We start from the raw sequence: 56,028 nt of genomic DNA, 5'->3' as shown, positions 1-56,028 counted from the left end.
GCACGGCGCTCGTGCCGAGGACCTCCTTGGTCTGCCCCTCGAACTGGGGCTCGGGCAGGCGCACGGTGACGACGGCGGTCAACCCCGCCAGGATGTCGTCCTTGTCCACCTTGTCCCCGCCCACCTTCAGCTTGCGGGCGTTCACCTCCAGCTGCTTGCGGAAGACCTTGAGCAGCGCCTGCTCGAACCCGGCGACGTGGGTGCCGCCCTTCGGCGTGGTGATGATGTTGACGAAGCTGCGCAGGGTGGTGTCGTAGCCGGTGCCCCAGCGCAGGGCCACGTCGACCTCGCACTCCCGCTCGGTCTCCCGGGACACCATGTGCCCCAGCTCGTCGAGCATGGGCACCGTCTCGGTGAAGGTACCCGACCCCTGCAGCCGCCACACGTCGGTGACCGCCGGGTCGGGGGCGAGGTACTCGGCGTACTCCGCGATGCCGCCGGAGTAGGCGAACGACTCCTCGGTCGGGGCGTCCGCGCCGGGGGTACCGGGGAGCCGGCGCTCGTCCCGGACGACCATCGTTAGTCCGGGGACCAGGAAGGCGGTCTGCCGGGCGCGGGCGACGAGCTCGTCGTAGGCGAACTCGGCCTTGCGGAGGAAGATCTGCGGGTCGGCCCAGTAGCGCACCCGGGTGCCGGTCTGGCCGCGCCGCGCCTTGCCGACCACAGCGAGCTCGCTGCTGCGCTCGAACGGGTGGAACGCCGCCTCCGGGCCGGGCTCGGAGGCGGCGTCGTCGAAGGTGCCCGGCTCGCCCCGCCGGAAGCTCATGCCGTAGGTCTTGCCCGCGCGGTCGACCTCGACGTCCAGCCGGGCGGACAGGGCGTTGACCACGGAGGCGCCCACGCCGTGCAGGCCACCGGAGGCGGCGTAGGAGCCCCCGCCGAACTTGCCGCCGGCGTGGAGCTTGGTGAAGACCACCTCGACACCGGACAGACCCGTGCGCGGCTCGATGTCGACCGGGATGCCACGGGCGCGGTCGCGGACCTCGACCGACCCGTCCCGGTGCAGGATGACCTCGATCCGGTCCCCGTGCCCACCGAGCGCCTCGTCGACGGCGTTGTCGATGATCTCCCACAGGCAGTGCATCAGGCCGCGTGAATCGGTGGATCCGACATACATCCCCGGGCGCTTGCGCACGGCCTCGAGGCCTTCGAGCACCTGCAGGTGCCGGGCTGAGTAGTCCTGAGTGGTCACGTCCGCAGGCTAGCGCGCGGGCGTGACAGGCCAGGGGAGGCGCGGCACGGGAGGGCCGGTCCCAGCGCCACGGGCCGGTGCTTACGCGCAGAGCGAAACACCCGGTCGGACGGGCACAAAGACCGGCCCTCACGTCGTTGGCATGCTTGACTGGGTCGACCAACCGCCGGTTGGCCCAAGGAGAGGAGACCGCCGTGAACGCCACTCTGGCCCCCGAACTGACCACCTCCGACCGGTGCGACCGTTGCGGGGCGCAGGCCTACATCCGGGCCAGCCTCGGGGACGGTCTGCACCTGCTGTTCTGCGCCCACCACGGGCGCGAGCACCTCGACAAGCTGCGCGCGCAGGACGACGTCGCGATCCTGGACGAGACCCACCGGCTGGAGCAGCAGGAGACCCCCGCGGTCTGACCCGTCCACCCCGGACCGCTCCATCCCCGTCCGACGCCCGCCCCGGCACCAGCCGTGGGCGGGCGTCGTGCTGCATCAGGCAGAATCTGGCCCATGTCGCTCACCGAGGTGCTGGTCCTGGCCCTGATGCTCGTCGGGGTGGTCGGCATCGTCCTGCCGGTCCTCCCCGGGCTCCTCATCGTGCTCGCCGGGTCGCTGGTCTGGGCGCTCGAGGAGCGGACCACCCTGGGGTGGGTGGTCTTCGGGCTCTCGGCGCTGGTCTACCTGCTGGGGGTCGGCCTGCAGTGGGCCGTGCCCGGGCAGCGGATGCGTCGCGCCGGGGTCCGCACGTCGACCCTCGTCATCGGGGTCGTCTGCGCCCTGGTGCTCGGGGTGGTCATCCCCGTGGTGGGGCTGTTCGTCGGCTTCCCCCTGGGCATCTTCCTCGTGTCCCTGGTCCGCACCCGCGACCGTGGCGAGGCGCTGCGCGCCACGCGGCACGCGCTGCACGCGGTCGGTCTCAACATCCTCATCGAGCTGGGGACGGCGTTCGCCCTCATCGCCATGTTCGTCGTCGCCGCCGTGGTGCTCACCCCCTCGTGACCCACCTCGGTCCCCTGGTGCTCACCCCGTCGTGACCCTGAGGTCGGTTCCCCCGGTTCCCCCGGTGCCGGTCTCCCTGCGGACGGCACCGGGGGTGGTCAGGCGGGTCCTCAGCCCTCGACCATGCGGGCGTACACCACGGTGTTGTCCTCGTGGCTCTGCTCCGCCTCGTCGAACTCCCCGCCGCAGGTGATGAGCCGCAGCTCGGGGCTGTCGGTCGGGCCGTAGACGTCGACCGTCGGGAAGGCGTCCTTGGCGAACTGGTCCACCCGGTAGACCTCGAAGGTGACCGTGCGGCCGTCCTCGCGCTCGACCTCGGCCGTGTCCCCGGCCCGCAACGCCCCCAGGTCGAAGAACACGGACTCCACACCACCGGCACCGGTGACGTGACCCTCGATGACCGTCGGCCCGACCTCGCCCGGGGTGGGCGAGCCGTCGTACCAGGCGGCCTCGTCGTAGCGGTCGCCGCTCGGGACCTCCAGGGTGCCGTCCTCGGCCAGACCGAGGGGGTGCAGCGGGCTCACCACGTCGATCGACGGGATGCGCACCTCGACCGGCTCGGAGGGGTCGAGGGCGGCGACCTCCGGCTCGGCGGGCTGCTCCGTCTCCTGCCCGTCCTGGCCCTCGTCCTGCGCGGAGCTCCCGGGGGCCGAGGTGGCCGACTGCCCGTCGTCGGCAGGGTCGTCGGACCCCGCCTCGTCCGGCTGCTCGTCCTCCGGCCCGCCGGTGGCCTCGGTCGGCTCGGCCGCGGAGGTGGCCGCCGGGGGCGAGGGAGGATCGGGTCGCTGGGTGGCGACACCGACCGCGATGACCACGACACCGACGAGGACGGCCAGCACGGCCAGGGCCGTGAGGAGGACTCCCCGCCGGCCCTGGCCCGGCTGGTCCGTGCTCATGTCAGCTCTCCGCGCGCCGACGCTGGTTGAGCGCGAAGGCCCCCGCCCCTGCGGCGACCAGGAGCGCGCCACCGGCGATCAGCCCGGTGTTCTCCAGCCCGCCGGTGCTGCCACCACCGGTCGCGACGCCACCGCCCGGAGCGCTCATCTGGCCCTCCTGGAGGGCCCCGCAGAGGGCCGGGTCCGTGGCCTCCGACGGCAGGCTGTCGTCGAGGTCGGACATCTGCTCGCCGTCGTACTCGCCGGAGCCGTCGTGGTCCACCCCGTGGACGACGACGACGCCGTCGCCGTGGTGCAGGCCCTCGGCCACGTCCTGCGGCACCTCGAAGGTCCGCTCGTAGGTGTAGGTGCCGTCGGCCGGGAAGTTGGCCACGTCGAGGGCCGCGGCCTCAGAGGTGTCGGCGTCGTTGCCGGTCAGGGAGACCCGCACCTCGCCGTAGCTGTCGATGGCGTCGGTGGTCCGGATGGCCCCCTCGTAGCCGCTGCCCATCATCGACGGGTCGGGGCACTCCGCTGCACCACCGAGGTGGATGTGCTGGGCGTGCGGCGCGCCGTCCAGCAGACCCTGGACCTCGACCTTGATCCACACCTCGTTGCCGGTGACCTTGGCCCAGGCCTCCCCGCTGCCGCCGGAGTCGTTCAGCTCGTCCAGCGACGTCATCAGCTCGACGGTCTCGTTCTCGATGTCGTGGGCCGTGGCCGGGGCGGCACTCACCGCGAGGATCGCGGGTGCGGCCAGGGCGGCCAGTGCGGTGGTGACCTTCATGGATCTCACTCCTTGGTGTCCGGCGCCGCAGCCGGGTGCCGCGGCGTCGTGGAACACCAGGGGTTCGACGCCGCACCGGGTCCGGATTGCAGGTGTGACCCACGTCACGGCTGCGGTATGCCGCCGCTCAGGTCAGCGGCACCACGACGAACGGCTCACTGGTGGGCTGGTCGGAGCCGCCCTCCGGCTCCACCGTGAGACCGACGGCGACGGCGTCCTGGGGCGCGCCCTCGAGCAGGGTCTCCCCCTGGGCGACCGTCTCCGCGTCGATGAGGCCGGCGGACCGGGCGGACCCGTCCGGGCCGACGAACCAGGCCTGGTAGACCTGCCCGGCCTGCGGGGCGGCGAAGCCACCGGGCAGCTGGACCACGGCCTGTCCGACGGCGCCGGACACGGTGACGGCGACCGGGCCGGTCTCGGTGTCCGCGGTGTGCTCGGACGCGTCGTCGGCCCTGAGCACCTCCTGGGTGGGATCGGGGTCCAGCGTCTGCGACACGCCCCAGATCCCGCCGGCGAGGACCACCGCGGCCGCCGCCGCCCCGAGCCAGCGACCTACGTGCGGCATACGTCCGGCACGGTCCCGGGACGCGGCGCGCCGCGAGTCCAGCGAGGTCACACCGGAGCCCGAGCTGGGTCGGGCCTCGGTCCGGGGCGACCGCTCGCCCTGACCGCCCGCCTCGGCCGCCACCCGGTCGAGCACCTGCGCGCGGAGCCCCGGTGGCGGGTCCACCGCCAGGTCGTCGCTGAGCACGCCCACCGCGTCCTGGGTCTCGGCGACCTCGGCTCGGCAGGACGCACAGTCGGCCAGGTGGGCCTCGAACTCGTGTCGTTCGTCGTCGTCGAGGGCGTCGATGGCGTACGCGAAGGCGGCCCCGTGCAGGTCCTCGTGGTGTCCGTCACCGGAGACGTCGTGGTCACGCACGTCGTCCTCACCCATTCAGCTCACCTCCTCCAGCTGTCCGCGCAGCTTCTTCAACCCGTCTCTGATCCGCGTCTTAGCGGTGCCGAGCGGTATGCCGAGCCGGTGCGCGACCTCGCTCTGCGTCAGCCCGGAGAAGTACGCCAAGGCCACCGTCGTGCGGTGCGGCTCACCGATCCGGTCCAGCGCTGCGTGGACGCGTTCCGCCTCGGCCCGGTCGGTCACCTCCTCGGCGGTGACGTCGTAGGGCCTCGTCGTCTGCCGGGATTCGTAGCGGTGCAGCCGATCGGATTGCGCCTGCTCGGATCTGACCCGGTCGACCGCGCGCCGGTGGGTCAGGGTCATGATCCAGCCGATGGCCGAGCCGCGCCGCGGGTCGACCTCGGCGGCCTGCCGCCAGATCTGGACGAAGACGTCCTGGGTGACCTCCTCGGCGATCGACCGGTCCCGGACGATGCGCAGGGCCAGCCCGAAGATGCGGGGGGACACCTGGTCGTACAGGTCGGCCAGGGCGCGCTGGTCACCGTCGGCGATACGGGCGATCAGCGGGAAGATCTCGCGGCGGTCCGCGTCGGGAAGGTCGACGACCCGGGCTGGGCCCGGGTCGCGGTCGGCGGCGTCGGGACTCAGGGACCCTGCTCCCGCCGCCGGTCCCACTGCTGCTCCATCCGCTGCATGAAGGTGCCGGTGCGGGGGTTCTTGCGCGCGCCGCCGCTGGGCTTGCGCACCGCCCCGTCCTTGCCGACGACGGTGAGCTGACCGGCGCGCCCGGAACCGGAACGGGTCGGGGAGGCGGCCCAGGCGCCGCCGAGGACCATGGCGAGGAAGCCGATCACCCCGATCCAGATCATCGAGGACATGACGCCCACGACCACCAGCCCGAGGCCGCCCAGGGCGACGAGCACCCCGAGCACGAGACGCCGCCGGTCCAGACCGGCGGCCCCCCCGCTGCTGGCGGACCGCTTGAGCTGGCTGGCGAGCCGGGGGTCCTCGGCGTAGAGGGCCTGCTCCATCTGCTCGAGCACACGCTGCTCGTGGTCTGAGAGCGGCACGTTCACCTCCGGTGGTGCGGATGGGGGTCGGCGACCTGCGACACGGGGCCGACGCCACGTCGTTGAGTTCCAGGATAAGACGTCAACGGACGGAGCACTACCCGGAGTTCCGTCACGGCTGCCGGGAGAGCAGACTGGCTGGTCGCACCGCCTGGCGGCCGAACCTGGCGACGGCTCGGTCCACCGCCCGCTCCGCGTCGCGCCAGCCGCGCTCCGGTTCGTCGAGCCGGCCCTGGACGAGGGTCCGGTCCGCCTCGGTGATGCCCTCGACCCGGACCCCCAGCATGCGGATGCGGGCGCGCTGCAGCCCCAGCGCGGCATACAGCGAGCAGGAGACCGCGTGCACCTCGCGGGTGACGTCGGTCGGGCTCGCCACGGTGCGTGAGCGGGTGATCGTGGTGAAGTCGGAGAACCGCACGGTCAGCACCACGGTGCGTCCGAGCACCCCCCCGTGCCGCATGCGGCTCGCGGTGCGCTCCGCGAGGTGCAGCAGCTGGCGACGGATGACCTGGGGGTCGTCGACGTCGTGCGAGAACGTCTCGGAGGACCCCACGCTGCGCTCCCGGCGGTGGGCCACGACCGGGTCGTCGTCGGTGCCCCACGCCAGGGCGTGCAACCGGGCGGCGGACTGCTCCCCCAGGGCCCGTCGCAGCGTGGCCAGCGGCACGTGCGCCAGCTCGGCGACCGTGTGCAGCCCCAGCCGGTGCAGCTCGGCCTCGGTGGACTCCCCCACCCCCCACAGGGCCCCCACCGGCATGGGGTGCAGGAAGGGGACGACCTCGTCCCGGGTGACCAGGCGCATACCGTCCGGCTTGGCCGCGCGGGACGCCATCTTGGCGACGGCCTTGGACGGGGCGCCGCCGACCGAGCAGGTGATCCCCTGCTCGTCGGCGACGGTGTCCCTGATCCAGCTGCCGACGCGTTCCGGGCCGCCCCACCGCCGGCCCGTGGAGGAGAGGTCGAGGAAGGCCTCCTCCATCGAGACCGGCTCGACCTGGGGGGTGACCTCGGCGAAGACCGCCATCACCGCGTCGGAGACCCGGGAGTAGCGCTCGGGCTCCGGCCGGACCACCACGAGCGACGGGCACCTGCGGCGGGCGGTGGCCATCGGCATGCCGGAGCGCACGCCGTAGGCCCGGGCCTCGTAGCTGGTCGACAGCACCACGCTGCGCCAGCCCCCGCCCACCGCCACCGGTCGTCCGTGCAGGTCGGGGCGGTCCAGGAGCGAGACCGCGACGTAGAAGGCGTCCATGTCGACGTGGAGCACCCAGCCTCGACCGGCGTCACCGGTCGTCACCGGGCCGGGCCGTGCTCGCGGGGCAGGGGCGTCCTGCCGACCCGGAGCACCGGGGACCGCGGGGGCTGCCGCCGGGGCCGGAACCGTGACGGGGACCGTAGCCGTCGCGGGCGCCGGAGCCGTGGCGGGGACCGTAGCTGTCGCGGGCGCCGGGGCCGTCACAGGGGCCGGCGCCGTGACGGTCACCATCCGGAGCTCCCGGGGCTGGAGTGCCACAGCTTGCCCCCGGGCTGCCTGGTCGCCTCGCCGGCCGGGGCGATGTCGGCGTAGGGCGACTGCACGAAGCCCGAGGCGTGGACCAGCACGCGCCGCCCGGGCGGCGCCCCGGCCGTCGAGGACGCCTCCCGGGACACGGCCTCGGCCTCCTGCGCGAGCAGCTGCGCCTGCTGCACGGACTGCTCCATGAGCGTCCGGGCCGCCGCCGGCCCGCCGTGCTCCCAGGCCTGTGCCACCTCGCCCAGCTCCCAGGCGGCGGTGGCCCGGATCGAGATCCCGCGGGGGCCGGTGCGGCGCACGACCCCGCGCACCAGGAGCAGCCAGGAGTGGAACACCGTGGTCGCGAACGGTCCCTGGACGTCCTCGAAGAACGTCGCGTCGGCCGGCCCGCTGCCGTCCTCGAGGGTGAGGAAGACGACCCGCCTCCCGGACCGCACCGGCGGGGTCTGGGTGGCGACCTTGGCCCCGGCGACCAGCACCTCGGCGCCACCCCGGTAGGAGAGCAGGTCGCGCGCCCGGGTGACCCCCAGCTCGGCCAGCATGGGCCCGAACCCCTCGACCACGTGGCTGCTGACGTCCAGCCCGAGCACCTCCAGCTCGGCCCTGAGCTGCTCGGACGGGCTCATCTCCGGCAGCCCGCTGCCGACCAGCGGTGCCGGGTCGTCACCGAGCTCGAGGGTCAGCTGGGCGGGCGCGGCGGCACCGTCACCACGCCACGAGCGGCGACCCGCCGCCTGGCTCTCCGCCCGCGCGGCGACCTCCCCCGCCTCGACCACCGGCGCCGGGCGACGGCGTCCGCCCCGGGCGCTCCCCTGCGACCCGCCCGCGTGCCTGGACCAGCGCTCCAGGTCGCGGACGTGGAGCATCAGGTCACGACGGGTCAGCCCGGCACGCCGACCGCCCCCGGCGGTCCGGCGGCCACCCCCGTCGCCACCGGCCCGCGGGCTGCACCGACCCACCCGGTGCAGCTCGTCGAGCCCCCCGGCCAGCACCAGCCGCTCGGCGGTGGGCCGGCTGGGTCGGGCCCGGTGCCACAGGTCGGACAGGGAGTCATAGGGCTGCCCCGCGACGATCCGGCCGACCTCGTCCTCGGTGATGCCCTTGACGTCGGCCAGGGACAACCGGATGCCGTAACCGCCGGCCCGCCGCTCGACCGCGGCCATGACCGCGTCCACGTGGTCCGGTGGGCGGCGCAGCGTGCCCCGGGCCCCGACGGCGCAGGAGGCGTCGGGCGAGGACGGCCCACCCCAGCCGGGAGCCCCCTGCCCCGCCGTCGGCGCCACCCGCTCGACCCGGTAGGTCGCCCGGGAGGCGTTGACGTCGAGCCCGAGCACGTGGACGCCCATGCTCCTGGCCTCGTCCAGGATGAGCCGCTTGGGATACATCCCGGGGTCGTGGGTCAGGACGCCGGCGAGGAAGGCGGCCGTGTGGTGGGTCTTGAGCCAGGCCGACTGGTAGGTCGGGAGGGCGAAGGCGGCCGCGTGCGCCTTGCAGAAGCCGAACGAGGCGAAGGCGGCCAGGACCTCCCAGATCCGGTCCACCTCGTCGGCGCGGTAGCCCCGGGCGGTCGCCGCGGCACGCCACCACACCTCCACCTCCTCCTGCCCGACAGGGCTGCCCATGGCCCGACGCACCTCGTCGGCCTGGGCCAGCGAGACCCCCGTGGTCTCGGCGACGATCTGCAGCACCTGCTCGTGGAAGACCACGACCCCGCAGGTCTGCTCGAGGTAGGGGATGAGGCTGGGGTGGAGGTACTCCGGTTCGCCCCAGCCCTGGCGGGCGTGGAGGAACGGGCGGATCATGTCGGACTTCACCGGGCCGGGCCGGAAGAGGGAGATGTCGATGATGATGTCGGAGAAGGTCTCCGGGGCGAACTTGCCCACCAGCTCGCGCTGACCCGGGGACTCGATCTGGAAGCACCCGAGGGTGCGGGTGGACTGGACCAGGGCGAAGGTGTCCGGGTCGTCGAGCGGCACCTGGGCCCGGTCGTCCAGGTCGATGCTGGTGCCGTCGACCCGCGCGACCTCCTCGACGGCGTGCGCCATCGCCGACTGCATCCGGATCCCCAGCACGTCGAGCTTGAGCAGCCCCAGCTCCTCCACGTCGTCCTTGTCGAACTGGCTCATGGGGAAGCCCAGCCAGCTCGCCTCGACCGGCGTCCGGTCGAGCAGCCCGGTGTCGGACAGGACCACCCCGCACGGGTGCATCGCGATGTGCCGCGGCAGTCCGTCGAGCGACTCCACCAGCTCCATGAGGACGCGCATCCGGGGCGCGTCCAGGCCCTGACGCCGCAGTTCGGGGAGGTCCCGGATCGCGGCGCGGGCGTCGCGGGCCCGGATGTGGGGGAAGGCCTTGGCGATGACGTCGATCTCCCCGGGGGGAAGGCCCAGCGTCGCCGCGACGTCGCGCACGGCGTGCCGTACGCGATAGGTCTCGGTCATCGACACGCAGGTCACCCGCTCGGACCCGAAGCGCTCGAGGATGCGCTCGTAGATCTCGGTGCGTCGGGCCGACTCGACGTCGATGTCGATGTCCGGCAGCTGGGCCCGCAGCGGGGAGCAGAACCGCTCCATGAGCAGGCCGTGCTCCATCGGGTCCACCCCGCTGATGCCGAGCAGGTAGGCCACCAGGCTCCCCGCCCCGGAGCCGCGCGCCGCGACCCGCACCCCCTGCTCCCGGACCAGGTCGCAGACCTGGGCGACGGTGAGGAAGTAGGTCGGGTACCCCAGCCCGGCGATCACCCCCAGCTCCTGCTCGAGCCGGTCGCGGACCTGCTGCTCGAACGCCCTCCCGGCAGCCGGGTAGCGCCCGCCGACGGCCTGGGTGCAGCGCTCGGTGAGGACCTGGTGGGCCTGCCCCACCCCGTGGACGCCGAGCACCTCGGGCTCCGGCAGGTGGACGCCCCCGATCCCGAGGTCGGACCGGGCGTCCTGGTGGCAGTCGGCGGCCAGCTGCAGGGTGTCGCGCACGAGCTCGTCCGCGCGGGCACCGGGCCCGGCCGCACGCTCCAGCTGACGGGCCAGCCCGTGCATGACGGCGGTCCCCGCCAGGTGGCCGGCACCGCTCACCCGGTCGAGATGGCGCTCGTCGAGCGCGACCCGGCGCCGGGCGGCGTCGAGGACGTCGACGACCCGCGCCTGCTCCGGGTGGACGTGCCGGACCGCCGCGGTGAGCACGGCAGGCACCCCGACCTCCCGGGCCAGCGCCCAGGACGCCGTCGCGTGGGCGAGGCTCCCCGGTGTCCCCTCGGGGCCACCGTGGCAGACCACCTCGACCCGCACGGCCCCGGCCGGGAGCATCCTCGTCCAGGCCTGGAGCAGCCGCCGGGCCAGGTCGCGACGGCGGGCCAGCAGCGCCCTGCCGACGTCGGAGTCCGGGCCCAGCAGCAGGACGACCGGGGAGACCCCGGCGGTCCCGGTCGCGGCCCGGGCGATGAGCTCGGGGGTGACCCGTGGCACCGACCGCTCGCCCGAGAGATGGGTGTGCGTCACCAGGCGGCACAACCGGGCCCACCCCACCCCCGCCTCGGCACCGCCACGCTGCCCACGCGCCAGCAGCACCACCCGGGGCTGCTGGTCGTCGACGAGGGCGCCCCCCTTGACCGGGGTCCGCGGGCCACGCCGGGCCGGCCGGACGTCCAGGCCCTCTCCCCAGCCCTGGCCGGGCGCCACCCGGTCCGGCACCTGGGGAGCCGTCGGCCGCAGCCCGGTGACGAACGGGGTCGGCGCCGGGCCGGGCGCCTCCGGCCCGGCACCCGGCCCGGAGGGGGAGCCCGCCAGGGCGAGGTCCACCCCCAGCACCGGGGCGATCCCCGCCTCGGTGCAGGCGCGGACGAAGCGCACCGCGCCGTAGAGACCGTCGCGGTCGGTCAGGGCCAGCGCGGACTGGCCCAGCTCGGCCGCGCGGCGCACCAGGTCGGCCGGGTGGGAGGCGCCGTAGCGCATGGAGGCGCTGGAGGCGACGTGCAGGTGGACGAAGTCGTCACTCCCTGCTGCCGTGGTCGGCCCCGTCGGCACGGCCGCCCTCACCCGTGGCCCAGCGGGGCGAGCTCGGCGTGCAGGGAGGTCTCGCACGGCAGGTGCAGCGCCGCCCGCACCAGCTCGAGGAAGTGCTCCCCCGCCCGCACCATGTCGTCGGCCTCCCGTGTCGTCACGGTGGCGCTGGACGCACCCCGCTCCAGGGCCACCCGGCGACGGCCGGACGCGGCGAAGAACGCGGCCCACTCGGTCAGCTCGGGAGCGACCGACGGAAGCATCTCCCAGACGCTGCGGGGGCGGCTGCGCCGCCCGGGGGCAGGCGTCGTGCGCGCCGCCAGCAACGCGGCCCCGGCGCGCAGCGCGGACAGGTGGGCCTGGGTGTAGCGCTCCGCCGCCGTCCCGCTGTGGCAGGCCTGCAGCAGCACACCGCGCGAACGATCCAGCAGGTCCAGCACCGCGCCTGCGGTGGCCCCGGTCTCGGTGGTCGTCATCTCGTCGTTCCTCTCGTGGTCCTCATGGCCTGCTCCGGCGCCTCGGTCAGCACCCGCCGGGGTGCGGTGCGGGTGGTCAGTCGGCGACCCGTTCCAGCCACCACCGCTCGCCCTGGACGAGGTCGTAGACCCCCGTCCCCGCGAGACGCCCCGGCCCGGCCTCGACCCGCCAGACGACCCGCTCCAGCTCCTCCTGGCCCGGTCCGTCGCCGAGGTCGGACCCGTCGCCGAGCTCGGACCCGTCGCCGAGCTCGGACCGGTCACGACCGGTCGTCATGGGGCCTCCCCGGTCCTCGGGTCGCCACCACGCCACGCGCAGGCTCCACTGCCCCAGGACCGCCTGCACGAGGTGCAGCCGCCCCCGCCAGAGGAAGACGGCGGGGACCTGCGGGTCCTCGGACACGAGCGCCCCCGTGCCCTCGGACAGCCCGGCCACGCCCGCGGGCAGCGCGGTCTCGACCCGCACGCCGTGCTCCGCCGCCCTCCCCAGCCTCACCTCGACCGGTTCGTGATAGCTCCTGCTCATGAGCTGCACCTCCTCCATGACGGCCTGTCCGCAGACAGCCAGGTCCATCGAACTCGTGTTCGACACCGTGATGGAACAAATGTACGACCAGCCACCGACGGACTCAACCCCTCCCGTCCCGGGCGACCGCCGCCGGCTGTGGACAACTCCCGCGGGGCCGGCGCCCCGCCCGCGACCATGGGACACGGCCCGGGCCGCAGGAGGGGGCGGCCCGGGCCGGACGCCGCAGCGGATAGGCTCGGGCCGGGCCGCCCCGCCAGGACGCACCGACCGTCCGGCACCCGCAGCAGGCCCGTCGAGGGACGAGAGGATCCGTGATGCAGGCCCTGGACCGCGTGGACCTGCGCCCCCGCGTGCAGCAGGCTCTGGACGAGCAGCTCGCCCGGCAGCGCGCCGTCCTGGACGAGCTGGGGCCGCCCATGGCACCGCTGCTCGAGGCGATCGCCGACCTGCTCAACGGCGGCAAGCGGTTGCGGGCCACCTTCCTCTACTGGGGCTGGCGCGCCCTGGGCGGGCCGGACGACCCGGCCGCGGTGCGTGCGGCGAGCGCGATGGAGGTCTTCCAGGCCGCCGCCCTGCTGCACGACGACGTCATGGACCACAGCGACCTGCGGCGCGGGCACCCCACCGCCCACCGTCGCTTCGCCCGGCACCACCGGGAGCAGGGGTGGTCCGGCGACCCGGACTCCTTCGGCCACGCCGCCGCGATCCTCGCCGGGGACCTCTGCCTCAACTGGACCGACGAGGTCTTCACCACCAGCGGCCTGCCCCAGGAGGCCCTGCAGCGGGCGCGCCCCGAGTTCGACCGGATGCGCACCCAGCTCATGGGTGGCCAGTTCCTCGACATGCTCGAGGGCGCCCGCGGCTGGGGCGGCCTCGACCTCGAGCAGCGCCTGGAGCGGTGCCTCACGGTCATCCGCTACAAGAGCGCGCGCTACTCGGTGCAGCAGCCCCTGCTCATCGGCGCGGACGCGGCGCGGGTCGGACCGCGGACCCGGCCTGCCCTGGGCCGCTACGGCGCCGCCCTCGGCGAGGCCTTCCAGCTGCGCGACGACGTCCTCGGCGTCTTCGGCGACCCCTCTCAGACCGGCAAGCCGGCCGGGGACGACCTGCGCGAGGGCAAGCACACCGTGCTCATCGCCCACGCCCTCGCCCAGGCCGGCCCCGCTGGAGCGGCGCTCGTCGAGGAGGCCCTGGGCGACCCGGACCTCGACGAGGACGCGGTCGAGCGGGTGCGCGAGGTCCTCGTGGGCTCCGGCGCCCTCGAGCGGACCGAGCAGATGGTCGGCCGTGGCGCGGAGCGGGCCCTCGAGGAGCTCGGGGGCACGCCCGACCTCACCGCGGAGGGACGAGAGGCCCTGACCGAGCTCGTGGCGGTCTGCACCGACCGCTCCACGTAGGGCGGGGCGCGCCCGCCGGGCAGGTCAGAAGGCCTGCTCCTGCGCCCGGCGGCGCACCTCGGTCTTGGCCCCGGAGTGCAACGAGGCCAGGGCGCTTCCGCCCGGCAGCGACTCGTCCGGGGCGTGCAGCCAGGCGATGATCTCCTCGTCGCTCTGCCCACCGTCGGCGAGCACGGTGATGGTGCCCCGTAACGACGGCAGCGGGCCGTCGTCCACGAAGAACCCGGCCGGGACCATGAGGACCGCGTCGGGGCCGCGCCGCCGGCCGACCACATCACGTTCCTGGACCCACCGGCGCGCCTCCTGCAGGCTCGCCCCGGTGCGTTCCATGACGTCGGGGATGGTCCACCACTCAGAAACTACATCGCTGTCACTTACCACACGTCTAGTCAATCACATCGGTACGACACGCCGAAAGGGTGGCGGTGGTTCGGTCCGCAGGGTACTGTCCCTCATGCCTCACGGGTCACCTTGTCCCCCCACGTCCCGGGAGTGTCCCCGCATACCTCGTTGCACAGACGTCACTGGAGGAAAGACGTGAGCCCGCTCTTCGCCGCCCTGCCCCCGGGCGACCTGCCGTCCCAGGCCTATGTCGCACCCACCGGTGTGCACGCCACCGCGCCCCTGGACACGGTCGTGCGCACCCGCACGGACACCACGCACACCGTCACCGCCGGTGACACCGTCTACGACCTGGCCGCGCGCTACGACGTGAGCGCCCGCGCCATCGTCCAGGCCAACGACCTGCGCGACGGCGGCCGCTGGATCATGCCCGGGACCCGGCTGCGGATCCCCAGCGGCGACCGGGCCACGGCCACCGCCCCGGCCCCGGCCTCCTCGTCGTCCTCGGCACCGAGGACGCAGCGGCCCGCCGGCCGGGGCACCGTGACCGTGCGGGCGGGCGACACCCTCTCCCACCTCGCGGTGCGCCACGGCGTGAGCATCAAGGACCTCGTCTCGGTCAACGCCATCGCCAACAGCCGGCTCATCTACCCCGGCCAGGTCCTGCACCTGCCCGGGGCGGGCGGGCAGAGGCTCCCGTCCGGCGGCCCGGCCCCGGCCGCACCCTCGTCCTCCACCTCCGGGGCCCGCACCATCACGGTCCGCCCCGGGGACACCCTGAGCGGGATCGCCGGGCGGCACGGTGTCACCGTCGCCGACCTCGCCCGGGCCAACGACCTCACCGACACCCGGCTCATCTACCCCGGCCAGAAGCTGCGGCTCGGCGGGTCCGGGGCGGCCGCGGCCGGGCGTCCCACCGCGTCCTCGACCCTGGACCGCCCCTACGACGAGTCGACCATCGGGGACCACCGGGCCGGGGAGAAGGTCCCGGACACCTTCCTGCACTACCGCTACAGCGACGGCATCGCGCGGTCCGCGGCGGCCAACCGCGACTACCTCGCCGGGATCGACGTCCCGAGCCGGTCCGCCGTCCGCGACCTCATCGTGCGGACCAGCGAGCGGCACGGGGTGGACCCCACCCTCATGCTCGCGCTCTCCTACCAGGAGTCGGGCTGGAACCACCGGGCGGTGTCCCCCGCCAACGCCATCGGGGCGATGCAGGTCATCCCGAGCTCGGGCCAGTGGGCGTCCGGTCTCGTGGGACGGGAGCTCAACCTGCTCGACCCGGAGGACAACGTCACCGCGGGTGTCGTCATCATGCGCACGCTGCTGCGGTCCGCCGGGAGCACGGACGAGGCCATCGGTGGCTACTACCAGGGACTGGCCAGCGTCCGCCAGCACGGTCTGTTCGCCGACACCAGGCAGTACGTCCGCAACATCAAGCACTTCCAGAAGACGCTCTGAGGCCCGGTCGCGGGCATCCCCGACCTGCACGTCCCACGGTCGGCCGCCCGCGCTCCGTAGACTCGGAGGCGTGACCGCCCCCACCTCCACCCTCCTCGACCGCGTCATCGACGGTCGGTACCAGGTGGAGCGCGAGCTCGCGCGGGGCGGCATGGCGACGGTCTACCGAGCGCGGGACCTGCGTCTCGACCGCCCGGTCGCGCTGAAGGTGATGCGCCCGGACCTGGCCGACGACGACGCCTTCGTGCGGCGCTTCGTCGCCGAGGCACGGGCGGCCGCCCGACTGTCCCACCCGCACGTCGTCGGCGTCTACGACCAGGGGGAGGACGGCGACGTCGTCTTCCTGGCGATGGAGCTGGTGGAGGGGCCCACCCTGCGCGACGTGGTGGCCGCCCACGCGCCGATGTCGACGCGCCGGGCGATGGCGCTCCTGCTCCCGGTCACCGAGGCGCTCGCCGAGGCGCACCGCCGCGGCGTGGTCCACCGGGACATCAAGCCGGAGAACGTCCTGCTCGCCGACGGGCGCGAGAGCGGGGTCAAGGTCGCCGACTTCGGCCTGGCGCGGGCGGTCTCCGCGGCCGGCCGGCAGGCCAGCTCCGAGCTGCTGTGGGGGACGGCGGCCTACCTGGCCCCGGAGCAGGTCGAGCAGGACGCCGTCGACGCCCGGACCGACGTGTATGCCGTGGGTCTGCTGCTCTTCGAGCTGCTGACCGGTCGCAAGGCGTTCCCGGGCGGAGACCCGTTGCGCGTGGCCTACGAGCACGTCCACGGTGCCGTGCCGTCCCCCCGCCAGCTCGTGCCGACCGTCCCGGCGCCGGTCGACGCGCTGGTGCGTCGCGCGGCCGCGACCGACCCCGCCGACCGGCCCCACGACGCGGCCGACCTGCTGGCGCAGCTGCGCGACTGCCTGCGCGAGCTCGACGACCGGCAGCTGGACGCCGCGCCCGCGCCGTTCGCGGCTGCCCCCGCGACCTCCGACGGCGACCTGACCCAGGTCGTGGGGGCCGCCGGGGACTCCACCCGGCACCTGCCGGTGGGCCGACCCGCGGCGGGCGAGGGACACTACGCCCGGACGACGGGCAACCGTCCGCCCCGGACGTCCGCCACGACGCGCACCCCGGCGCCGCGGCCCTCCCGCCGACGGGGCGGGCCCGTCCTGGGGATCCTGCTCGTGCTGCTGCTCGGCGGCGCCGGGTACGCCGCCTGGTGGCTGCTGGAGGGGCCGGGCGTCCACTCGCCCATGCCGGCGGTGGTGGACCTGCCGGAGGACCAGGCGCGGGCCCTGCTCGACGCCGAGCAGCTCGACCCGGTCGTCACCTACGCCTACTCCGAGCAGGTCGCGACCGGGGTCGTCGTCTCCACCGACCAGGAGGCCGGAACCCAGCTGCGCCACGGCACCGACGTGCCCCTCGTCGTCTCCCAGGGCCCCGAGCGGTATGCCGTGCCCCCGCTGGCCGGGCTGAGCGTGGACTCGGCGCGGGAGGCGCTGGAGGGCGCCAACCTCGTCCTGGGCGCGCAGACCCGCCAGCACCACGAGAGCGAGCCCGAGGGGCGCGTCCTCAGCAGCACACCGGCCGCCGGGGAGCCGCTGCCCCCCGGCGGGGAGGTCGCCCTCGTCGTGAGCGACGGCCCCGCGCCGGTGGCCGTGCCGCAGGTCGGCGGCCGCACCGAGCAGGAGGCGACGGCGGCCCTCGTCGACGCCGGGTTGACGGTGACGGTGGCCCCGGAGCGGGTCTTCGACGACGCGGTGGCCGAGGGGTCGGTCGTCAGCCAGGCGCCCACCTCGGGCCAGGTCGAGCGCGGGAGCACGGTCACCATCGTGCTCTCCCAGGGACCCGAGCTGGTCAGCGTGCCGCAGGTGGTCGGGCGGCAGTTCTCCGCGGCGGAGGAGCAGCTCGTGGAGCTGGGCCTGGAGGTGGAGCGGGAGGACGTGCGAGGCGGGTTCTTCGGCACGGTCCGCGAGCAGTCGGTGGAGCCCGGGGAGCAGGTGCCACGGGGCACCCGGGTCGTGCTGACCGTCGTCTAGCCCGGTCGGTCGACGCGGCCCACCCCGCTCACCCCTGGTGGGCCCACCGCTCCTCCCGGTCCACCCGGGCCCGCTGGTGGTAGCCGTGCGACTCCCACCACCCCTGCTGGGGTGCCCGGTGGTAGGTCACCTCGGCCAGCCACTTCGGCCCCTTGAAGCCGTAGAGGTGCGGCAGCACGGCCCGGGCCGGCCACCCGTGCTCGGCGGTCAACGGCTCTCCCTGCACGCTGTGGGCGACGAGGGCGTCGGGGTGCTGCAGGTCCTCGAGCAGGACCCCTGCCGCATACCCCCGGGCCGCCGCCAGCAGCACGTGCCGGGCGTCCGGCTGCGGGGGCGCGAGCGCGAGCACGTCGCGCATCCGCACCCCGCCCCAGCGCAGGCCCGGGACGCTGTGCCGGTCGACGCAGTGCAGGCTGGCGGTGACCTCCACGAAGGGCAGCGCGGCGAGGTCGTCCCAGGTCAGCACGGTGACCCCGCCGTCGAGGGTGTCTCCCCCGATCCGCAGGGTCCATGTCTCGGGGTCCAGCCGGGGCACCCGCCCGTAGTGCGAGGGGCGCCAGGTCCGGGTCGCCCGCTGCCCCGGGGGCAGCGGCGTGCCTGGATCGCCCTCCGCGTCGGTCACGAGGCCGCGCCGCCCCGGCGCAGCAGGTCCAGCAGGACGTCCTCGGCGTGCTGGGTCATCGTGTCGTCGATGTCGAGGTGCCACACGAAGCGCGCGTGCCGTGCGTCCGTCGGGTAGCCCAGCACCCCGCGCTCCCCCGCGGCCGCCACGAAGCCGGCCGCGCTCCACCCGGCCGCCGCGACGTCGAGCACGAGGATGTTGGTGTGCACCTGGGCCGGGTCCACGACGTCCGGGGCGGCCGCCCCGAGGGCCCGAGCGACCTGCGCGGTGCGGCGGTGGTCCTCGGCGAGCCGCTCCAGCTGGTGCTCCAGGGCGTGGCGCCCGGCGGCGGCGAGCAGACCCACCTGCCGCATCCCGCCGCCCATCCGCTTGCGCAGGACCCGGGCCTGCGCGATCTGGTCCGCGGAGGCCGCGAGCACCGACCCGACCGGGGCCCCGAGGCCCTTGGACAGGCATACCGACACCGTGTCGGCGCAGGCGCCGTAGTCCGCCAGGGCCACCCCGGTGGCGACGTGCGCGTTCCACAGCCGGGCGCCGTCGAGGTGCACCCCGACCCCGGCGGCCCGGGTCCCCTCCCGCAGGCGGCGCATCTCCTCGAGCGGCTGGACCGTGCCGCCGCCGAAGTTGTGGGTGTTCTCCACGACGACGCAGGCGGTGCCGACCTGGTAGGCGCCCCCGTCCGGCACCATGACCGCGAGGGCGGTCTCGACGTCGAGACGGCCGCGCTCGGCCACCCAGCTGCGGGTGGTGATGCCGGAGAACGCCGCTGCGGCCCCGAGCTCGGCGCGCAGGACGTGGGCGAGGTGGTCGCTGATGACCTCCGTCCCTGGCCCGGCGTGAAGGCGCAGCCCGATCTGGTTGGCCATCGACCCGGTGGGCATGAAGAGCGCCGCCTCGTGACCCAGCAGCGCGGCGACGCGCTCCTCCAGCGCGGCGACGGTGGGGTCCTCGGCGTAGACGTCGTCGCCCACCGGGGCGTCGACCATCGCCGCCCGCATGGCCGACGTGGGGCGGGTGAGGGTGTCCGAGCGCAGGTCCGCGGTCGGCGTCGCGCCACCCATCACGTGCTCCCCCACGTCAGCGCCCGGCCCGTTCCAGCATCTCCGCGACGAGGAAGGCCAGCTCCAGGCTCTGCTGGTGGTTGAGCCGCGGGTCGCACAGCGTCTCGTAGCGCAGCCCCAGGTCGTCGAGGTCGACCGGGGTGGTGCCCCCGACGCACTCGGTGACGTCGTTGCCGGTGAGCTCCACGTGGATGCCGCCGGGATGCGTGCCGGCCTCGGCGTGCGCGGCGAAGAACCCCCGCACCTCCTCCACCACGTCCTCGAAGCGGCGGGTCTTGAAGCCGCTGGGCGAGGTGAAGGTGTTGCCGTGCATGGGGTCGCACACCCACGCCACCCGCCGGGCGTCCTCGCCCAGGGAGGTCAGCAGCGAGGGCAGGACGTCCCTGATCCTCCCCGCCCCCATCCGGGTGATGAAGGTGAGCCGCCCCGGCGTGCGGTCGGGGTCGATGCGGTCGATGAGGGACAGCACGGTGTCACGGTCCGCGGACGGGCCGAGCTTGACCGCCACCGGGTTCTGGATCCGGGAGACGAAGTCGATGTGCGCCCCGTCGAGGTCCCGGGTGCGCTCGCCGACCCAGACCAGGTGGCTGGAGGTGTCGTAGAGCAGCCCGGTCCGGTGGTCGCGGCGCACCATGGGGCGCTCGTAGTCGAGGACGAGCGCCTCGTGGGCGGAGTAGAACTCCACCCGCCGCATCTCCTCGGCGTCCGCGACCCCGGAGGCCTCCAGGAAGCGGACCGCGCGGTCGATCTGCCCGGCCATGACCTCGTAGCGCGCCTGCGCCGGCCCGGTGAGGAAGCCCTTGTTCCAGGCGTGCACGCTGCGCAGGTCCGCGAAGCCACCGCTGGTGAAGCCGCGCACGAGGTTGAGGGTGGCCGAGCTCGCGTGGTAGCAGCGCAGCAGCCGCTCGGGGTCGGGCCGGCGCGCCTCGGGCGTGAACTCGAAGCCGTTGACCATGTCTCCGCGGTAGGCGGGCAGGGTCACCCCGTCCCGCGTCTCGGTGTCCGCGCTGCGCGGCTTGGCGAACTGCCCCGCCATCCGACCCACCTTGACGATCGGCGTGCCCGCACCGTAGGTGAGGACGACGGCCATCTGCAGGATGGTCTTGATGCGGTCCCGGATGTTGGGGCCGGTCACGTCGGCCAGGGTCTCGGCGCAGTCGCCGCCCTGCAGCGTGAAGGCCCGCCCGGCGGCGACGTCGGCCATCCGTGAGCGCAGCTGGTCGCACTCGCCGGCGAAGACGAGCGGCGGATAGGTCCCGAGCACCGAGAGGGTCTGCGCGAGGGCCGCGGGGTCGGCCCAGGTGGGCTGCTGGCGCGCGGGCAGGTCGGGCCAGTCGATGTCGTGGCCACCGGTGGTGGCCAGGCCGGTCAGGTCGGTGCTCACCGCTCCATCGTAGGAGACGGCCCGTGGTGCCTCTGACGCCGCGTCATGCCTCCGGGGCGTCCTCGTGCTCGGTATGCCTCCGCGCCCGCCGCTCGGCGAGGCTCTCCCGGGCCCGGCCGGTGGCCCCGGCGATGTCCTCGCGGGCGTGGCCCAGGCCCTCCCGGGCCTTCTCCCCCGCCTGCTCCAGGCCCTCCCTGGCCCGCTCCGTGGCCTGCTCCAGCCCGGCCCGGGCCTGCTCGACCCCGGACCGCGCCCGGGCGGCGAGCCGCTCCTTGACGGTGGCGGCGTACTCGTCGACGTAGACCTGGCCGGAGAGCCGCTGCAGCTCGGCCATCACCTCGTCGGTGATCTGCCGCAGGACCACGTGGTCCTCGCTGCGCCCGGCGTACTCCGGGTAGTGCATGGGCCGGCCGACCCGCACCCCCACCTGCACCACGTTGGGCACCTTCTGGCCCGTCGGCTGCGCCTTGTCGGTGTCGATCATCGCGCACGGGATGATCGGCACGTCCGCCTCCAGGGCGAGCCTCGCCATCCCCGTCTTGCCGCGGTAGAGCCGCCCGTCCGGGCTGCGCGTCCCCTCGGGGTAGATCCCGAACAGCTCGCCGCGCCGGAGCACCTGCAGACCCTGCTCGAGCGCGGCCATCGAGGCGGACCCGCCGGAGCGGTCGATGGGGATCTGTCCGGTGGAGGTGAAGAACAGCCGGGTCAGCCAGCCCTTGACGCCGGTGCCGGTGAAGTACTCCATCTTGGCGGGGAAGGTGATCCTGCGGTCGACCATGAGCGGCAGGAAGATCGAGTCGGAGAAGGACAGGTGGTTGCTGGCGAGGATCGCCGCGCCGGTCTCCGGCAGGTGCTGCCTGCCCTCGATCCAGGGCCGGAAGAGCGCCTTGAGCGGGGGTCCGACGACCAGGTGCTTGAGGATCCAGTAGATCATCGGGCGTCCTCCTCGGGCCGTGTCGTCCGCCGCGCTGCGGGCGCCGGTGTGCGCGCCGACTCTACCCCTGCGCGACCCTCGCCGCGTGGGACGCGGGGCGGCACCGTGCGAGACTGGGGTGGTGAGCCCCCGCAGCCCCGAGGACGGCCCGGCCGACCCCGACGTGGACCGGGTCTTCCGCGAGATCGTGGCCGGACTGCGCGGTGAGGGCGGCACCCCGCCCGGCCGCACGGTCAACCCGCCCTGGCCCGGGGCCGAGCACGAGCCCCCGCCGGCTCCGTCACCCGGCTCGGACGCGGGGCCGGCCCCCCGTCCTGCCTCGCACCTGGGCCCGCGGACCCCCGACGGCATGGCGACCGACCACCGCTCCTACGAGCCGTCGGAGGACGACGAGGACCACTTCGTCCCCCCGCCGACCGAGCCGCTGCCGGCCGGCGACCTGCACTTCTGGGGCATCGTCGTCGGGCTGGTCGCCGGCCCGCTGCTGGTGGTGCTCGCGGCGGTCGTGCCGCTGCTGCACCCGGGGTTCGCCGCCGTGGGTGTCTTGATGACCGTCGGCGGGTTCGTGCTGCTGGTGCTGCGGCAGCCGCGCCGGCGGCTCCCCTACGACGGCGACGACGGCGCCCGCGTCTGAGGCGCCCGGGTCTGAGGCGCCCTCAGACCTCCAGGTCGACCCAGACCGGCAGGTGGTCGCTCGCCTCGCGCAGCGGCATACCCTCCAGCACGGCGGGGTCACCCGGCCGCGCCGCCCGGTGCCCCCGGGCGAAGACCGCGTCGATGTGACGGTGCGGCTGGTGGGCCGGGAAGGTCGGCCGGTCCGCCGACACCTCCTCCAGGCCGGCGGCCAGGACGCCCCACGCCGCGCCGTCGCGGCCCTCATTGAGGTCGCCGCCGACCACCAGCGGCACCTGCTCCGGGTCCTCCCGGCCCGCGGCCAGCTCGGCGAGGACGGTGCTCGCGTGCTCCACCCGCTGCTCCGCCCGCAGGGACAGGTGGACCGAGACGACGTCGACCTGCGGCCCCTCCGGCAGCCGGACCCGGGTCTGCGTGTAGCCGCGCGGGTTCTCCCGCAGCCCGACGCGCAGCCGGCGGTCGACGGAGTCGGTGGCGGTCACCCGCAGCGCGGTCATCAGCCCGGTGCCGCTGAGCAGCCGGGTGCGCCCGGACCAGAGCAGGTCGCAGCGGCGCGCGAAGGCGGCGACGGCATACTCCGAGCCGGGGTAGCGGGGCAGCTCCTGGAGCAGCAGGACGTCGGGGGCGAGGGCGCGGACGACCGCGGCGGCGGCCTCCGCGCTGTCCTTGAGGCCGCGCAGGTTGTAGGAGGCGACGCGCAGGGAGGGCATGGGCTCATCCTCCCCCACCCGACCCGACGGACCGGCACGCGGGTCACGGCGCCCGGGTCACCCCGACGGGCCTCCCGCCGCGGCCCCCCGGGCCAGGTCGGCCGCGCCGACCACCCCCGCCCGTCCTCCCAGCCGGGCGGCCCGGACCGGGGGCACCGGCCGGTGGCCCCGTCCGACCAGGGTGCGGGCGAGGGTCTCGCGCGCCGGGTCGAGCAGCAGGTCACCGGCCAGGCTCGCGCCCCCGCCGACGACGACCGTGCCGGGGTCGAGGGAGGCGACGACACCGGCCAGCCCCACCCCGAGCCACCGGCCGACCTCGGCCAGGATCTCGCGGCTGGCGGGGTCCCCCTGCCGGGCGGTCCGCGAGACGTGCTCACCGGTGAGCTCGGGGGCGTCGCCGTCCGGAGCAGCCTCCAGCAGCCCGGCAGCGCGTCCACCCCCGGCGAGCGCCGCCTCACGGGCCAGCCGGGCGAGCGCGCGGCCAGAGGCGTACTGCTCCCAGCAGCCCCGGTTGCCGCACTCGCAGGGCAGGCCCCCGGGGACCAGCTGCTGGTGGCCGAACTCCCCGGCCAGCCCGTGCCGCCCGCGCTGCAGGCGGCCGTCGGTGAGGATCGCCCCACCGATGCCGGTGCCGAGCGTGAGCACGACCAGGTGGCTCTCCCCCTGCCCGGCACCGAACCGGTGCTCGGCCCAGGCCACCGCGTGGGCGTCGTTGTCCACGAGGACCGCCCGACCCAGCCGCGCCGTGAGCCGGTCGCGCAACGGCTCGTCCCGCCACGACAGGTGGGGCGCGAAGACGACCCGGCCCCGCGCCGCGTCGACGAAGCCGGCGGCCCCCACCCCGACCGGCACCGCCGGTCGCCTGGTGACCGGAACCTGACCCAGCAGCTCGTGCACCACCTCCACGACGAGCGACTCCACGGTGGCGGCCGCCGCGGTGCGCTCCGGCGTGGGTCGGGCGGTGGCCTTGAGCACCCGACCACGGTCGTCGACGAGCCCGGCCTTCACCCGGGTGCCCCCCACGTCGACACCGACGGCCGGGCCCCCGGCCGGACCGCCGGCCCGGGTGCTCACACCCGGCGCGAGGCCAGGTCCGCCGCGCCGATCATGCCCGCCTCGTTGCCCAGCTCGGCCAGCACCAGCGGGGTGATCTGCCGGTGCCCCCGACCGGTGAGGTGGCGCCCGAAGGCACGGCGGGCGGGCTGCAGGACGAGGTCGCCCGCCGCGGAGACCCCGCCACCGATGACGAGCAGCCCCGGGTCCAGGACGGCCGCCAGGGAGGCCAGCCCCTCGCCCGCCCAGCGGCCGACGTCCTCGAGCAGCTCCTGGGCCGCCGGGTCGCCGTCCCGCGCCACCTCCGTCACCATCATCCCGGTGAGCGCGGCCGGGTCGCCCCCGCAGGCGTCCGCGAGGGCGCCCGCGTGCGGGCTTCCGCCGGCCACGAGGTCGCGGGCCTCGCGCACCAGGGCGCTGCCGGAGGCATACACCTCCCAGCAGCCCTTGTTGCCGCACCCGCACCGGTGCCCGTCGGGGACCATCCGCATGTGCCCCACCTCGGCCGCCATGCCGTGCGTGCCCCGCACCAGCTCGCCGTCCACGACGATGCCCCCGCCGACCCCGGTGCCCAGGGTGATGAGCACCATCTCCTCGACGTCGCGGGCGGCGCCGAAGCGGAACTCTCCCCACGCGGCCGCGTTGGCGTCGTTCTCCAGCACGACCGGCAGCCCGGTCGCCCGCTCGAGCCGCTCCCGCAGCGGCTCGTCCCGCCAGGCGAGGTTGGGCGCGAAGACCACCATGTCGCCCGCACGGTCGACGAAGCCGGCGCAGGCCACCCCCACCGCCTCGACGGGCCGGTCGGGCCCCAGGCGCTCGGCCAGCTCGCGCAGGAGGTCCGCGACGGCGGTCACGATGTCGTCCGGCGCCTGCGCCGGGGTCTCCCGCAGCGCCTGCGCCAGGATGGTGCCGTCCTGGACCGCGCTCGCGGCGATCTTGGTGCCTCCGATGTCCACGCCGACGCAGGTCCTCACCCGGTCACCCTATCGGGCGAGGGTAGGGTGAGCCCGCCTGAACCGAGCCGAACCGCGAACGGGAGCTGTTGTCGTGTCCGAGGTGTCCGTCCCACCCCTGGTCACCGGCTCCACGCCCGGTGGCCTCGCGGACTACCTGGTGGACTGGGCGCGGAGGGAGCCGGGCCGGGTCCTCGCGTCCGACCGGGTCGGGGACACCTGGCAGGACGTCACCGCGATAGAGCTGCAGCGGCGGGTGGACCGTCTCGCCAAGGGCTTCCTGGCGGCGGGGATCGGCCCCGGTGACCGGGTGGCGCTCATGAGCCGCACCCGGCTGGAGTGGACCCTGACGGACCTGGCCCTGTGGTCCGTGGCCGCCGTGCCGGTGCCGATCTACGAGACCAGCTCGGCAGAGCAGGTGCGGTGGATCTGCGCGGACTCCGGGGCGGTGGCGGTCATCGTCGAGGACGGCGCGATGAGGGCCCTGGTCACGAGCTGCCGGAGCACCCTGCCGGAGCTGCGGGACGTGTGGCAGATCGACTCCGGGTCGCTGGAGGAGCTGGCCACGGCGGGCACGGAGGTCGGTGACGCGGAGCTGCGGGAGCGGCGGGGCTCGGTGGCCCGCACCGACCTCGCGACCGTCATCTACACCTCCGGGACGACCGGCGCGCCCCGCGGGTGCGAGCTCACCCACGACAACTTCATGGGGCTGGCCGAGAACGCCTGCGAGCGGCTGGGCGTCGTCGTCGACGCCCCCGGCGCCGCCAACCTGGTCTTCCTCCCGTTGGCGCACGTGTTCGCGCGGTTCATCGAGGTGGTCTGTCTGCGGGCCGGGGTGCGCATGGGGCACTGCCCGGACGCCCGCACCCTGCTGGACGACCTGGCCACCTTCCGACCCACCTTCCTGCTGGCGGTGCCCCGGGTCTTCGAGAAGATCTACGCCTCGGCCGAGCAGCGGGCGCAGTCCGCCGGCCGCGCCCCGGTCTTCCGGTGGGCGGCGCGGGTCGCCGACGCCTACAGCCGCGCGCTGGACGCCGGGCCCGTCGGCCCGGCGCTGCGGCTGCGGCACGCGATCGCCGACCGCCTCGTGCTGCGCCGGCTGCGCGCCTCGCTCGGCGGTCGGGTCGAGTACGCCATCTCCGGCGGGGCCGCGCTCGGGGAACGGCTCGGGCACTTCTTCCGCGGTGCCGGTCTCGTCGTGCTGGAGGGCTACGGACTGACCGAGACCACCGCGCCGGTCACCGTGAACACCCCGGACCAGATCCGCATCGGGACCGTGGGGCGCCCTCTGCCCGGGGTGTCCGTCCGGGTGGACGGCAGCGGCGAGATCCTCGTGGCCGGGGTGGGTGTGTTCCGCGGCTACCGCGACGACCCACCGGGCTCGGGCACCGCACTGCGGGACGGATGGCTGCCGACCGGCGACCTCGGGGAGCTCGACGCCGACGGCTTCCTGCGGGTCACCGGTCGCAGCAAGGAGATCATCGTCACCGCGGGGGGCAAGAACGTGCGCCCGGGCCCGCTCGAGGACCGGGTCCGCGCCCATCCCCTGGTGTCGCAGTGCATGGTGGTCGGCGAGGCCCGCCCCTTCGTCGCGGCCCTGGTGACGCTGGACGCCGACCCCCTGCCCGACTGGCTCGAGCAGCGCGGGCTGGGTGGGTTGTCCGTCGCCGACGCGGCGCGGCACCCGCTCGTGCGGCGGGAGGTCCAGACCGCGGTGGACGAGGCCAACGCCACGGTGAGCCGCGCCGAGTCGATCCGCGCCTTCACGGTCCTCCCGGAGGACTTCACCGTCGCGGCCGGGACGCTCACCCCGTCCCTCAAGCTGCGTCGGCACGTCCTGGCCGAGACGTTCGCCGCTGAGGTCGAGGCCATCTACGGCGGAGGCTGACCCGGAGCGGAGCGCGTACGGGCGCTGCATATTGCAGTTACTGCAATTTGAGATTACAGTCACCCCCATGTTGACGACGTCTTCTCCCCACCGACCCGAGCCGCTGCTGCGGCTGGACGGGGTGTCCACCTGGTACGGCAGGGGCTCCGGCCGTTTCCGTGCCCTTCACGACGTCTCCCTCGACGTCCACACCGGTCAGTCGCTCGCCCTCGTCGGCAAGAGCGGATCCGGCAAGTCGACCCTGATGCACGTGCTCGCCCTGCTCGACCGACCCGACGAGGGCCGGCTCCTCGTGGACGGCGTCGACGCCACCAGGATGAGCCCGCGCGCTATCGGCCGGATCCGCAACCAGCGCTTCGGCTTCGTGTTCCAGCAGTTCTTCCTGGTGCCGGACGCGACCGTCCTCGACAACGTCGTGCTGCCCCTGACCATCGCCGGTGTCCCGCTCGTGGAGCGCCGGCGCCGCGGTATGGCGGTCCTCGAGCAGTTGCGGCTCGCCGAGAAGAAGGACAACCGCGCCACGGCGCTGTCCGGTGGGCAGAAGCAGCGGGTCGTCATCGCCCGCGCCCTCGTCACGGAGCCGGACGTCGTCTTCGCCGACGAGCCCACCGGCAACCTGGACAGCGCCACCGGCGACCTGGTCGCCGACGAGCTCTTCCGGCTCCACCGCGAGCGGGGCATCACCCTGGTGCTCGTCACGCACGACGAGGACCTGGCGGCACGCTGCGAGCGCCACGTCGTCATCCGTGACGGCGCGCTCGGCCGTCCGGAGGTGGCGGCGTGAGGACCTCCGACCTCGTCCGCGCCGCGGTCGGCAACACCCTGCGCAGCAGGGTGCGCACCACCTTGACCGTGCTGGCGTTGTTCGTCGGGGCGTTCACCCTGACCCTGACCACCGCTCTCGGGGCCGGTGTGACCGACTACGTCACCCGACAGGTGGACCAGCTCGGGGCGCAGGACGTGCTGGTCGTCACCGCAGCCGCCGACAGCGCGCCGGGGCCGGCTCGGTACGACCCCGACACCTCGACACCGTCAGGCGCAGGCGCCGGGCCCCTGCCCGGCGCCGCGGCCGGTGGCGCCCTCACCGAGGCCGACCTCGAGGATCTGGAGACGGTCGCGGGCATCTCGGACATCGAGCCCGTGCGCACCACGGCGGTCGACTACGTGCGGGTGGCCGGCGGGGACCTCGACGAGCGCTACCAGCTGACGATCGCGCCCACCGCCTCCATCGCCCGCGCCGACCTCGCCGCGGGTGAGCAGCTTGCCGCCGAGGGCTCAGCCCACGAGGTCCTCCTCCCGGAGGAGTACGTGGAGCCGCTCGGGTTCGCCGACGCCGAGGACGCGCTGGGGACCACGGTGCTGGTCGGGGTCACGGACGTGCTCGGGGAACAGCACGAGGTGGAGGCCGAGCTCGTCGGCATCACCAACCCCAGCCTGCTCGGTGCGGGTGGCGGGGCCGGTCGGGCCCTGGTCGAGGAGCTGGCCGAGCTCCAGGGCGCCGGGGTCGACCAGCGGCCGTTGTACGCCGTCGCCACCGCCCGCTTCGACCCGTCCTCGGACGACGCGGCCGTCCAGCAGATCAAGGACGCGGTGGCCGACCTGGGCCTCAGTGCACAGACCGTCGAGGACCAGCTGGGCCTCATCACGACGGTCATCGCGGGCATCACGGGCGTCCTGAACGCGTTCGCGGTGGTCGCCCTGGTCGCCGCGGCGTTCGGGATCGTCAACACCCTCCTCATGAGCGTGCAGGAACGCACCAGGGAGATCGGTCTCATGAAGGCCCTGGGCATGAGCGGCGGACGCGTCTTCGGGCTGTTCAGCCTCGAGGCCGCCTTCCTCGGTCTGCTCGGCAGCGTGCTCGGATCCGTGGTCGCGATGGCGGTCGGCACCGGCCTCAACGCCGTGCTCGCGGCGGGCCCGCTGTCGGCACTGGGTGGCCTGGACGTGCTGCTGTTCCGGCCGGGCTCAGTGCTCGGCGTGGTCGGGCTCATCGTGGCCATCGCGTTCCTGGCCGGGACGCTGCCCGCCCGACGCGCTGCGCGGCAGGAACCCATCGACGCGCTGCGCTACGAGTAGGGTGGTGGTGTGCAGGCGGAACAGGGTGGTGGGCTCTCCACGCCCGGCCCGTCGCCGCGCAACGCGCGGGGGCTGGCGACGGCCCGCCGCCTGCACCGCTCGGCCGTCCGGGTGGCGACGACCGCGGGTCTGGAGGCCCTGACGGTGGACGCCGTGTGTGCCGATGCGGGGGTCAGCCAGCGGACGTTCTTCCACCACTTCCCGACCAAGGACGACGCGCTGCTCGGCCTCGAGCTCCCGGCGATCTCGCAGCAGCGTGCGCAGCACTACCTCAGCGACCCGGACGTGCCGATCCTCGCCGGCGCGGTCGCCCTCATCGACCTGCCTGCCGGATCCGACCCGGCCACCCAGGTGGACCAGCTCCGGTTGCTGGCCCGGTCGCCGCAGCTCCAGGCGCGCCAGGCCGAGCGGTTCCAACCCATCCTGGGCGAGCTGCGCGTCCTGGTCCGGCTCAAGCTGGAGGCGTCGGCACGGGCCGACGGACGACGGGTGGACACCGCGGAGCTGGACGAGCAGTCCGACCTCGTCACGGCCCTCGGTGCGGCCCTCGTCCACGCGGCTGCACGACGGGTGGCGGAGAAGGACACGCCGTCGCTGCCCGACCTCGCCGCGGTGGCCAGGCCCCTCCTGCCGATCTGGGATCGTCTCGTCTGAGGCCGCTCCCTCGGCGGCCGGCCGCAGCAGACCCGCTCAGCCCGCCGCCGCGCGTCGCGACGGCGTGACCTCGGCCCGGGTCGCCAGCGCCTCCTGACGCGTCACCAGACCCGCTCGGACGAAGGCGCTGACGGCCGCGAGCTCGTCGCTGTCCAGGTCGGCACCCGCACGCCGCGGTTCCGGGTCGTGACCGCCCGGCGGCACCTGACGTCCCTGGGGCTCCGGCGCCTGTCTCGGGGCCGGCGCAAGGTCGTCGAGCCAGAGGCGTCCGAGGACCGGCACGAAGCAGTCGCCGCAGTGGCGGCCACGGACCGGGCACGTCTGACAGTCGATCAGCGTGACGGCCCGGTCGTCCGGGGTGGGTGGTGGGGTCGAGTACGAGGACATGGGTCCACCTCCTTCATGACGACGACGCTAGGAGGGGCCACCGACATACCCGCTGCGCCGTCCTCGCCCGCCGTGCGAGCGGCGCGTCCGGCCCGGTCTGTCGGTGCGCCCACCTAGCCTCGGCGGTATGCAGACGCTGGACACGAGACGGCGGGCCCCGGGCCCTCCGCCCGGCCGGGACCGCCCGGCGACCTACACGCAGCCGACCTTCGGGGACCTCGGCACCCCGTTGTCCGAGGTCACCTTCGTGGTCGTCGACCTCGAGACCACCGGTGGGTCGCCCTCGGGCTCGCAGATCACCGAGATCGGGGCCGTCAAGGTGCGCGGCGGCCAGGTCCTGGGTGAGCTCCAGACGCTGGTCCGTCCGGCCACCCCGATCCCCGGCTTCATCACCGTCCTGACCGGGATCACCAACGCGATGGTCGTGGAGGCACCGCCCATCTCCGTGGTGCTGCCGCAGTTCCTGGAGTTCGCGCGGGGCAGCGTCCTCGTCGCCCACAACGCCGGGTTCGACGTGTCCTTCCTCAAGGCCGCCGCCGCCGAGACCGGGCACCCCTGGCCCGGCTTCCCCGTCCTGGACACGGTGCGGCTCGCCCGCCAGCTCGTCCACAAGGACGAGGCCCCCAACCACAAGCTCGCCAGCCTGGCCCGCCTCTTCGGCTCCGCCACGACCCCCGACCACCGGGCGCTGCACGACGCCAGGGCGACCGTGGACGTCCTGCACGGGCTGGTGGAGCGGGTCGGCAACCTCGGTGTGCACACCCTGGAGGAGCTGCAGTCCTACAGCTCCCGGGTGAGCCCCGGGCAGCGACGCAAGCGGGTCCTGGCCGAGGCGATGCCCTCGGCCCCCGGGGTCTACGTCTTCCGCGACCGGACGGGCACCCCGCTCTACGTCGGCACCGCCACCGACCTGCGCCGACGCACCCTCACCTACTTCACGGCGTCGGAGACCCGGCGCCGGATGACCGAGATGGTGGGCCTCGCCGAGTCGCTGACCCCCATCGTCTGCGCCACCGCCCTCGAGGCCTCGGTGCGCGAGCTGCGGCTCATCGCCGAGCACAAACCGCGCTACAACCGCCGGTCCCGTCACCCGGAGAAGGCCGTCTGGGTGCGTCTGACCGACGAGGCGTTCCCCCGGCTCTCCGTCGTCCGGTCGGTCAAGGACGACGAGGCGCAGTATGCCGGACCGTTCGGCTCCCGCCGCGCGGCCGAGGCGGCGGTCACCGCCCTGCACGAGGTCGTCCCGCTGCGGCAGTGCACCCGGCGGCTCTCCGAGCGCTCCCCGGGCAGCAGCGCCTGCGTGCTGCTGGAGATCGGCCGCTGCGGCGGCCCCTGCGTCGGGGCCCAGAGCAAGGAGGACTACGCGCAGGTGGCCGGGCAGGCGGGGCAGGCCCTGGTGGGCAGCACCGCCGACGTGGTGGCCGCGCTGCGGTCCCGGCTCGAGGAGCTCGCCCGGCAGGAACGTTTCGAGGAGGCCCGCACGATGCGCGACCGGATGATGGCCCTGGTGCGCGCCACCGCCCGCAGCCAGCGGCTACGTCCCCTCACCCGCTCCCCCGAGGTGGTCGCCGCACGACGGGCCGAGCAGGGGGGCTGGGAGCTCATCTGCGTGCGCTACGGACGGCTGGCCGGAGCCAGCGTCAGCCCGCGCGGGGTGGACCCGCTGCCCTACATCGACGCGCTGCGCGAGACCGCGGAGGTCGTCGCCCCGCCGTCCGCAGCCCTGTCGGCCGCGCTGCCGGAGGAGACCGAGCTGGTGCTGCGCTGGCTGGAGTCCCCCGGGGCCCGGTTGGTGGACCTGGACGGGGAGTGGACCTGCCCCGTCGGGGGCGCGGGCGCGAGCCGTGCCCTCCTCGAGCCCGGCGCCGCGTCCTGGTCGACCACCGGCGAGGCCCGTGAGCACCTGCCGCAGCCGCTGGAGCGGCCGGTCGGCGCGCTCCCCGCCGGAGCGGCCTAGTGCTCCAGGCCGAGGGAGAAGCCGGCCTCGAGGTCGGAGGAGGAGTAGGCCCGGAAGGAGATGTGGGTGGTGGTCTCCAGCACCCCGCCGACCTTGTTCAGCCGGTCGGCGATGACATCGGCGAACTCCTCGTGCCGGTTGACCCGGGCGATCGCGATGAGGTCGACGTCGCCGGTGACGGAGTAGACCTCCCGGATGCCCTCGATCTCGGCGATCTCCTGCGCGACCTCGGGGATACGGCCGACCTCGGCCTTGATCATGACGATGGCAGAAATCACCCACCCACTGTAGCCCGGGCCGGTCAGCCCCATCCCAGCTCGTGGAGACGGGCGTCGTCGATGCCGAAGTGGTGGGCGATCTCGTGCACCACCGTCACCGCGATCTCCTCCAGGAGCTCCTCCCGATCGGCACACAGGCGGACGAGCGGCCCGCGGTAGATGAAGATCCGGTCCGGGAGCTGGACGCCCCAGTCGCGCTCGGTGAGCGGGACCCCGTCGTAGAGCCCGAGCAGGTCGGGGTCCTCCGGGGGAGGCTCGTCCTCCACCAGGAAGACGACGTTGTCCAGCCGGTCCATCAACGCCGCCGGCACGAGGTCGAGGGAGTCGCCCACGGCGTCCTCGAACTCCTCGGCGGTCATCGCCGCCGGCGGGCCGTCCGGGTCGGGGTCCTGGTCCTGGTCCTGGCGCGACGGCGCCCCGCCGTCCGTGTCCGGAGCGGCGGGGCGCAGGTCGTCGGGCTGGGGCTCAGCGATGACCGGACGGGGCCTGGACCGACGAGCCGTGGCTGTCGGAGAAGTCGTCGTCCCCGGTGCTGTCGTTCACCGGCGCGCCGAGCTGCGGGACACCCGGTGCCTCGAGGGCCTCGTGCTCGCCACCGTGGTGGTGGGCGGCCGCCAGCTCCTCCGGGGTGACCGCGCGGACGGCGTCCTTGTAGAAGAACGACGAGACCGCGGCCTGCACGCCCGCCAGGGGGCTGCGGCGGCGGGCCACACCCCGACCGTCGACGTCCGGGCCCTGGGTGAGACCGAGGGGCGTCGGGGTGTCGTAGTCGACGAGCGCCCAGCGCTCGTACTCGTCCAGCGGCTCGTGGGCCTCGAAGAACCGGCCCTCGGGGGTCCGCACGATCCGGCCGGTCTCGTTGCCGTGCAGCACCCGCTCGCGGTCGTGCCGCTGCAGCGACAGGCACAGCCGCTTGGTGACGAAGAACACGAGGACCGGCAGCACGAAGAACATGGTGCGGAACAGGATGGTCAGGTCGTTGATCGACAGGCCCAGCTTGATCGCCAGGATGTCGTTGACGCAGGCCAGCGCGAGCACGAGGTACATCGAGATCGCGGCCGCGCCGACCGCGGTCCGGGTCGGGGCGTTGCGCGGGCGCTGCAGGATGTGGTGCTCGCGCTTGTCGCCGGTGACCCAGGCCTCCACGAACGGGTAGGCACCCATGACCACCCAGACCAGGGGCAGCAGCACCAAGGAGCCGAGGAAGATGTTGAAGCTCCACACGGTGTCGAAGAGGTTGACCTCCAGCCAGCCCGGGAGCAGGCGCAACGCGCCGTCGGAGAACCACATGTAGAAGTCCGGCTGGCTGCCCGCCGTCACCTGGGTCGGGTCGTACGGACCGTAGACCCACACGCCGTTGATCTGGACGAGGGCCGAGACCAGCGCGGTGATGCCGAAGACGACGAAGAAGAACCCGCCGGCCTTGGCGGCATACACCGGCATGATCGGGAAACCGACGACGTTGTCGTTGGTCCGTCCAGGCCCGGGGTACTGCGTGTGCTTGTGGATGACCACGAGGGCGAGGTGCAGGACGAAGAGCCCCACGAGGATCGCGGGAATCAGCAGCACGTGCGCGATGTAGAGCCGCGGGATGATGGCCTCGCCGGGGAACTCCCCGCCGAAGACGAAGAAGGTCATCCAGGTGCCGATGACCGGGGCGGACATCATGAAGCCGTTCATGGCCCGGATGCCGGTGCCGGAGAGCAGGTCGTCCGGGAGGGAGTAGCCGGCGAATCCCTCGATGATGGCCAGCAGCGAGAGCACGACGCCGATGACCCAGTTGAGCTCGCGGGGCTTGCGGAAGGCGCCGGTGAAGAAGACGCGGGCCGCGTGCAGCGCGATGCCGACGATGAAGAACAGCGCCGACCAGTGGTGCAGCTGCCGGATGAGCAGACCGCCCTTGACCTCGAAGCTGATGTGGAGGGTCGAGGCGTACGCCTCCGACATACCGACACCCTTGAGCGGCACGTAGTCGCCGTCGTAGACGACGTGGCCCATGCTGGGGACGTACCAGAGGGTGAGGAACGTGCCGGTGATGAGCGCGATGATCATCGAGTACATCGCGATCTCGCCGAGCAGGAAGCTCCAGTGGTCGGGGAAGACCTTCTTCAACGCGAAGCGCAGGCCCTTGGCCGTGCCGACCCGCTCGTCGGACCAGACGAGCGCCCGAGGGAACGCGGCGTCCGGGGAGGACTGGTCGGTCTGGCTCACCGGGCGCTCCGGCGGCGACTCGTCGGTGCGCAGGTGGTCAGCGCCCTGGGGGACGTGCGTCGTCATGGCTACTCAACTCCCAACAGGCCTGGGCGCTCGCGCTCCCAGAAGCTCGGTCCGACGGGCTCGCGGAAGCCGCCCGCGGCCACGATGTACCCGTCGCCGTCGACGGTGATCGGCAGCTGCGGGAGGGGCCGCTTCGCCGGCCCGAAGATGACGTTGCAGTCGTCGGTCATGTCGAACGTCGACTGGTGGCAGGGGCACAGCAGGTGGTGGGTCTGCTGCTCGTACAGCGCCACGGGGCACCCGACGTGGGTGCACACCTTGGAGTAGGCCACGATGCCCTCGTAGCCCCACTCGCGCTGCTTCTGGCTCTTGATGAGCGAGGGGTCGAGGCGGACCAGGATGACCTGGTCCTTGGCCTTGGCGACCATGGCGGCCTCGGCGCCGTGCTCCTCGACCGCCTCGTGGCCCACCCAGCCGTCCGGCATGACGTGGAACACGGAGCCCTGGGTGACGTCCCCCGCCCGGATGGCCGCACCCGAGGGGTCGATCCTCAGCAGGGTTCCCTCGGCCCAGTTGGTGGTGTAGAGCCCCTGCGGACGCGGTCCCAGCCCGGCCACGACGGGGAGGACGAGCGGCAGCGCGAACAGGCCGAGCGCACCACCGGCGGAGCCGAGGAGGGCAGAGCGGCGGTTGAGCTGCGAGCTGCGCCAGCCGTGGGAGAGGGTCTGGCCGACGACGAGGCGGTCCTCCTCGGTGGAGGCCTGCGGGTGACGCTGCTCGACGACCTCCTCGTCGGGCATGAGGGTCTTGGCCCAGTGGATGGCGCCCAGCCCGATCCCGAGGAGGGACACGCCCATGGTGAGACCGATGGCCAGGTGGTAGAGGTTGATCTCCCCGATCCCCAGCAGGTAGCCCTTGAGGTCCTGGTCGATCGCGAAGTAGGCGACGACGAAGGCGATGGACGCCAGCGCGGACAGGGTGAACAGGACGACGACCTGGATCTCGGCACGCTTGGCGGCCTTGGGGTCGACGTCGGCGCGGCGGGGCACGTGCGGCGGCAGGCCCGGGTTCTCGAAGGTCTCGGCCCTGGCCGGCGCTGCCGCCTCGTCGCGCACGGCCGGCGCGGTGTCGTCGTGGTGGGGGTTCGTCATACCTCAGGCCGCCTTTCGTCCGAGCCACACGGCAGCGCCGATGAAGGCCAGGATGCCGATCGTCCACGCGAAGAGGGCGTCACCGGCCGGGCCGAGGCTGCCCAGCGTGTGGCCACCCTGGTCGTTGGCGCCGTCCTCGATGGTCTTGAGGAAGGCGATCACGTCGCGCTTCTCCTCCGGGGTGATGTTCTGGTCGTTGAAGACGGGCATGGACTGCGGTCCGGTGAGCATGGCCTCGTAGATGTGCTGCTCGTCGACCCCCATGAGGGTCGGCGCGTACTTGCCGCGCGTGAGGGCACCACCGGTGCCCGAGGAGTTGTGGCACATCGCGCAGTTGGTCCGGTAGACCGCGCCCCCGTTGGCCGGGTCGCCCTCCGCCGTGTCCAGCCACTGCGCTTCCGGCACGTCAGGGCCGGGGGCGAGGGAGTCGACGTAGACGGCCAGGGCGGTGATCTGCTCGTCGCTGAAGTGCACCTGCGAGACGTTGCGCTTGGCCTGCACCGTCGGGGCCGGGAGCGGCATGCGGCCGGTCGCGACCTGGAAGTCGACGGCCGCCGCACCGACCCCGTAGAGCGAGGGACCGGCCTCGCCGTTGCCCTCGGCGTTCTCGCCGTGGCAGGAGGCGCAGTTGCCGAGGAAGAGCTCGCGGCCCTCGTCGATCTGCTCCTGGGAGGCACCCTCGGCCGAGGTACCGGGGGGCACGTTGGTCTGCAGGGCCGCGTAGGCGGTGCCCGTGAAGGTCAGGCCGAGGAACAGCAGCACGAGCAGGGCCAGCGGGCTGCGGCGGCGGGCGGCGAGGAAACTCACTCGGCGGTCCTTCCGGGGTGCGGAGGCGGCGGGACGGGAGGGGGTGCGGCTCATTGCAGGAGGTAGATGACCGCGAAGAGGGCGATCCAGACGACGTCGACGAAGTGCCAGTAGTAGGAGGTGACCACGGCACCGGTCGCCTGGGCGTGGGTGTAGCGCTTGGCGGTGAAGCTGCGCCCGATGATGAGCAGGAAGGCGATGAGTCCGCCCGTCACGTGCAACCCGTGGAAGCCGGTCGTGATGTAGAAGACCGAGCCGTAGGGGTCTGCGGTGGGCGTGAGCCCCTCCATGGTGAGGGTGGCGTACTCCCAGACCTGGCCGGCGATGAAGGTCGCCCCGAAGAGGTACGTCAGGGTGTACCACTCGCGCATGCCCCAGCTCTTGACGTTGAGCAGGCTTCCGGTGCGGTGCGGGATGCCGCGCTCGGCCTGCCACACGCCGAGCTGGCACCACACCGACGAGATCACCAGGATCATCGTGTTGATGGAGGCGAAGGTGACGTCGAGGTACTCGGTGCGCTCGGCCCACAGGTCAGGCGACACGGAGCGGATCGTGAAGTACATCGCGAACAGTCCCGCGAAGAACATGATCTCGCTGCCGAGCCAGACCATGGTGCCGACGGCGACCATGTTGGGCCGGGTGGCCGGTCCGTGCGCGGTCGCGTGGAACCGGTCAGCCTCGCTCAGGGTTGCTGCAGATGTCGCCACACGCCCATCTTAGGCCCATCGGGGCACAGCCCGCGCGGCCACCCCGCCGCGGTCGCTCCCGCGCTTCCACCGACCGGAGCGCCTCGGTAGGATCGCCCGCATGAGCACTCCCGCGGTCCCCTCCGCCTCCACCGACGTCACCACGGCCTCCGTCTCGGTCCTGCTCTACAGCGACGACCGGTCGGTCCGGGACGCCGTGCGCGTCGGGGTCGGGGACCGGCCCGCCGACGACGTGGTCATCACCCGCTGGATGGAGTGCGCCACCCCCGAGGTGGCGCTCATCGAGGCGCGCGACGGCGACTACGACCTGCTCATCCTGGACGGCGAGTCGCGACCCTACGGCGGGATGGGGGTGTGCCGACAGCTCAAGAACGAGCTGTTCGACTGCCCGCCGGTCCTCGTGCTCACCGGTCGGCCCGGCGACGGCTGGCTCGCGACCTGGTCGCAGGCCGACGCGGTGCTGTCCCGGCCCCTCGACGAGGCGCGCCTGACCGCGGCCGTCGCGGACCTGGCCCGCCGGTGACCGACGGCGCCGGCCGCAGCGACGGGCACGGCGCGGGGGGACGCGACATCACCTGGGCCGACGTGCTCAGCTCGGTGACGCGGGGCGAGGACCTGTCCAGCGGCACCACCTCCTGGGTCATGGACCAGGTGATGACCGGGGCGGCCAGCGACGCCCAGCTCGGCGGGTTCCTCGCCGCGCTGCGCACCAAGGGCGAGACCGCCCAGGAGATGGCGGGGCTGTCGGCCACGATGCTCGAGCACGCGCACCGGTTCGAGGTGCCGGGCCCCACGGTCGACATCGTCGGGACCGGCGGGGACCGCGCGATGACCGTCAACATCTCCACCATGTCCGCGGTGGTCATGGCCGCGGCCGGGGCGACGGTGGTCAAGCACGGCAACCGCGCCGCCTCGAGCCGGTCCGGGTCCGCCGACATGCTCGAGGCGCTCGGAGTCCGCCTGGACCTGTCCCCCGAGCGGGTCCGCCAGGTCGCCCTCGACGCGGGCATCACGTTCTGCTTCGCCCTCACCTTCCACCCCTCCATGAGGTATGCCGGGTCGGTGCGCCGCGAGCTCGGGATCGGGACCGCGTTCAACTTCCTCGGGCCGCTGACCAACCCGGCGCAGCCCCGCTACGCCGCCGTCGGCTGCGCGGACGCCCGGATGGCGCCGCTCATGGCGCAGGTCTTCGCCGGTCGGGGCAGCCCGGCGGTCGTCTTCCGGGGCGACGACGGGCTGGACGAGATCACCACGGCGACGACGAGCTCGCTGTGGTGGGCGGACGCGGCGGGGCAGGTGCACGCCCATACCCTCGACCCGCGACGCCTGGGCCTCCCCCTGCACCCGCTGGAGGAGCTACGCGGCGACGACGCCGAGCACAACGCGCAGGTCGCGCGGGACCTGTTCTCCGGGCAGTCCGGCGCCGTGCGCGACGCGGTGCTCCTCAACGCGGGGCTCGCGCTGGCGCTGGTGCACGCCGGCGAGTCGTCCGCGCACCCCCGCACCGAGGACGAGGTGCACGACGTCGTCCGCGCTGGCGTCGGACAAGCCGCCGAGGCGCTCGACAGCGGCGCCGCGGCCCGGGTGCTGCGACGGTGGGTCACCGCGACCGGCTGAGCGACGCGCGATAGCGTCGCGGCATGCGCGCCATCATCGTGGAACAGACCGGAGGGCCGCAGGCCCTCACCCTCGTCGACCGCCCCACCCCTGAGCCCGGCCCGGGTGAGGTCCTGGTGGACGTCGCCGCGTCCGGGGTGAACTTCATCGACGTCTACCACCGCTCCGGCGCCTACCCCCTGCCCACCCCGTTCGTCGTGGGCAGCGAGGGGGCGGGGACCGTGCGCTCGGTCGGCACCGAGGTCACCGGCGTCGCCGAGGGCGACCGGGTGGCGTGGGCCATGTCCCCGGGCACCGGGTACACTGACGAGGCCGTGGTGGCCGCCGACCGGCTCGTGCTGGTGCCCGCCGAGGTGGAGCTGGAGACCGCTGCCGCCGTCATGCTGCAGGGGCTGACCGCCCACTACCTCGCCCGCAGCACCTTCCCGGCCTCCCCCGGGCAGACCGCCTTGGTGACCGCCGCCGCCGGCGGCGTCGGCCTGCTGCTGACCCAGCTGCTCTCCCGGGCGGGGGTCCGGGTCGTCGGCACGGTGGGCACCACGCCGAAGGCGGAGCTGGCCCGGGACGCCGGAGCCGATGAGGTGGTGCTGTACCGCGAGGAGGACCTGGTCGAGCGCGTCCGCGAGGTCACCGGCGGGGAGGGCGTGCACGTGGTCTACGACGGGGTGGGCCGGGACACCTTCGAGGCCGGCCTGGAGCTGCTGCGCCCGCGCGGCATGATGGTGCTGTTCGGCGCCGCGAGCGGGCCGGTCCCGCCCGTCGACCCCCAGGTCCTCAACCAGCGTGGCTCGCTGTTCCTCACCCGGCCCAGCCTGGCCCACTACGTCGCCGACCGCGCCGAGCTCACCGCCCGCGCGGACGACCTGCTCCACCTCGTCGCCGCCGGCGAGCTCGACGTGCGCATCTCGGCGCGCTACCCCCTGGCCGAGGCCCGGCAGGCGCACGAGGACCTCGAGGCCGGCGGGACGGCCGGGAAGCTGCTGCTGGTGCCCTGAGACCGCTGGTGCCCTGGGACCAGGGCAGACCACGACGCAGGAGCGGGCGGCCACCGGCCGCCCGCTCCTCGCACGTGTGCCCCGTCGGGGCGTCTAGACCGCCTTCTCGCCCCGGAAGAACTCGAAGGTCCAGCCGAGGAGGGAGATGAGCAGGAAGGGGACGGCGCAGATGAGCAGCCACCACCCGACGGCCAGCCCCAGCGCCACCGCGGCGACCGACAGCCCCAGCCACAGGGGCCACCAGGAGTAGGGCGCGAAGTGCCCGTAGTCCCCGGACAGGTCGGCGATCTCGCCCTGCAGGTCGTCCTCCGGGCGGGCGTCGGTCTTGCGTCCGGTGACCCAGAGGTAGAACGCGATGAACGCGGAGAACAGCATCGTGAGCATCAGCCCGATGATGCCGACCCACTCCTTGGGGGTGGTGAACCACGCGTAGAGCACCGTGGCCAGCGCGAAGAACGGCACCAGCACGCCGAAGACCTTGACCTCTGCCCGCATCAGCCGCGCTCACTTCCGGTGTATCCGCCGCGGTCGGTGCCGTTGCGCCCGTCCGGGTCGGTGTCCGGGCCGCCGAGCAGCTGCTCGGCGACACCCTTGTCCGGCTCCGGCGACTCCAGGGTGCCGATCTCCGGGTGGTGCAGGTCGAACGCCGCCCGTTCCGAGCGGATCCTCGGCAGCGAGTCGAAGTTGTGCCGCGGCGGCGGGCAGGACGTGGCCCACTCCAGGGACATGCCCCAGCCCCAGGGGTCGTCGACCTCGACCTTGGGCGTCTTGTAGCTCTTCCAGACGGCGTAGAAGAAGGGGAGCATCGAGGCGGCCAGCAGGAACGAGGAGACCGTCGACAGCTGGTTCATCCAGGTGAAGCCGTCCTCCGGCAGGTAGTCCGCGTAGCGCCGCGGCATGCCCTGGACGCCCAGCCAGTGCTGGATGAGGAAGGTGCCGTGGAAGCCCAGGAAGAGCATCCAGAAGTGGACCTTGCCGAGCCGCTCGTCCAGCATGTGGCCGGTGAACTTCGGCCACCAGAAGTAGTAGCCGGCGAACATCGCAAACACCACGGTGCCGAACACGACGTAGTGGAAGTGCGCGACCACGAAGTAGGTGTCGGAGACGTGGAAGTCCAGGGCCGGGCTGGCCAGGATGATGCCGGTGAGGCCACCGAAGAGGAAGGTGATGAGGAAGCCGACCGCCCACAGCATGGGCGTGTCCATCTTGATGGAGCCCTTCCACATGGTGCCGATCCAGTTGAAGAACTTCACGCCGGTGGGGACCGCGATGAGCATGGTCATGATGGTGAAGAACTCGAGCAGGATGGCGCCGGTGGCGTACATGTGGTGCGCCCACACCGACACCGAGAGCGCGGCGATCGCCATCGTCGCCATCACCAAGGTCTTGTAGCCGAACAGCGGCTTGCGGGAGAAGACCGGGATGACCTCGGAGATGATGCCGAAGAAGGGCAGCGCGATGATGTAGACCTCGGGGTGGCCGAAGAACCAGAACAGGTGCTGCCAGAGCATCGCCCCGCCGTGCTCGGGGTCGAAGATGTGCCACCCGAAGATCCGGTCGACCGCCATCCCGAAGAACGCGGCGGCCAGGACCGGGAAGGCCACGAGCACGAGGATCGAGGTGACGAGCACCGTCCACGTGAAGATCGGCATCCGGAACATCGTCATGCCCGGGGCGCGCATGCACAGGATGGTGGTGATGAAGTTGACCGCACCGAAGATCGTCGCGAAGCCGCTGACCGCCAGGCCGATGACCCACAGGTCACCGCCCAGGCCGGGGCTGTGCGTGGGCCCGGCGAGCGGCTGGTAGGCGAACCAGCCGAAGCTCGCGGCGCCGCTGGGCGTGAGGAACCCGCCGACCGCGATGAGGCTGCCGAAGAGGAACATCCAGAAGGCGAGCATGTTGAGCCGGGGGAACGCCACGTCGGGCGAACCGATCTGCAGCGGGACGAGCGCGTTCGCGAAGCCGGCGAACAGCGGGGTCGCGAACATCAGCAGCATGACCGTGCCGTGCATCGTGAACAGCTGGTTGTAGATCTCCGGGTTGTCCACGACCTGCAGCCCGGGCACGAACAGCTCGGCCCGGATGAGCAGCGCCATGAGCCCGCCGATGATGAACCACACCATGGTGGCGACGAAGTAGAGGTTGCCGATGACCTTGTGGTCGGTGGTCGTGAGGACCTTGACGGCGTTGCGCACGAACGAGCTGCGCTGGGGCATGGACGGCGCCGGCCGACCCGTCGTGGGCGCGCCGACCTGCGGACGGTCCGTGGTGATGGCCATCAGTTCCTCATTCCCTCAGGCAGCTTGGCGCGCTGGTCGGGCATCAGCTCGTACTGGTCCAGCTCCGTCCCCAGCTGCCCGGTGTTCCCCGACTCCTCGAGGTCGGCGATGAAGGCGTCGTACTCCTCCTGGGAGACGACGTCGACCTCGAAGAGCATCTCCGAGTGGTAGGCGCCGCACAGCTCGGCGCACTTGCCGGCGAAGGTGCCCTCCTCGGTCGTCGTCACCTGGAAGATGTTGACCCGCCCCGGGACCATGTCGAGCTTCTGCAGGAAGTTCACCACCCAGAAGGAGTGGATGACGTCGCGCGAGGTGAGGACGAACTCGACCCGGCTGTCGACGGGCAGCACCAGGCGGGGCAGGGTCTCCGGCAGCCCCTCCGCACCCTCGTTGAGGTCGCGGGCCTGCTGTCCGCTGACGTAGACCTGCTCGTCGACGTAGTTGAAGTCCCAGCTCCACTTCTTGCCGACGACGTTGACGGTGACGTCCGGCTCCTGCTCGGTGTCGAGCAGGGCGTTCTGCACGTTGACCGTCTGCCCGAACATCGCCGCGACCATGAGGATGGGGACGACGGTGTAGAGGATCTCGAACGGCACGTGGTAGCGGAACTGCACGGGGACCTCGTCCTGGGCGCGGCGCCGGTAGGCGAAGACCGCCCAGAGGACGAGGAAGCAGACCAGGGCACCCACGGCCAGGGCGGCGATCCAGGTGGCGTTCCAGAAGCCGATGACCTCCGGCCCCACCTCGGTCGCGGGCTCGGGGAGGAAGCCCCGGGTGACGGCCTCGCCGCACCCTGACAGGGCCAGCGCGCCCGCGCCGGCGGCCACCAGGGCCACGGCCCGGCGCCCACGGGGACCGACCGCGGCCCCTCCTCGTTCACGCGGCACGGATCCACCTCTTGATGCTGGGACGGCTGGCTTCACGCGCCTCACTCTACCCTCACGCGTCGGGCGAGGTGCGGCCACCGGGGGGTATGCCGCGCCAGCGGCTGGGGAGGTCCTGCGCCACCCGTTCGCGCAGCAGCCGGAGGTAGCCGACGCGCCCCACCGTGCGCACTCCCAGCGAGCGAAGGTGGGGGGTCTGCCACTGCACGTCGAGCAGCCAGGGCTCCCCGTCCTCGGAGAGCACCGAGACCAGCTCGGCCAGCGCGGCCTTGGAGGCGTCAGGTGCCCGGTGGAACATGGACTCGCCGGCGAAGAGGCGCCCCACCGCCAGGCCGTAGACCCCGCCCACCAGCTCGTCCTCGCGCCACACCTCCACCGAGTGCGCCCAGCCCAGCTCGTGCAGGGCCAGGTAGGCGTCGGCGATCTCCCTGGTGATCCAGCCGCCGTCCCGGCCCGGGTCGGCGCAGCCCTCGACGACGGCGGCGAAGGCCTGGTCGACCGTGGTCCGCAGGGCGCGGGTGGACCGACGCGCGGAGCGGCTCAGGTGCAGGTCGCCAGGGAGCAGGACCCCCCGCGGGTCGGGCGACCACCACCCGATGGGTGGTGCGCCGCCGTCCCCGAGGCCCATGGGGAAGAGCCCGGAACGGTAGGCGGCCAGGATCGTGCCCGGCTCCAGGTCGGCACCGATCCCGACGAGGTCCTCCCCGGGGAGGGCGCCGTCCGTGGTGAGCTCCCACGGGGTGGACGGCGGCTCCTGCGGGACCATCCGGGCGCCGGTCTCAGCTGAAGCTGTCCCCGCAGGCGCAGGAGCTCCCGGCGTTGGGGTTGTCGATGGTGAAGCCCTGCTTCTCGATGGTGTCGGCGAAGTCGATGGAGGCGCCGTCGAGGTAGGGGGCGCTCATCCGGTCCACGACCACCTCGACCCCGTCGAAGTCGGCGACGAGGTCGCCGTCGAGGGTGCGCTCGTCGAAGTAGAGCTGGTAGATGAGCCCGGAGCAGCCACCCGGCTGCACCCCGATGCGTAGGCGCAGGTCGTCACGTCCCTCCTGCTCGAGCAGGCTCTTGACCTTGCCCGCCGCGACGTCGCTGAGGGTGACGCCGTGGCTCTTGGTCGTCTGGGTGTCGGTCATGCGCTGAGAGTCCTCTCGTGAGGGGAAGTCGTGCACGGGGAACGTCGCCCTGGGGTCGTCCTGTTCCCGTCCTCGCCAGGGTACGTCACCGGGGTCGGGGCGGGGTCGGGGTCCACGTACGGGCCACCCGGGCGGCGAGGTCCGCCAGCTCCTCCCCCGCCCGCAGCCCGTAGGAGCCGCTCACGCCCAGGGACATCCCCTCCCGGCGGCCCACGGCCACCTCGCGGGCGAGGACGACGGTGGGCGAGGCGGCCTCGGAGGCCGCCCGGGCCGCGTCCGGGACCACCCCGGCGTGGATGGTCGTCCAGTCGTAGGTGTCCGTGACGAGGACGACGAGCCCGCCGGGCAGCCGGGGGCCGACCCCGAGCTCCTCGAGGAGCAGCCGGGGCCCGGTGTCGGTGCGGGCGCCGAGCAGCTGCAGGGCGAACCCGATGCCCCCGGCCACCCCCGACCCGGGTGAGCGCTCGGGCCGTCGGGGCAGCCCGGTCAGCAGGTCTCGCGGCGGCGGCAGCAGGGCGTTGACGCGGTCGCTGAGCATCCCGAGCTCGGTCTCCAGCCGCTGGGTGACGGTCGGGGCGACCCCGAGCTCGCCCAGGGAGGCGCTGGCGCCGTGGAAGCCGAGCAGCGAGGCCTCGCTCGTCGTCGCGAGCACCAGGGCGACGTCGGCCCACTCCTCGCGCACCGCGGCCAGGTGCTCGAGGTCCGGCCCGGCGCCGAGCGCGGCGAGCAGACCCCGGCCGCCGTCGTGGGCGGCCGCGGGGCCGGCGCCCACGACCACCCGTCGCGCGCCCAGACCACGGGCGCGGCGCAGCAGGATGCCGACCCCGGCGCTGCTGAGACCGCCCGGGTCGGCGAGCCGGGCGGCGTCCACCAGGTGCCGGCCGACCACCTGCGCGGTGTCGAGGTCTGCCGTGGCCCCGGCACCCTCGCCCACGACGGTGACCGCGGCGGGCACCTCGCGCCCGGTCGGGTCGGGCACGAGGACGGGGTGGGTCGCCACCGGAGCCCCGGCGGACGCCGCTCGCTCGGCCACCACGGCCGCGAACCCGGCCCCGCCGTCGTGCAGGAGGTGCGTCTCGACCTGCGCGTGGGGGGCCGCGGTCCGCCACCCCTGCGCGACGGTCTCCTCGGTGCCGGGCGGCAGCCGGTCGCCGGAACGGTCGACGACGACCACGACCCGTGGCGCGTGCACCATCGCTGCCTCTCCGTCGCGGGTCAGGAGTAGACCATCTGCATGGCCTCGCGCACCTCGGCCAGCGTCGCCTCGGCCACCTCGTTGGCGTGCGCGTTGCCGAGGGCCAGCACCCGCCGCAGCTCGGCGGGGTCGGCCTCCAGCTCGGCCCGCCGGGCCCGCAGCGGCGCGAGGTGCTCGTTGACGGCCTCGGTGACCACCCGCTTGAGGGTGCCGGACCCCCCGTCCCCGATCTCGTCGGCGACCGCCTGCGGCTCGCGCCCGGTCGTCAGCGAGGCCAGCAGCACGAGGTTGGACACCTCGGGCCGGCCGACCGGGTCGTAGGTGATGTGCCGGTCGGCGTCGGTGACGGCCCTCTTGATGGCCCGAGCGGTCTCGTCCGCGCTCATCCGCAGCTCGATGACGTTGCCGCGGGACTTGCTCATCTTCTGCCCGTCGGTGCCGAGCAGGTTCGGCACCTCGGAGAGCAGGGCGTCGGGGGCGGGGAAGACCGGGAGGCTGCCGTCCCCCGCCCTGCCGTAGCGCTCGTCGAAGCGACGGGCCACGACCCGGGTCTGCTCCAGGTGCGGCAGCTGGTCCTTGCCGACCGGGACGACGTTGGCCTTGCAGAAGAGGATGTCGGCGGCCTGGTGCACCGGGTAGGTCAGCATGAGCCCGGTCATGGGGCGGCCCCCGGTGGCCTCCTGCTCCGCCTTGACCGTCGGGTTGCGCCGCAGCTCGGAGTCGGTCACCAGGGACAGGAAGGGCAGCAGCAGCTGGTTGAGCGCCGGCACCTGCGAGTGGGCGAAGACCGTGGTGCGGGAGGGGTCGATGCCGACGGCCAGGTAGTCCGTGAGCAGCGAGAACACGCGCTCCTGGATCGAGTCGACGGTGTCCCGGTCGGTAATGACCTGGTAGTCGGCGATGAGCACCCACGTGTCCACGCCCTGGTCCTGCAGCGCCACCCGGTTGCGCAGGCTCCCGAAGTAGTGACCGAGGTGGAGGTGGCCGGTCGGGCGGTCACCGGTGAGCATCCGGTAGCGGCCGGGGTGCTGCCCGAGGTCGCCCCAGATCTGCTCGCTGCGGGCCACGCTGCGGCGCAGCGAGGCCTCGGAGGTGGAGTCGGACAGCGCCTCGCTGTCGTCGGCGTCGTGGGGCAGGATCGGCTGGGGCTCGGTGGTCACGACGTGTGATGGTAGCCACCCGCGCCGCCCTCGCGGCGCGGGTGGTCCGGTGCTCAGGCGAGCGACTCGCGGCCGTGCGGCGTGGTCCAGCCGCTGGTGTCCGGGCCCAGCGGCACGACGCCCGTCGGGTTGATGTCGCGGTGGGTGGCGTAGTAGTGCGCCTTGACGTGCTCGAGGTTCGTCGTCGAGCCGAAGTCCCACGTCTGCCACAGGTCGCGGGCGTAAGCCCAGAGGACGGGCATCTCGGTGAGCTTGTGCCGGTTGCACTTGAAGTGGCCGTGATAGGCCGCGTCGAAGCGCACCAGGGTCGGCCAGAGGCGCACGTCCGCCAGGGTCAGCTGGTCACCGACGAGGTACCGCTGGCCCTCGAGCCGCTCGGAGAGCCAGTCGAGGCGGGAGAACAGCTGCTCGAAGGCCTCGTCGTAGGCCTCCTGGGTGCCGGCGAAGCCGCACCGGTAGACCCCGTTGTTGACGTCGGCGTAGACGAGGTCGGAGACCTCCTCGATCTCGTCCCTCAGGTGCTCGGGCCACAGGTCCGGCGCGTCGGGGGCGTGGTGGTCGCCCCACTCGGTGACGAGGTCCTTGACCATCTGGTGGAAGTCGTTGGTCACGACCCGGCCGGTCGTCGTGTCCACGAAGGCGGGGACGGTGATGCCGGAGTCGGGGTAGCCCTCCGGGCGGGCGTCGTAGGCGTCCTTGAGGCGGGGTATGCCGAGCACCGGGTCGACGCCGCCGGGGTCGAGGTCGAAGGTCCAGGAGTCCTCGTCGTGCACCGGGCCGGCGACCGCCATGCTGATGACGTCCTCCAGACCCAGCAGGTGCCGGGTGAGGACCATCCGGTGCGCCCACGGGCAGGCCCGGGAGACGGCGAGGCGGTACCGCCCGGGCTCGACGGGGAAGCCGTCCCGGCCGTCGCGGGTGATGCGGTCGGGGATGTAGTGGCTCTTGCGCTCGAAGCTGCCCTCGGAGCTCACGTAGCCCGACGACCCCTGGTCCTGGGTAGTTGAATCGTCACTCATGCTCCCCATGATGCCTCCCACCCGGCAGCCGGTCCAGCAGGAGGGCCTCCGCCAGGCATACCCGCTCGAACTCGCCGAGGTGCAGGCTCTCGTTCGCCGCGTGCGCCCGGGTGTCCGGGTCCTCCACGCCGGTGACGAGGATGGCGGCGTCCGGGAAGCGTTCGGCGAAGGCCGCGACGAAGGGGATCGAGCCCCCGACCCCGATGTCCACCGGGTCGACCCCGCCCCAGGCGTCGCGGAAGGCGGCCCGGGCCGCGTCGTAGACCGGACCCTGCGCGTCCGCGGCGAAACCGCGCCCGTCGTCGACCACGGTCACGTCGACCTCGCACCCCCAGGGTGCGTGCTCCCGCAGGTGACGGGTGAGCGCGTCGGCGGCGACCGCCGGGTCCTCCTCGGGGTGGATGCGCATGGACAGCTTGGCCCGCCCGACCGGCGTCAGCAGGTTGGCCGCGGCGTCGACCGCGGGCGCGTCGATGCCGATGACGGTCATGGAGGGCTTGGTCCACATCCGGGACAGCAGCGACCCGGTGCCGATGGGCCGGACCCCGGCCGGCAGCCCGGCGTCGGCCCGCAGGTCCTCCTCGGAGAAGTCCAGGTCGGCCGCCTCGGACGAGCGCAGACCCGGTACCGCGACGTCGCCGTGCTCGTCGTGCAGCGTCGCGAGCAGCCGGCACAGGGCGGTGAGGCCGTCCGGCACGACGCCGCCGTAGAGACCGCTGTGCAGCCCGTGCTCCAGGGCCCGGACCTCGACGACCACCCGCACCATGCCGCGCAGGGTGGTGGTCAGCGCGGGCACGCCGATCTTCCAGTTGTGCGAGTCGGCGAGCACGATGGCGTCGCACTCCAGCTCCGCACCGTGCGCCTCCAGGATCTGGGGCAGGGAGTCCGAGCCGACCTCCTCCTCGCCCTCGACGAAGACCGTGACCCCGACCGGGGGCCGGCCCGCGTGGGCGCGGAGCGCGGCGACGTGCGCCATGACGCCGGCCTTGTCGTCGGCGACCCCACGGGCGTAGAGCCGGTCGCCGACCTGGGTCGGGGTGAAGACCGGGGTGTCCCAGTCGGCGTCGTCGCCGGGGGGCTGCACGTCGTGGTGCGCGTAGAGCAGGACGGTCGGGGCGCCCTCCGGCGCCGGCAGGTGACCGATCACCGCCGGGCGGCCGCCCTCGCGGACGACCCGCACGTCGAGCCCCTCGGCCCGCAGCAGGTCGGCCGTGGCCGCCGCGCTGTCGTCGACGTGCCGCTGGTCGAAGGAGTCGAGGGAGACGGAGGGGATGCGGGTCAGGGCCTCGAGGTCCGACCGCACCCCGGGCATCAGGTCACGGACCCGCGCGGCCAGCTCGGCCGCCCGGGCGTCCGTCCCGCTCGTCGTCGGCCGGTCGTCGTCGCTGGGGGAGATCACCCGGCCAGGGTAGTCACGAGGACCGGGAGGGCGCGGGGGGACCAGTAGACTGGCCCCCGTGCTGTTCGGGAAGAAGTCGACCGAGGTGGCCCCGGAACCGGTGGCCGCCGACCCCGTGACCGACCCCGCCCGCCCCGCGGGCAAGGGCCGCCCCACGCCCCGGCGCCGCGACGCCGAGCGGGCCAACCGGCGCCCCCTCGTGGTCGACCGCAAGGCGATGTCGGCCGACCAGAAGGCCAAGGTCCGGGCCGAGCGCGCCCGGGTCCGGGAGGCCATGCTGGAGGGTGAGGAGAAGTACCTCCCCGCCCGCGACAAGGGGCCCGAGCGGCGCTACCTGCGCGACGCCGTCGACGTGCGCTGGAACGTCGGCGAGATCCTGCTGCCGGCGATGATCCTCGTGCTGGCGATCTCGCTGCTGCCCTTCGACTGGGCGACCGGCGGCACCTTCCTCGTCGCCTACGCCCTCATGCTCGGGGGCATCGTCGACTGCTGGTTGCTGTGGCGGCGCACCAGGAAGAGCTTCACCACGACCTTCGGCCACGAGCCGGGACGCGGCTCGGCGTGGTACGTCGTGCTGCGCGCCTTCCAGATGCGGCGCAGCCGGATCCCACGCCCGGCCGTGCCCCGCGGCGCCGAGCTGCACCGGCGCTGACGGGCCCGTCGCCGGGCCTGCCGGGCACCGTCCTCAGTCGGCGGCGCCCCCGGTGACGAACGGCGGCCGCGACACCTCGACCGGCACCTCCCGGCCACGGACGTCCACGACGAGCGGGTCACCCTGCTGCACCCCGCGGTCCAGCAGCGCCAGCGCGACGCCCTGGCGGCGGGTCGGGCTGAAGGTGCCGGAGGTGACGGTGCCGACCTCCTGACCCTCCCGGTCCCGGACCTGGCAGCCGGCCCGCGGGATCCCGCGACCGGTGACCACCAGCCCACCGGAGAGCCGGGACTCCTTGGCCTCCTTCTGCGCGACCAGGGCCTCCCGGCCCCAGAACTGCGGCTTGCCCCACCCCACGGCCCACCCGGTCCGGCCCATCACCGGGGTGATCTCGCGGGACAGCTCGTTGCCGTGCAGCGCGTAGCCCATCTCGGTGCGCAGCGTGTCCCGGGCACCCAGGCCGCAGGCCAGGCCGCCGACCGGGTCCATGGCCTCCACGAGGGCGTCCCACAGCGCCGGGGCGTCGCCCACCGCGCACACGAGCTCGTAGCCGCGCTCGCCGGTGTACCCGGTCCGGCACACCGTCACCGGGACCTTCCCCCACCGCGCCTCGACGAAGCTCATGTAGCCGTGCCCCGTCGGCAGCCCCACCGCGTCCATGACCTCGTCGACCCGGGGCCCCTGGAGCGCCAGGATGGCGTAGTCCTCGTGCTGGTCCTCCACCACGACCCCCTCCGGCCGGTCGGACGCCTGCTGGAGCATCCGGACGACCTCCGCGGTGTTGGCGGCGTTGGGGATGAGGAAGACCTCGTCCGCGGAGCGCAGGTAGGCGATCATGTCGTCGACGACGCCACCGTCCTCGGCGCAGCACATGGTGTACTGCGCCTGACCGGGCTCGATGCGGTCCAGGTCGTTGGTGAGGCAGCGGTTGAGGAAGTCCTTGGCGCCCGGCCCGGAGACCAGCGCGTTGCCCAGGTGGGAGACGTCGAAGAGGCCCACCCGCTCGCGCACCGCCGTGTGCTCGGCCACGACCCCGCCGCCCGGGTACTCGATCGGCATCGACCAGCCGCCGAAGTCGGCCAGCTTCGCGCCCAGGGCGACGTGCTTGTCGTGCAGGGGGGACGTCTTCGTCGCGGAGTCGCTCATGGGCAGCCACCCTAGTGGCTGGTCGGGTGGCCTAGTCTCGGAGCCGGACCACCCCCACCCACGACGACAAAGGATGCCTCATGGCTGCGCGCACGCCCGTGACCTTCACCGACGACGACCCCACCACCGTCTCCGCGGACGCCCTCGTGGTGGGTGCCGCCAAGCAGGACGGCTCCGTGGTGCTGCTGCCCGGCTCCGGGCTGGGGGACGAGGCAGCCGCCGCGCTCCACGAGGCGCTCGTCGCCCTGGGCGCCGAGGGCGGCCCGGACGAGGTCACCCGGCTCACCGGAGTGGCTGGGATCGACGCCCCCCTCGTCGTCGTGGTCGGCGTCGCGGGGCGCGGCCCGGCGCCCCGCACCGAGCAGCTGCGCCGCGCCGCGGGGGCGGCCGCCCGGGCGCTCGCCGGTCGGGGATCGGCGGTCTTCGCGCTCGGCCAGCAGGACCGGCAGCAGACGGTGGCCGTCGCGGAGGGGGTCGCGCTGGGCGCCTACACGTATGCCGAGCAGCACGGGGTCGGCAAGTCCGGCAGCGCGAAGACGCCGCTGGCCCACGCCACGGTGACCGGGCTGGGCGGCGAGGAGGCCGCCGCGGCCCAGGCCGAGGTCGAGGCGTTGGTCGAGGGGGTCTGCTACGCCCGCGACCTGGTCAACACTCCCCCCAACCTGCTCTTCCCGGAGAGCTTCGCCGACGACGTCGTCCGCCGGGCCGGCGAGGCCGGGGTCGAGGTCGAGGTCTGGGACCCGCAGCGGCTGGCCGAGGAGGGCTGCGGCGGGATCATCGGGGTCGGCCAGGGCTCTGCCCGCGGACCCCGCCTGGTGACCCTCCGGTACACCCCGCAGGGCGCCTCCAAGCACCTCGCCCTGGTCGGCAAGGGCATCACCTTCGACTCCGGCGGGCTGTGCCTCAAGCCGGGCGCCTCGATGGTGACGATGAAGATGGACATGGGCGGGGCGGCGGCCTGCGCGGCGGCGACCCTCGCCATCGCCGAGCTGGGGCTCCCGGTGCAGGTCACGGCATACCTGTGCCTGGCCGAGAACATGACCGGCGACCTCGCGCAGCGTCCGGGCGACGTCGTGACGATGCGCGGCGGCCGCACGGTCGAGATCATCAACACCGACGCCGAGGGCCGCCTCGTCATGGCCGACGGGCTGGCCCTGGCCACCGAGCAGCAGCCCGACGCCATCGTCGACGTCGCCACCCTCACCGGCGCCTGCATAGTCGCGCTGGGCGAGCGGACGATGGGGATCATGGGCAACGACGAGGAGCTGCGGGACACGCTGGTGCGCCTGGGGACCGAGTCCGGCGACACCGCCTGGGCGCTCCCGATGCCGGAGGAGATCCGCCCCACCCTGGACACCCCGGTCGCCGACCTCAAGCACACCGGTGAGCGCTCCGCCGGCGCGATGGTGGCCGCCACCTTCCTGCAGGAGTTCGTCGGCACCCGGGGCGAGGGCGAGCAGGCCCGGCCGATCCCGTGGGCGCACCTCGACATCGCCGGTCCGGCGTTCAACGAGAAGGCGGCCTGGGGCTACCACCCCAAGGGCGGCACGGGCGCGGGCGTCCGCCCGCTCGTGGCGCTGGCCCGCTCGCTCGCGGGCTGAGGCCACCCGCACCGGAGCAGGACGCACGAGGGGCACCACCGCACACGGCGGTGGTGCCCCTCGCGTCCGTCGGTGGGACGTCAGCCGCTCTTGCGGCGGAACATCTGCTGGGCACCCGAGGTCTTGGCGGTGCGCTCCTGCGCGACCTTGCCGTGCTCGGAGTGGTCAGAGACGTCCGTGCCTCCGTGGGCCTGCTTCTTCGACAGGGCCGCTCGGAACTTGGCCTTGACGTCCTCCGTGACCGGATCGTTGCTCATCGGGCCACCTCCTCACTCTCGCCGGACATGACCCGCCCACCCTGACACGCGCGAGGAGGCGTCGCCACCACATTTCGGCCAGGTGGCAGGATGGCGCACGGACCGGCCTCCCTGGGTGGCACCGTGCCTGACCCAGCGGCAGCATCACCCGTAGACTGCAGGCCCCGGACGAGGAGAGAGTCAACACATGTCGGAACGTGTATCGATGCCCGCCCTCGGTGAGTCCGTCACCGAGGGGACCATCACCCGCTGGCTGAAGAGCGTCGGTGACGCCGTCGAGGTCGACGAGCCGCTGCTCGAGGTCTCGACCGACAAGGTCGACACCGAGATCCCCTCCCCCGTCGCCGGTGTGCTGCAGGAGATCCTCGCCGAGGAGGACGACACCGTGGAGGTGGGGGCCGACCTCTGCGTCGTGGGCGACGACGAGGGTGGCTCCGGGGACGACGGCGGCTCCTCCGAGGCCGACGACGAGCAGGACGGCTCCGCACAGGACGACGCCGAGCAGGACGAGCAGGGCGGGGACGACGAGCAGACCTCCGACGAGCAGACCTCCGACGACGGGTCCTCCTCCGACGACACCTCCGGGGGTGGCACGTCCGAGGGCGGGTCCTCCGACGGCGGCTCGTCCGGCGGTTCCTCCGGCGGGGAGACGGTGACGATGCCGGCGCTGGGCGAGTCGGTGACCGAGGGCACGGTCACCCGCTGGCTGAAGTCCGAGGGTGACACCGTCGAGGTCGACGAGCCGCTGCTCGAGGTCTCCACCGACAAGGTCGACACCGAGATCCCCTCCCCCGTGGCGGGCGTCCTCACCTCCATCCTCGCGGCCGAGGACGAGACCGTCGAGGTCGGCGGCGAGCTCGCCGTCATCGGCGGCGAGTCCTCCGGGTCCTCCGACGGCGGGCAGGAGCAGCAGGACGACGCCGCCGGGGCCGACGCGCAGGAGAAGGACGACGCCGGGTCCGACGACGCGGGGTCCGACGACACCGGGGAGAAGGACGAGGCGCAGCAGCAGGACGACTCGGGCTCCGACGAGGAGGGCGGGTCCTCCGACGACCTCGCCGAGGAGTCGGACAAGCACGAGCAGGCCGCCGAGGAGTCGGCCGAGAAGTCGGGCACCTCCGAGGCCGACGACTCGGGCGTCGCGACCGGCGTGGGCACCACCTCCGCCGAGAACGGCACCACCTCGCACAAGGACGCCGACGGTGACGGCACCCCGGACGGCCAGCAGCGGTCCGGCTCCGACGAGGCGCCGTCGCAGGACGTCAGCGCCTACGTCACCCCGCTGGTGCGCAAGCTGGCCGCGCAGCACGGGGTGGACCTGGCCTCCCTGAGCGGCACCGGGGTCGGCGGTCGCGTCCGCAAGCAGGACGTGCTGGACGCCGCGCAGGCCAAGAAGCAGCAGAGCGAGCAGGCGGCCTCGGAGCAGCCGGCCGCCGAGGAGGCCCCGGCCGAGCAGGCCCCCGCCCAGGGTGGCTCCGGCGCCGCGGCTGCGGGAGGCGGCAGCGACGCCAAGCGCGGCACGACCGAGAAGATGTCGCGGCTGCGCAAGGTCATCGCGACCCGGATGGTGGAGTCGCTGCAGACCAGCGCCCAGCTCACCACGGTCGTCGAGGTCGACGTCACCAAGATCTCCCGGCTGCGCAAGCGGGCCAAGGACGAGTTCCTCAAGCGCGAGGGCACCAAGCTGTCGTTCATGCCGTTCTTCGCCATGGCCGCGATCGAGGCGCTCAAGGAGCACCCGATCGTCAACGCCAGCGTCGAGGACGACACGATCGTCTACCACGCCGCCGAGCACCTGGGCGTCGCGGTGGACACGCCGCGCGGCCTGCTCGTCCCGGTCATCAAGGACGCCGGTGACCTCAACATCGCCGGGCTGGCCCGCAAGATCGCCGACCTGGCCGAGCGGACCCGGGACAACAAGGTCGGGCCGGACGAGCTGTCGGGCGGCACCTTCACGCTGACCAACACCGGCTCGCGCGGCGCGCTCTTCGACACGCCGATCATCAACCAGCCCAACGTCGGCATCCTCGGCACGGGCGCGGTGGTCAAGCGCCCGGTCGTCGTCGTCGACGAGGACGGCATGGAGACCATCGCCATCCGCGACATGGTCTACCTCGCCATCAGCTACGACCACCGGGTCGTGGACGGTGCCGACGCGGCCCGCTTCCTCGCGACGATGAAGGAGCGGCTGCAGGACGGCAAGTTCGAGGTCTGAGCCGTCGTGAGCCTCCCTGCCTCCCCGTCCGGTCCGCGGTTCGTCGCGATCACCGGCGCCAGCGGCCTGATCGGGTCGCGGCTGAGCACCGAGCTGCGCGGCCGCGGCGACCGGGTGCTGCACCTGGTGCGCCGCGACCCGGCCGGCCCGGACACGCTGCCGGACGGGGTGCAGGAGGCCCGCTGGTCGCCGGGTGACCGGCTCGACCCGGGGACGCTCGAGGGCGTCGACGGGGTGGTGCACCTCGCGGGCGCGGGCATCGGCGACCAGCGCTGGACCGCCGAGCGCAAGCGCGTGCTGGTCTCCTCCCGGGTGGACGGCACCGCGACCCTCGCCCGGACCCTCGCCGAGCTCACCGAGACCGACGGGACGAGGCCGCGCCTGGTCTCCGGGTCGGCGGTGGGCTACTACGGGGACCGGGGCGACGAGGTGCTCACCGAGGACAGCTCCTCGGGCGCAGGGTTCCTCGCCCAGCTCTGCCGCGACTGGGAGGCCGCGACCGCACCGGCGCAGGAGGCCGGCCTGCCGGTGGCCCACGCCCGCACCGGCATCGTGCTGTCGCCCGACGGCGGCGCCCTGGGCCGGCTCCTGCCCCTGGCCCGCCTGGGGCTGGCCGGACCGCTGGCCGGCGGGGGCTCCTGGTGGCCGTGGATCACCCTGCCCGACCAGGTGCGGGCCCTGGTCCACCTGCTGGACCGTCCCGACGTCACCGGACCGGTGAACCTCGGAGCCCCGGCCCCGGCGACTCAGCAGCAGGTCACCCGTGCCATCGCCCACGAGCTGCACCGGCCCGCGGTCGTGCCCGCCCCCGGGTGGGCGCTGCGCCTGGTGCTCGGCGAGATGTCCTCGGAGATCCTCGCCTCGACCCGTGCCGTGCCGGGGGTCCTGCAGGAGTCGGGCTTCGTCTTCACGCACCCGGACGTGGAGCAGGCGGCCCGGTGGGTGGTGCACCCACCTCGGGGCTGAGCAGCTCCCAGCTGCGCACCCGCCAGCCACCCTCGTGCGCCGCCAGCTCCAGGCGCACGCGCTCCTCGGTCCCCGGCGCGGCGTGCACCAGCTCCTCACCCCGCCACACCTCCAGCGGCGCTCGGAGCACGGTGGCGTCGACGACCAGCCGCTCCGCGGTCCGTCCCGCGACCGCGACCCCGCTCACCTCGAAGTCCACGGCCGGATAGCGCAGGCCCTGCACAGCGGCGGCCCGCAGCAGTGAGCGCTCCTGCGCCTCCGCCCCCGAGCCGGGCACGGTCACCTCTCCCAGCCGCTCCGGGTCGCCCCTCTCCCAGGCGGCCGCGCGGCGGTCGAGGAGGCCCTGCACCACGGCCAGGGTGTCCGAGGGCCGCGCACCGGGGTCCCCGTCGGCGGACCCCGCCGCAGCGCTCGACGGCGGAGACGGGGGCCGCGGCGAGCCGGGCGCCCCGGGGGACGCGGGCCACGGCGCCGGTGACGCG

55 protein-coding genes (1 of these 55 only partly in view) are annotated in these 56,028 nt (G+C 73.7%); 18 read left to right on the top strand and 37 right to left on the bottom strand.

What is annotated here, in order from left to right; genetic code table 11:
* Positions 1–1,192: the 5' portion of a DNA gyrase/topoisomerase IV subunit B gene (locus tag EUS26_RS09135; RefSeq protein WP_130013364.1), read on the bottom strand. Its footprint begins 920 nt before the window's first position; 1,192 of the gene's 2,112 nt are visible here — the first part of the coding sequence; its start codon is at positions 1,190–1,192; the stop codon falls past the left edge of the window.
* 194 nt (positions 1,193–1,386) lie between these two features.
* Between EUS26_RS09135 and EUS26_RS09130 the strand changes: the two genes are divergently transcribed.
* Together EUS26_RS09130 and EUS26_RS09125 are read left to right on the top strand one after the other, a co-directional pair.
* Positions 1,387–1,602: a DUF7455 domain-containing protein gene (locus EUS26_RS09130; RefSeq protein WP_130013362.1), complete on the top strand. Its 216-nt coding sequence runs from the start codon at positions 1,387–1,389 to the stop codon at positions 1,600–1,602.
* Between the two features lie 93 nt (positions 1,603–1,695).
* The gene (locus tag EUS26_RS09125; protein WP_130013360.1) at positions 1,696–2,184 is read left to right on the top strand and encodes a DUF456 domain-containing protein; all 489 of its coding nucleotides are present in this window, start codon (positions 1,696–1,698) and stop codon (positions 2,182–2,184) included.
* A gap of 110 nt (positions 2,185–2,294) precedes the next feature.
* On the opposite strand, the gene EUS26_RS09120 is transcribed toward EUS26_RS09125, so the two are convergent.
* The 9 genes from EUS26_RS09120 to EUS26_RS09080 form a co-directional block, all read right to left on the bottom strand.
* Positions 2,295–3,080, bottom strand: a complete 786-nt coding sequence (locus EUS26_RS09120) for a class F sortase (protein WP_130013358.1) — start codon at positions 3,078–3,080, stop codon at positions 2,295–2,297.
* A 1-nt stretch (position 3,081) separates the two neighbouring features.
* Positions 3,082–3,846 carry a CHRD domain-containing protein gene (locus EUS26_RS09115; RefSeq protein ID WP_130013356.1) on the bottom strand — a complete coding sequence of 255 codons (765 nt, stop codon included), beginning with the start codon at positions 3,844–3,846 and terminating at the stop codon, positions 3,082–3,084.
* A 127-nt stretch (positions 3,847–3,973) separates the two neighbouring features.
* Positions 3,974–4,783 carry an anti-sigma factor gene (locus EUS26_RS09110; protein ID WP_130013354.1) on the bottom strand — a complete coding sequence of 270 codons (810 nt, stop codon included), beginning with the start codon at positions 4,781–4,783 and terminating at the stop codon, positions 3,974–3,976.
* Positions 4,784–5,422: an ECF RNA polymerase sigma factor SigK gene (sigK, locus tag EUS26_RS09105; protein ID WP_130013352.1), complete on the bottom strand. Its 639-nt coding sequence runs from the start codon at positions 5,420–5,422 to the stop codon at positions 4,784–4,786. It lies immediately after the preceding gene.
* Complete coding sequence (locus EUS26_RS09100; RefSeq protein ID WP_130013350.1) at positions 5,392–5,817, bottom strand: DUF3040 domain-containing protein; 426 nt, start codon at positions 5,815–5,817, stop codon at positions 5,392–5,394. The genes sigK and EUS26_RS09100 overlap by 31 nt, the downstream gene beginning before the upstream one ends.
* Positions 5,818–5,929: 112 nt before the next feature.
* Complete coding sequence (dinB, locus tag EUS26_RS09095; protein ID WP_272947956.1) at positions 5,930–7,114, bottom strand: DNA polymerase IV; 1,185 nt, start codon at positions 7,112–7,114, stop codon at positions 5,930–5,932.
* Positions 7,115–7,296: 182 nt separating this feature from the next.
* The gene (locus tag EUS26_RS09090; RefSeq protein ID WP_272947955.1) at positions 7,297–11,346 is read right to left on the bottom strand and encodes a DNA polymerase III subunit alpha; all 4,050 of its coding nucleotides are present in this window, start codon (positions 11,344–11,346) and stop codon (positions 7,297–7,299) included.
* 8 nt (positions 11,347–11,354) lie between these two features.
* On the bottom strand, positions 11,355–11,798 hold the full coding sequence (locus tag EUS26_RS09085; protein ID WP_130013348.1) for an SAV_6107 family HEPN domain-containing protein: 444 nt from the start codon (positions 11,796–11,798) through the stop codon (positions 11,355–11,357).
* A gap of 76 nt (positions 11,799–11,874) precedes the next feature.
* Positions 11,875–12,372, bottom strand: a complete 498-nt coding sequence (locus EUS26_RS09080; protein WP_202865098.1) for a DUF6504 family protein — start codon at positions 12,370–12,372, stop codon at positions 11,875–11,877.
* 269 nt (positions 12,373–12,641) lie between these two features.
* On the opposite strand from EUS26_RS09080, the gene EUS26_RS09075 reads away from it, so the two are divergent.
* Positions 12,642–13,724 (top strand): polyprenyl synthetase family protein, encoded by a 1,083-nt coding sequence (locus EUS26_RS09075; RefSeq protein ID WP_130013346.1) that lies wholly within the window; start codon positions 12,642–12,644, stop codon positions 13,722–13,724.
* A 24-nt stretch (positions 13,725–13,748) separates the two neighbouring features.
* Here EUS26_RS09075 and EUS26_RS09070 read toward each other — a convergent pair whose 3' ends face one another.
* The gene (locus tag EUS26_RS09070) at positions 13,749–14,054 is read right to left on the bottom strand and encodes an Rv2175c family DNA-binding protein (protein ID WP_238148884.1); all 306 of its coding nucleotides are present in this window, start codon (positions 14,052–14,054) and stop codon (positions 13,749–13,751) included.
* Between the two features lie 207 nt (positions 14,055–14,261).
* Here EUS26_RS09070 and EUS26_RS09065 point away from each other — a divergent pair, with 207 nt between their 5' ends.
* Positions 14,262–15,530 carry a LysM peptidoglycan-binding domain-containing protein gene (locus tag EUS26_RS09065; RefSeq protein ID WP_130013344.1) on the top strand — a complete coding sequence of 423 codons (1,269 nt, stop codon included), beginning with the start codon at positions 14,262–14,264 and terminating at the stop codon, positions 15,528–15,530.
* A gap of 70 nt (positions 15,531–15,600) precedes the next feature.
* On the top strand, positions 15,601–17,556 hold the full coding sequence (pknB, locus tag EUS26_RS09060) for a Stk1 family PASTA domain-containing Ser/Thr kinase (RefSeq protein ID WP_165368562.1): 1,956 nt from the start codon (positions 15,601–15,603) through the stop codon (positions 17,554–17,556).
* A gap of 28 nt (positions 17,557–17,584) precedes the next feature.
* On the opposite strand, the gene EUS26_RS09055 is transcribed toward pknB, so the two are convergent.
* The 4 genes from EUS26_RS09055 to EUS26_RS09040 are packed head-to-tail and all read right to left on the bottom strand — an operon-like array spanning position 17,585 to position 21,557.
* Positions 17,585–18,178, bottom strand: a complete 594-nt coding sequence (locus tag EUS26_RS09055; protein WP_130013340.1) for a molybdopterin-dependent oxidoreductase — start codon at positions 18,176–18,178, stop codon at positions 17,585–17,587.
* Positions 18,175–19,239, bottom strand: coding sequence for a threonine aldolase family protein (locus EUS26_RS09050; RefSeq protein ID WP_130013338.1), 1,065 nt, complete (start codon positions 19,237–19,239; stop codon positions 18,175–18,177). Before EUS26_RS09050 ends, EUS26_RS09055 begins: the two co-directional genes overlap by 4 nt.
* 16 nt (positions 19,240–19,255) lie before the next feature.
* Entirely contained in the window at positions 19,256–20,623 is a 1,368-nt protein-coding gene (locus EUS26_RS09045) for a class II 3-deoxy-7-phosphoheptulonate synthase (RefSeq protein ID WP_130013336.1), read from the bottom strand.
* Between the two features lie 43 nt (positions 20,624–20,666).
* The gene (locus EUS26_RS09040; protein ID WP_130013334.1) at positions 20,667–21,557 is read right to left on the bottom strand and encodes a 1-acyl-sn-glycerol-3-phosphate acyltransferase; all 891 of its coding nucleotides are present in this window, start codon (positions 21,555–21,557) and stop codon (positions 20,667–20,669) included.
* 121 nt (positions 21,558–21,678) lie between these two features.
* On the opposite strand from EUS26_RS09040, the gene EUS26_RS09035 reads away from it, so the two are divergent.
* Positions 21,679–22,191 carry a hypothetical protein gene (locus EUS26_RS09035; protein ID WP_130013332.1) on the top strand — a complete coding sequence of 171 codons (513 nt, stop codon included), beginning with the start codon at positions 21,679–21,681 and terminating at the stop codon, positions 22,189–22,191.
* A gap of 22 nt (positions 22,192–22,213) precedes the next feature.
* Here the strand turns inward: EUS26_RS09035 and EUS26_RS09030 are convergent, their stop codons facing one another.
* The 3 genes from EUS26_RS09030 to EUS26_RS09020 are packed head-to-tail and all read right to left on the bottom strand — an operon-like array spanning position 22,214 to position 24,927.
* Positions 22,214–22,900 carry an endonuclease/exonuclease/phosphatase family protein gene (locus EUS26_RS09030; protein WP_130013330.1) on the bottom strand — a complete coding sequence of 229 codons (687 nt, stop codon included), beginning with the start codon at positions 22,898–22,900 and terminating at the stop codon, positions 22,214–22,216.
* Positions 22,901–22,957: 57 nt separating this feature from the next.
* Positions 22,958–23,974 (bottom strand): ROK family glucokinase, encoded by a 1,017-nt coding sequence (locus EUS26_RS09025; protein WP_130013328.1) that lies wholly within the window; start codon positions 23,972–23,974, stop codon positions 22,958–22,960.
* The gene (locus EUS26_RS09020; RefSeq protein WP_130013326.1) at positions 23,971–24,927 is read right to left on the bottom strand and encodes an ROK family glucokinase; all 957 of its coding nucleotides are present in this window, start codon (positions 24,925–24,927) and stop codon (positions 23,971–23,973) included. Before EUS26_RS09020 ends, EUS26_RS09025 begins: the two co-directional genes overlap by 4 nt.
* A gap of 82 nt (positions 24,928–25,009) precedes the next feature.
* Between EUS26_RS09020 and EUS26_RS09015 the strand changes: the two genes are divergently transcribed.
* The 4 genes from EUS26_RS09015 to EUS26_RS17335 all read left to right on the top strand — a co-directional run bounded on the left by EUS26_RS09015 (position 25,010) and on the right by EUS26_RS17335 (position 29,524).
* Positions 25,010–26,794 carry an AMP-dependent synthetase/ligase gene (locus EUS26_RS09015; protein WP_238148883.1) on the top strand — a complete coding sequence of 595 codons (1,785 nt, stop codon included), beginning with the start codon at positions 25,010–25,012 and terminating at the stop codon, positions 26,792–26,794.
* Between the two features lie 67 nt (positions 26,795–26,861).
* Positions 26,862–27,578: an ABC transporter ATP-binding protein gene (locus tag EUS26_RS09010; RefSeq protein ID WP_130013322.1), complete on the top strand. Its 717-nt coding sequence runs from the start codon at positions 26,862–26,864 to the stop codon at positions 27,576–27,578.
* Entirely contained in the window at positions 27,575–28,870 is a 1,296-nt protein-coding gene (locus EUS26_RS09005) for an ABC transporter permease (RefSeq protein WP_130013320.1), read from the top strand. The genes EUS26_RS09010 and EUS26_RS09005 overlap by 4 nt, the downstream gene beginning before the upstream one ends.
* Before the next feature lie 9 nt (positions 28,871–28,879).
* Positions 28,880–29,524 carry a TetR/AcrR family transcriptional regulator gene (locus EUS26_RS17335; protein ID WP_130013318.1) on the top strand — a complete coding sequence of 215 codons (645 nt, stop codon included), beginning with the start codon at positions 28,880–28,882 and terminating at the stop codon, positions 29,522–29,524.
* 36 nt (positions 29,525–29,560) lie between these two features.
* Here the strand turns inward: EUS26_RS17335 and EUS26_RS08995 are convergent, their stop codons facing one another.
* Entirely contained in the window at positions 29,561–29,911 is a 351-nt protein-coding gene (locus EUS26_RS08995) for a hypothetical protein (protein WP_130013316.1), read from the bottom strand.
* Between the two features lie 127 nt (positions 29,912–30,038).
* On the opposite strand from EUS26_RS08995, the gene EUS26_RS08990 reads away from it, so the two are divergent.
* A complete protein-coding gene (locus EUS26_RS08990) occupies positions 30,039–31,868 on the top strand; it encodes a DEDD exonuclease domain-containing protein (protein WP_130013314.1) in 1,830 nt (609 codons plus the stop codon).
* Here EUS26_RS08990 and EUS26_RS08985 read toward each other — a convergent pair.
* The 6 genes from EUS26_RS08985 to ctaE form a co-directional block, all read right to left on the bottom strand.
* On the bottom strand, positions 31,865–32,146 hold the full coding sequence (locus EUS26_RS08985) for an Lrp/AsnC family transcriptional regulator (RefSeq protein WP_130013312.1): 282 nt from the start codon (positions 32,144–32,146) through the stop codon (positions 31,865–31,867). The two genes, EUS26_RS08990 and EUS26_RS08985, sit on opposite strands and share 4 nt — an antisense overlap.
* Before the next feature lie 23 nt (positions 32,147–32,169).
* Positions 32,170–32,505 (bottom strand): metallopeptidase family protein, encoded by a 336-nt coding sequence (locus EUS26_RS08980; RefSeq protein WP_130013310.1) that lies wholly within the window; start codon positions 32,503–32,505, stop codon positions 32,170–32,172.
* 106 nt (positions 32,506–32,611) lie between these two features.
* The gene (gene qcrB / locus EUS26_RS08975) at positions 32,612–34,423 is read right to left on the bottom strand and encodes a cytochrome bc1 complex cytochrome b subunit (protein WP_130013308.1); all 1,812 of its coding nucleotides are present in this window, start codon (positions 34,421–34,423) and stop codon (positions 32,612–32,614) included.
* 2 nt (positions 34,424–34,425) lie between these two features.
* The gene (qcrA, locus tag EUS26_RS08970) at positions 34,426–35,514 is read right to left on the bottom strand and encodes a cytochrome bc1 complex Rieske iron-sulfur subunit (RefSeq protein WP_130013306.1); all 1,089 of its coding nucleotides are present in this window, start codon (positions 35,512–35,514) and stop codon (positions 34,426–34,428) included.
* 3 nt (positions 35,515–35,517) lie between these two features.
* Positions 35,518–36,321, bottom strand: a complete 804-nt coding sequence (gene qcrC, locus EUS26_RS08965) for a cytochrome bc1 complex diheme cytochrome c subunit (protein ID WP_130013304.1) — start codon at positions 36,319–36,321, stop codon at positions 35,518–35,520.
* A gap of 50 nt (positions 36,322–36,371) precedes the next feature.
* Positions 36,372–36,950, bottom strand: coding sequence for an aa3-type cytochrome oxidase subunit III (ctaE, locus tag EUS26_RS08960; RefSeq protein ID WP_202865104.1), 579 nt, complete (start codon positions 36,948–36,950; stop codon positions 36,372–36,374).
* 178 nt (positions 36,951–37,128) lie between these two features.
* Here ctaE and EUS26_RS08955 point away from each other — a divergent pair, with 178 nt between their 5' ends.
* Genes EUS26_RS08955 through EUS26_RS08945 form a run of 3 tightly spaced genes read left to right on the top strand, consistent with a single transcriptional unit; the run spans position 37,129 to position 39,640 of the window.
* Positions 37,129–37,551 carry a response regulator transcription factor gene (locus EUS26_RS08955; protein ID WP_130013300.1) on the top strand — a complete coding sequence of 141 codons (423 nt, stop codon included), beginning with the start codon at positions 37,129–37,131 and terminating at the stop codon, positions 37,549–37,551.
* Positions 37,548–38,645 carry an anthranilate phosphoribosyltransferase gene (gene trpD / locus EUS26_RS08950; RefSeq protein ID WP_130013298.1) on the top strand — a complete coding sequence of 366 codons (1,098 nt, stop codon included), beginning with the start codon at positions 37,548–37,550 and terminating at the stop codon, positions 38,643–38,645. The genes EUS26_RS08955 and trpD overlap by 4 nt, the downstream gene beginning before the upstream one ends.
* A 23-nt stretch (positions 38,646–38,668) precedes the next feature.
* Positions 38,669–39,640 (top strand): quinone oxidoreductase family protein, encoded by a 972-nt coding sequence (locus tag EUS26_RS08945; protein ID WP_130013296.1) that lies wholly within the window; start codon positions 38,669–38,671, stop codon positions 39,638–39,640.
* A gap of 93 nt (positions 39,641–39,733) precedes the next feature.
* Here EUS26_RS08945 and EUS26_RS08940 read toward each other — a convergent pair whose 3' ends face one another.
* From EUS26_RS08940 to EUS26_RS08900, 9 genes are all read right to left on the bottom strand, one after another.
* On the bottom strand, positions 39,734–40,135 hold the full coding sequence (locus EUS26_RS08940) for a cytochrome c oxidase subunit 4 (protein ID WP_130013284.1): 402 nt from the start codon (positions 40,133–40,135) through the stop codon (positions 39,734–39,736).
* Positions 40,135–41,922, bottom strand: coding sequence for an aa3-type cytochrome oxidase subunit I (ctaD, locus tag EUS26_RS08935; protein ID WP_130013282.1), 1,788 nt, complete (start codon positions 41,920–41,922; stop codon positions 40,135–40,137). Before ctaD ends, EUS26_RS08940 begins: the two co-directional genes overlap by 1 nt.
* A complete protein-coding gene (ctaC, locus tag EUS26_RS08930; protein WP_130013280.1) occupies positions 41,922–42,809 on the bottom strand; it encodes an aa3-type cytochrome oxidase subunit II in 888 nt (295 codons plus the stop codon). Before ctaC ends, ctaD begins: the two co-directional genes overlap by 1 nt.
* Positions 42,810–42,861: 52 nt before the next feature.
* Positions 42,862–43,572: a leucyl/phenylalanyl-tRNA--protein transferase gene (gene aat, locus EUS26_RS08925; RefSeq protein WP_130013278.1), complete on the bottom strand. Its 711-nt coding sequence runs from the start codon at positions 43,570–43,572 to the stop codon at positions 42,862–42,864.
* A gap of 13 nt (positions 43,573–43,585) precedes the next feature.
* Positions 43,586–43,936: a HesB/IscA family protein gene (locus EUS26_RS08920; protein WP_130013276.1), complete on the bottom strand. Its 351-nt coding sequence runs from the start codon at positions 43,934–43,936 to the stop codon at positions 43,586–43,588.
* A gap of 85 nt (positions 43,937–44,021) precedes the next feature.
* Entirely contained in the window at positions 44,022–45,131 is a 1,110-nt protein-coding gene (locus tag EUS26_RS08915; protein WP_130013274.1) for a glycerate kinase, read from the bottom strand.
* 20 nt (positions 45,132–45,151) lie between these two features.
* Positions 45,152–46,291, bottom strand: coding sequence for a tryptophan--tRNA ligase (gene trpS / locus EUS26_RS08910; protein ID WP_475297232.1), 1,140 nt, complete (start codon positions 46,289–46,291; stop codon positions 45,152–45,154).
* Between the two features lie 53 nt (positions 46,292–46,344).
* On the bottom strand, positions 46,345–47,310 hold the full coding sequence (locus EUS26_RS08905; RefSeq protein ID WP_238148882.1) for a glutathione S-transferase family protein: 966 nt from the start codon (positions 47,308–47,310) through the stop codon (positions 46,345–46,347).
* Entirely contained in the window at positions 47,303–48,706 is a 1,404-nt protein-coding gene (locus EUS26_RS08900; protein WP_130013545.1) for a dipeptidase, read from the bottom strand. The genes EUS26_RS08905 and EUS26_RS08900 overlap by 8 nt, the downstream gene beginning before the upstream one ends.
* A gap of 61 nt (positions 48,707–48,767) precedes the next feature.
* Between EUS26_RS08900 and EUS26_RS08895 the strand changes: the two genes are divergently transcribed.
* The gene (locus EUS26_RS08895) at positions 48,768–49,361 is read left to right on the top strand and encodes a DUF3043 domain-containing protein (protein ID WP_130013272.1); all 594 of its coding nucleotides are present in this window, start codon (positions 48,768–48,770) and stop codon (positions 49,359–49,361) included.
* Between the two features lie 33 nt (positions 49,362–49,394).
* On the opposite strand, the gene gcvT is transcribed toward EUS26_RS08895, so the two are convergent.
* Entirely contained in the window at positions 49,395–50,507 is a 1,113-nt protein-coding gene (gcvT, locus tag EUS26_RS08890) for a glycine cleavage system aminomethyltransferase GcvT (RefSeq protein ID WP_130013270.1), read from the bottom strand.
* Between the two features lie 80 nt (positions 50,508–50,587).
* Between gcvT and EUS26_RS08885 the strand changes: the two genes are divergently transcribed.
* On the top strand, positions 50,588–52,108 hold the full coding sequence (locus EUS26_RS08885; protein ID WP_130013268.1) for a leucyl aminopeptidase: 1,521 nt from the start codon (positions 50,588–50,590) through the stop codon (positions 52,106–52,108).
* A gap of 80 nt (positions 52,109–52,188) precedes the next feature.
* On the opposite strand, the gene EUS26_RS16925 is transcribed toward EUS26_RS08885, so the two are convergent.
* On the bottom strand, positions 52,189–52,365 hold the full coding sequence (locus EUS26_RS16925) for a DUF5302 domain-containing protein (protein WP_165368561.1): 177 nt from the start codon (positions 52,363–52,365) through the stop codon (positions 52,189–52,191).
* A gap of 187 nt (positions 52,366–52,552) precedes the next feature.
* Here EUS26_RS16925 and sucB point away from each other — a divergent pair, with 187 nt between their 5' ends.
* The gene (gene sucB / locus EUS26_RS08880) at positions 52,553–54,580 is read left to right on the top strand and encodes a 2-oxoglutarate dehydrogenase, E2 component, dihydrolipoamide succinyltransferase (RefSeq protein WP_130013266.1); all 2,028 of its coding nucleotides are present in this window, start codon (positions 52,553–52,555) and stop codon (positions 54,578–54,580) included.
* Positions 54,581–54,586: 6 nt separating this feature from the next.
* Complete coding sequence (locus EUS26_RS08875) at positions 54,587–55,546, top strand: TIGR01777 family oxidoreductase (RefSeq protein ID WP_130013264.1); 960 nt, start codon at positions 54,587–54,589, stop codon at positions 55,544–55,546.
* Here EUS26_RS08875 and EUS26_RS08870 read toward each other — a convergent pair.
* Positions 55,488–55,895, bottom strand: a complete 408-nt coding sequence (locus EUS26_RS08870) for a hypothetical protein (RefSeq protein ID WP_130013262.1) — start codon at positions 55,893–55,895, stop codon at positions 55,488–55,490. The genes EUS26_RS08875 and EUS26_RS08870 overlap by 59 nt on opposite strands.
* Positions 55,896–56,028 lie beyond the last annotated feature (133 nt).

The organism is Serinicoccus sediminis (assembly GCF_004153545.1).
Lineage (GTDB): Bacteria > Actinomycetota > Actinomycetes > Actinomycetales > Dermatophilaceae > Ornithinicoccus > Ornithinicoccus sediminis_A.
This window is presented reverse-complemented; position numbering and strand designations above follow the sequence as displayed.

Excerpts from the sequence above, each read along its gene's own strand:
- EUS26_RS09125 (WP_130013360.1), top strand. The coding sequence starts at position 1,696 with ATGTCGCTCACCGAGGTGCTGGTCCTGGCCCTGATGCTCGTCGGGGTG.
- EUS26_RS09120 (WP_130013358.1), bottom strand. The coding sequence starts at position 3,080 with ATGAGCACGGACCAGCCGGGCCAGGGCCGGCGGGGAGTCCTCCTCACG.
- EUS26_RS09115 (WP_130013356.1), bottom strand. The coding sequence starts at position 3,846 with ATGAAGGTCACCACCGCACTGGCCGCCCTGGCCGCACCCGCGATCCTC.
- EUS26_RS09110 (WP_130013354.1), bottom strand. The coding sequence starts at position 4,783 with ATGGGTGAGGACGACGTGCGTGACCACGACGTCTCCGGTGACGGACAC.
- EUS26_RS09085 (WP_130013348.1), bottom strand. The coding sequence starts at position 11,798 with ATGACGACCACCGAGACCGGGGCCACCGCAGGCGCGGTGCTGGACCTG.
- EUS26_RS09080 (WP_202865098.1), bottom strand. The coding sequence starts at position 12,372 with ATGGACCTGGCTGTCTGCGGACAGGCCGTCATGGAGGAGGTGCAGCTC.
- EUS26_RS09075 (WP_130013346.1), top strand. The coding sequence starts at position 12,642 with ATGCAGGCCCTGGACCGCGTGGACCTGCGCCCCCGCGTGCAGCAGGCT.
- EUS26_RS09070 (WP_238148884.1), bottom strand. The coding sequence starts at position 14,054 with ATGGAACGCACCGGGGCGAGCCTGCAGGAGGCGCGCCGGTGGGTCCAG.
- EUS26_RS09050 (WP_130013338.1), bottom strand. The coding sequence starts at position 19,239 with ATGGGTGGCGCGACGCCGACCGCGGACCTGCGCTCGGACACCCTCACC.
- EUS26_RS09040 (WP_130013334.1), bottom strand. The coding sequence starts at position 21,557 with ATGATCTACTGGATCCTCAAGCACCTGGTCGTCGGACCCCCGCTCAAG.
- EUS26_RS09030 (WP_130013330.1), bottom strand. The coding sequence starts at position 22,900 with ATGCCCTCCCTGCGCGTCGCCTCCTACAACCTGCGCGGCCTCAAGGAC.
- EUS26_RS09010 (WP_130013322.1), top strand. The coding sequence starts at position 26,862 with ATGTTGACGACGTCTTCTCCCCACCGACCCGAGCCGCTGCTGCGGCTG.
- EUS26_RS08995 (WP_130013316.1), bottom strand. The coding sequence starts at position 29,911 with ATGTCCTCGTACTCGACCCCACCACCCACCCCGGACGACCGGGCCGTC.
- EUS26_RS08990 (WP_130013314.1), top strand. The coding sequence starts at position 30,039 with ATGCAGACGCTGGACACGAGACGGCGGGCCCCGGGCCCTCCGCCCGGC.
- EUS26_RS08980 (WP_130013310.1), bottom strand. The coding sequence starts at position 32,505 with ATGACCGCCGAGGAGTTCGAGGACGCCGTGGGCGACTCCCTCGACCTC.
- qcrB (WP_130013308.1), bottom strand. The coding sequence starts at position 34,423 with ATGACGACGCACGTCCCCCAGGGCGCTGACCACCTGCGCACCGACGAG.
- qcrA (WP_130013306.1), bottom strand. The coding sequence starts at position 35,514 with ATGACGAACCCCCACCACGACGACACCGCGCCGGCCGTGCGCGACGAG.
- ctaE (WP_202865104.1), bottom strand. The coding sequence starts at position 36,950 with ATGGTCGCCGTCGGCACCATGGTCTGGCTCGGCAGCGAGATCATGTTC.
- EUS26_RS08955 (WP_130013300.1), top strand. The coding sequence starts at position 37,129 with ATGAGCACTCCCGCGGTCCCCTCCGCCTCCACCGACGTCACCACGGCC.
- EUS26_RS08945 (WP_130013296.1), top strand. The coding sequence starts at position 38,669 with ATGCGCGCCATCATCGTGGAACAGACCGGAGGGCCGCAGGCCCTCACC.
- EUS26_RS08940 (WP_130013284.1), bottom strand. The coding sequence starts at position 40,135 with ATGCGGGCAGAGGTCAAGGTCTTCGGCGTGCTGGTGCCGTTCTTCGCG.
- ctaD (WP_130013282.1), bottom strand. The coding sequence starts at position 41,922 with ATGGCCATCACCACGGACCGTCCGCAGGTCGGCGCGCCCACGACGGGT.
- aat (WP_130013278.1), bottom strand. The coding sequence starts at position 43,572 with ATGGTCCCGCAGGAGCCGCCGTCCACCCCGTGGGAGCTCACCACGGAC.
- EUS26_RS08920 (WP_130013276.1), bottom strand. The coding sequence starts at position 43,936 with ATGACCGACACCCAGACGACCAAGAGCCACGGCGTCACCCTCAGCGAC.
- EUS26_RS08915 (WP_130013274.1), bottom strand. The coding sequence starts at position 45,131 with ATGGTGCACGCGCCACGGGTCGTGGTCGTCGTCGACCGTTCCGGCGAC.
- EUS26_RS08905 (WP_238148882.1), bottom strand. The coding sequence starts at position 47,310 with ATGAGTGACGATTCAACTACCCAGGACCAGGGGTCGTCGGGCTACGTG.
- gcvT (WP_130013270.1), bottom strand. The coding sequence starts at position 50,507 with ATGAGCGACTCCGCGACGAAGACGTCCCCCCTGCACGACAAGCACGTC.
- EUS26_RS08885 (WP_130013268.1), top strand. The coding sequence starts at position 50,588 with ATGGCTGCGCGCACGCCCGTGACCTTCACCGACGACGACCCCACCACC.
- EUS26_RS16925 (WP_165368561.1), bottom strand. The coding sequence starts at position 52,365 with ATGAGCAACGATCCGGTCACGGAGGACGTCAAGGCCAAGTTCCGAGCG.
- sucB (WP_130013266.1), top strand. The coding sequence starts at position 52,553 with ATGTCGGAACGTGTATCGATGCCCGCCCTCGGTGAGTCCGTCACCGAG.